This is a genomic window from Hyalangium versicolor (genome assembly GCF_020103695.1).
Taxonomy (GTDB): Bacteria; Myxococcota; Myxococcia; order Myxococcales; family Myxococcaceae; genus Hyalangium; species Hyalangium versicolor.
On sequence record NZ_JAHXBF010000047.1, the window covers coordinates 1 to 57,671 of the forward strand.

Sequence of the window (57,671 nt, forward strand, 5' to 3'; positions counted from 1 at the left end):
CTGTAAGTCCGCTCTCAAGCGCTTGGTACTTCGCCGCGATGACTTCCTCCAGGTCCATGCCTACATTGATGGGCACGATCTCGGGCACCCGCAAACTGAAACTTTATTCCTGCGCGGCCCCCAAGGGTCCTCCTCTCGTCATTGCAGCCTTCAACACGCGTGAGGAGGCTGACGCCTGGATGAGGGACCATCCAGACCCGCCGCATCATGCCAACATCTTGATTTCAGGCGAGTACTTCCTCACGGCGTACGCTGCGGACGCCAATCACCGCGCCCTGCTCCACGACCCCGTTCTCGAGTTCTATCTGCGCGACATGATTCACGAAGGGCTCCCCGCCCCAGTGGCCGTTTTCAATACCCTGGAGGAAGCAAATACCTGGCTCAAGAGTCAGCCCGAGCCTCCGCGCCAAGTCTTCATCATGATCGCAGGCGAGTATTACCTCGCAGTGTATCACTACAAGATAAAACTCCGTGCACTCTATCCTATCTCCAAGGCCGCGAAGTCGGTTCAGAGAGACAAGGCAGCGGACTGACTGCACATGACAAGGCGAGTGGCGGCGGCTTCGGTTCCCGCCGCCTCCATCCCGAGAAGTCCAGCACCCCTACTGAGGCTTCTTCTGACGACGAGGCCGAAGCGAATCGGTCCCACCTCCTGAGACAACCTTCGGACCGCTACCGACGAATGCCGCCAGGTGCTCGCCGGTCAGCGTCGACCTCGCCGCTACCAGGTCGGCCGGAGTCCCTTCGAACACGATCCGCCCACCGTCGTGGCCCGCCCCCGGACCCAGATCGATGATCCAGTCGGCGTGCGCCATCACCACTTGATGGTGCTCAATCACGATGACCGACTTGCCGGAGTCGACCAGCCGGTCCAGCAGCACGAGCAGTTGCTCGAGGTCGGCCAGATGCAGTCCGGTGGTCGGCTCGTCGAGCACGTAGACGCCGCCTTCGGTCCCCATGTGCGTCGCGAGCTTGAGCCGCTGCCGCTCGCCACCCGACAGCGTGGTGAGCGGTTGGCCGAGCCGCAGGTAGCCAAGCCCTACGTCGGCCATGCGCTGCAGGATCGCGTGCGCGGCCGGCGTATGCGCCTCGCCGGTGCTGAAGAAGCCGACCGCGTCTGCGACCGACAGGTCGAGCACCTCGGCGATGTTGCGCCCGCCGAGCCGGTACTTCAGCACCGACGCCTGGAACCGCCGACCCTCGCACTCTTCGCAGATCGTGGTGACACCGGCCATCATCCCCAGGTCGGTGTAGATCACCCCGGCGCCGTTGCAGTTCGGACAGGCACCCTCGGAGTTGGCGCTGAACAGGGCGGGCTTCACGCCGTTGGCCTTCGCGAACGCCTTGCGGATCGGCTCCAGCAGGTCGGTGTACGTGGCCGGGTTGCTCCGCCGCGAGCCTCGGATCGGGGTCTGGTCGACCGACACCACCCCGTCCCGGCTACACACCGAGCCGTGGATCAGTGAACTCTTGCCCGACCCCGCCACGCCAGTCACCACCACCAGTACGCCAAGCGGGATGTTGACGTTGACGTCCTTCAGGTTGTGGGTGCGGGCCCCGCGCACCTCCATCACACCCGACGGCTTCCGCACCGACGGCTTCAGGGCGGCTCGATCGTTCAGGTGACGCCCGGTCAGTGTGCCGCTGGCCCGCAGCTCCTCAAGGGTGCCCTGGAAGACCACCTCGCCTCCAGCGGTGCCGGCACCGGGGCCCAGGTCGACGACATGGTCGGCGATTGCGATCACCTCCGGCTTGTGCTCGACCACCAGAACCGTGTTGCCCTTGTCGCGCAGCCGCAGCAGCAGGTCGTTCATCCGCTGGATGTCGTGCGGGTGCAGCCCGACCGTCGGCTCGTCGAACACGTAGGTCACGTCGGTGAGCGACGACCCGAGGTGCCGGATCATCTTGGTGCGCTGTGCCTCGCCGCCCGACAGCGTCCCCGACGACCGGTCGAGACTGAGATAGCCCAGCCCGATCTCCACGAACGAGTCGAGCGTCTGCCGCAGCGTCGCCAGCAGCGGTGCGACGGACGGCTCGTCCAGACCACGCACCCACTCGGCCAGGTCGTTGATCTGCATCGCACAGGCCTCGGCGATGTTGATCCCCTTGATCTTGGAGGAGCGGGCGGCCTCGTTGAGCCGGGTGCCGCCGCAATCAGGACAGGCGGTGAACGTCACCGCCCGCTCCACGAACGCACGGATGTGCGGCTGCATGGCTTCGACGTCCTTGGACAGGAACGACTTCTGGAGCTTGGGGACCAGGCCCTCGTAGGTCATGTTGATCTTGTCGATCTTGACCTTGGTGGGCTCCCGGTAGAGGAAGTCGTGGCGCTCCTGCTTGGTGTAGCGCCGGATCGGCTTGTCCGGGTCGAGGAAGCCCGAGGCCGTGAAGATGCGCACCTGCCAGCCGTCAGCGTTGTAGCCCGGGATTGTGAGCGCGCCCTCGGCGAGCGACTTCGAGTCATCGAACAACTGGGACAGATCGATATCGGTCACCGATCCCATGCCCTCGCACCGCGGGCACATACCGCCAGCGACCGTGTACACCTTCTTCTCGGTCTTCCCGTCGCCCTTCTCGACCGAGATTTGCCCGACCCCGCGGACCGACGGGACGTTGAAGGAGAAGGCGTTGGAAGAGCCAATGTTGGGCTTGCCCAGGCGGCTGAAAACCACCCGCAGCAGCGCATTCGCGTCGGTGGCGGTGCCCACCGTCGAGCGGGAGTTGGCGCCCATCCGCTCCTGATCAACGATGATCGCGGTCGTTAGCCCTTCCAGCACGTCGACCTCGGGCCGGGCCAGCGTCGGCATGAATCCCTGCACGAACGTGCTGTAGGTCTCGTTGATCAGCCGCTGCGACTCCGCCGCGATGGTGCCGAACACGAGCGACGACTTGCCCGATCCCGAGACGCCGGTGAACACAGTCAGCCGCCGCTTGGGGAGCTCGACGCTCACGTCCTTCAAGTTGTTCTCTCGGGCTCCCTGGACGCGGATCACGTCGTGGCTGTCCGCGCGAGGCTGGCTGGAAGAGGGCTTTTTCTCACTCATGGTGTAGGGAACCCCGATATCAGACCTGCTCAGGGACGGAATACCTCAGGACTTCGCTTTCTTCGACGGTTTCGAAGATTTTGAAGCTTTCGACTTGCCAGCACTGTTGAGGGCAACCGCCTGGCGGATGAGCGCCTTGAAGGCGGACGCATCAACCTCTTCTCCCTCGTGGATGTCGATCGCGCGGCGTGCGTTTCCGTCGAGGCTCGAGTTGAAGAGACGGGCCGGATCCTTCAGCGACGCGCCCTTGATGAAGGTCAACTTCACGGCCTTCTTGTAGGTTTCGCCAGTGCAGATGATGCCGCCGTGGGACCAGACCGGAGTGCCCATCCACTTCAACTCCTCGACGACGTCCGGATCTGCGTCCTTGATGAGCTTGCGCATTCTGCTGAGGGTTTCCGCGCGCCAGCCACCGAGTTCGGCGATTTGTTTCGAGATTTGCTCAGATGCCGACTGGCCTTGGCTCGCGTCAGACTTTTTCATGTTCTCACCTCAGACATTCCAACCGGCGTGACCTGCGAACGGCGCCAGAAGAAGTACGAAAGCCCCCAGAGCACACCAGTGGCCCCCGCCCAGCCCCACGCCTCCGGGCCATCTCCCACCGCGAGATGGGCGATGACCGCGGAGACAAGGTCGATGGCGAAGCCGGCGTAGGCCCACTCCTTGAGCCGAGCCGGCACCGGCGCCAGCAACAGCGCCACGCCGAGGAGCTTGGCCCATGAGAGCTGCACCCGGAAGTAGTCGGGGAAGCCGAGGTGGGCGAACGCCTCCCCCACTTGCGGCAGGCGCAGTTGCGCGTACGCGGTGAAGCCCATCTGCAAGCAGAAGAGCGCGGTGACAATCCAGAAGCCGACGACGATTCCTTTGGAGCGGGGCATGATCAGGTCCGTGGGCGAGAGGCCCAGTTGGGGAGCTCAACACCGAACTGCTTCGCGTACTCGGCGTTCAGCCGCTGCCAGCCATCGAACTGCATGGCCTCGGGGCCGACGATGCGTCCAATGGGCTGACCGGCGAGCATCCGGTCCATCACATCGAAGCAGATGTGCCACCCAGCGGCGCCCATCGAGATGAAATGACGGTCGATGTTGTGCCAGAGCGTGAGCCGGGTGCCACCGCCTGCCGTCGGCTCGAGTTCCCAGCGGAGATCCTGTGCCCCCCAACTGTATTCGAGCAGCTTGGGCTCATCGGCCCGCTTCACCTGGGTCTCGGAGACGAGCGGCTTCGGCGCCCCCACGGTCGAGAGCTTCGCGGTGCCAACGGCCCCCAGGCTCCGGTCCGAATCGAACGGAGCCCATGCGCGGAGATGCTCGGGTTCCGTGATGGCCTTCCAAACCTTGGTAGGAGGGTGGGAGAGATCGCGAACGAGAACGAGCGTCCACTTCTCGCCATCCTTTTGGACCTTGGCGCCCGAAGCGGCACCCGGCGTGTATTGCTCACGACTGCTCATGTTTTTTCTTTCCTTTCACAGGGGGCACCTGGTCCACCTGGTCCATCTTGTCCAGGTGTTGCTCCAGGGCATCGACGTGCATTGACCAGAAACGCCGGAAGGGAGCGAGCCATGCGTCGAGTTCCATGAGGGGCTCCGGTCTCAATCGATAGAGGCGCCGCTGCGCTTCGATTCGTGATTCCACGAACCCCGCATCTCGCAGCACTCGCAGGTGCTTGGAGACGGACGGCTGCGACAGTTGAAGCTCGCGCTCGATCTCGCCAACCGAGAGCTCCGACGCGAGCAGCAGGCTCAAGATGGCCCGTCTATTGGGCTCCGCGATGATGTCGAACGATGATTCCACGATGGGTATATAGCCACGCGTTCATATACCCGTCAAGGCATATTCGCGCCCCAGAGCAACAACGCCTTGCCTGGACCGCAGCCCTTCACTCGAGGGCCCGAGCGGTCCGCAGGGAAAAAGGGGCTGGCATGAGGCTTCCGGCTCATGCCAGCCAGTGCGCGCGCGGGAACTCAGCGCGCCGGCAGGATGCCTTCCATCACACGAGGCCCGGCACGCTCTTCCACCTGGTCGGACTGCCACTCCGCCCACTGCGTCATGGCGATGGAGAGCTGCAGCGAGAAGTCCGTGGACACCCACTGCGTCGCGCCGTTGGGGTACTGCGGCTGCGGAATGCCCGTGCCCGAGATGGAGGTGCTGCACGCCAGGTCCGCGAAGAACGTGGCATCCAGGTTCGGATCGGCGAGCGTCGCCGGGGGGCTGCCGCACTGGCCCACGGCCGTCTTGGAGGGCACGATGATGAAGGGAGGCGTCTTGCGGTTCTTGTCCGGCACGGCTCCCGTCATGTGGCAGGACAGGCAGGAGCTGACAGTGCTGTCAGCGGGGCCATCGAGCCGGCCGTTGCAGCCCAGGTGGCCGCCGTCCGTGGTCGCGTTCCAGCGGTCGGCCACTTCCCACTCGACGACCTCCAGCTTGAAGCCATTCTTCCGGGGATCCGCCGGGTAGGCGTTGGCGAGCTGCCCCTTCGGCGGCGCGTCATTGCCCCACATGAGCCCCAGGGTGGACAGACGGCTCCAGGGGTTCTTCTCCGAGGCCTTCACCTGCCCATCCGCGACGAAGGTGCCGTATGCCCAGCCCGAGGGAGAGCGGCTGTCGCGCACGGCGATGTCGAATTGCATCAGCGTCACCTCGCCCAAGGAGCGCGGGCACTGCTCGCTGATCTGCTGGAACGAGCACGCCGACTGCCCCGTCGAGGGGGTGCACTGACAGAACTTCGGGTCGCTGATGTTGGCCTTCCACTTCGGCATGTTGGACAGGATGGGGATGTCCTTCTCCGTCGCCGTGGTGAAGAGCAGCTTGCCAATCACCGCCCCATCCGGGAACGCCACGTTGCTCGTGGGGAACGCGGCGCTGCCGTCCGGCTTCCACACCTGCCCCAGCGTGTAGGCGGCGCGAGGGTTGTAGAACCCCACCGCCCAGACGGTGCTCGCCAACTGGCTGCCGCTCTTCATCGTGAAGGTGACGGGCGCCTCGCGCGTGAGCCCGTGGATGAACTCGCGCCCGCTGAAGGGCTCATAGGTCTGGAAGGGCATGTGGACCCAGCGGCGCACCGGGTTGTTGCACAGCGTCCAGTCCTTCCCGATGTCTCCTCCCGTGGCGCCCTGATCGACGTTGCCCTCCTGGATGTAGCGCATGACGGCCCAGGAATACTCATAGGCCTGCTTGCGCATCTCCTCTTGGCTCAGCCCGGCCTTGAAGGGGTCGAACGCCTTCCACGGAGAGGCATCCTCGGGCGGCAGCGCGGTGGGGTACTGCTGGCTCAGCCGGAAGATGGGCCCCTTCCAGTCCGAGGGCGCCTGGTTGGAGATCTGCTGCCCCAACCACATGCCCGTGCTCGTGAACTTCGGATCCTGCCAGTAGCTGGGAAAGGGCCCCGCGCACGTCCCCGCTTCGCCCTGGGTGTTTCCCCCCTGGCCACCGCCCAGCGTCGCGCAGGCCCACAACGTGCCCGATGCCACGACAGCCCCCAGGCCCAGCATCCACTTCGTCTTCGACATGTCTCTTCTCCCCTCTCTCTCTTCCGGCGGCTACTTCTTCACGAGCAGGTTCTGCATCATCCCCACGTCCTCGTGCGGGATGATGTGGCAGTGGAAGACGTCCTTCCCGGTCCACTCCTTGAACTTGATGCGGACGACGACCTCCGTGTTGTGGGGAACCCAGACGGTGTCCTGGATCGTCCCTGGCTCCACCGGCTGGCCGCCAATGGAGATCACCTCGAAGGAGTTGGTGTGCAGGTGGAAGGGGTGGCCCTCTCCGGAGCCGCCGGTGTGGTGGCCGTTGTCGTGGATGGTCCACTCCTCCACCGTGCCGAGCTTCACCTCCACGGGCGTGGCCGCCTCGTCGTACAGGGCCCCGTTGATCATGAAGTCCAGCCCCACCAGCGGGTTCATCTGGGGCGGGTACATCACCGCCGTAGGTGCGCAGCCGCACGTTGTAGCCCGCGAGCGTGAGGTTGGCGAACTGACTACTCGGGCCGACCGCTGCGGGTGACGGGAACCCGGTCCAACTGGTAGTCGTTCGCGTACGAGCCCTGCAGCAGGTTCGTCTTCATCGTGTAGAAGTTCTGCAGGCTGATGGCGACCTGGAATGAGAAGTCGGTGGAGTAGACGCGCGGATCCATGGAGGTGGCGGCCGGCACGTTCTGGAACCACTTCATCCATTCCTTCGAACCTCCGTCCTTGGGAGGATTGGGGCCGCCGGCCGGCACCGCGTTCGGCGGGACCAGCGCCGTCACCGCGGGGTACTGCGCGGCGATGTGGCAGCCCAGGCACGAAGTGGTGTTCAGGTCCGCGGGACCGTTGAGCCGCCCGTTCCACCCCAGGTGCTGAGGCGGCAACTGCGCGGAGGCGAAGATGACGCCCTGCTTCAGGTCCGGGTTGATCTTCGTCTCGGTGGGAGGGAACGGAGTGGTGGCGTTCGTCGTGTTCTCGGGATCATTGCCCCACATGATTCCCACCGGGACGAGGTTGAGGAACTTGTTGGGGTTGTTCACCTGGCCGTTGTACGCGAACGTCCCGAACACCCAGCCCGTGCCGTCCTTGCCCTCGGCGCGCACGTCTCTCACGGCGATGTCCATCTGCAGCAGGTTCACCTTGCCCACCACGCGCTTGTTGGAGGTGGAGAAGTTCTCGGTGATGTACGCCGTCCACTGCAGGGGGTTCTCGAGGAAGGGAATCTTGTCGGTGCCCTGGGGCGCGTCGGTGAACAGGAGCTTGGCGAAGACGGTACCCGGCGGGAACCCGCCGCCATAGCGCGCATCCGTCGCCTTGGGATCCGGATTCATGGGGTCCTTCCACATCCGCCCCAGCGTGTACCCGGCCATGTCGTTGACCAGGGTGATGGCGTAGACGGAATAGCTCCCGTCCTTGCCCTTCTGGCCCGGCGCGAGCTGCAACGGGCTGAGCCCTGCCTCCTTGATGAGGCCGTGGAAGCCCTCGGTGCCGCCGTTGGGAGGATAGGCGTCCGGCCCCGTCGCCGACGGGTGGAGCCAGGGGATGTGGTACCAGCCGCGCTTGCTGTTCTTGAAGGGATCCCAGTCCGGCAGGTTGCCATCGAAGGCGTAGTCCCGCACGGCCAGCAGGTACTCCAGCGGCTTCTTCCGGAAGTCGATCTTCTGGACGAACTCCGGCAACTGCCTCGGCTTGGCGGTGGGGAAATCCGTCTTCAGGCGGAAGAGCGGCTGGTCCGAGTACTTCTTCAGGTACTCATCGACCGGGACCATGTAGCCGAAGTCCGGGAAGGGACTCTGCTGGAGCTTGTAGCCCTCCGGCTTGCGCAGCAGTGCCGCTGCGGCGGCTGGATCCTTGGCCACGGCCGCAGGTGCGGGCGCCGTGGTCTGGGCATAGGCCCCGCTGGAAACCGCGGACAGCGCCACCGTGGCGCCCAGAAGGACGGACTTCGGGAAGCCGCGCCGGCCAGGCCGGGCGGTGAGGGTTCTCGAGTTCATGTCATGTCTCCTGACGAATAGCGGGGACTGCGTTACGCCTTGAGAGCGCTCGGGGGCACCTTGAGATCGCTCGCGGTCACCTTGAGATCGCTGGTGCTCACCTCGCAGGCCCTGCGCACCTCCTGCACGGTGGCCGGAGCGTCGAAGCGGAACAGGCCACTGAGCTTGCGCTCCAGTCGCGAGGCACGAATGGCCGCCTTCACCGCCAGGAACACGCTGGTGGCCAGCACCAGCGGCGGCTCACCGATCTCCTTCGAGGAGAAGATGCCCTCGGTGGGGCTCTCCGGCACATCCTTCGCCAGGCTGCGCGGGAACAGGGTGACGTTGAGTTCCAGCGGAATGCTGGTGATGGCCGGTGGCTTGTAGCGCCAGGTGTTCAGCGAGTTGAGACGGCCGGCTTCCTCACCCTCAGGCTCGAACTCCAGCTTCTCCGACAGCACGTAGCCGATGCCCTGGACGAAGGCGCCTTCCACCTGGCCCACGTCGATGGCCGGGTTGAGGCTCCAGCCCATGTCGTAGGTGATGTCCGAGCTCAGGACCTTCACCTCGCCCGTCAGGATGTCCACCTCCACCACCGAGCACGCCGCCGAGTAGGTGAAGCCGGTGAACGAGTCATACGCACCGGGCGCGCCCTTCGGACTCGCAGAGTAGCCTGGGATCTCCGGCTGCAGTTCGAGCGGCTTGTAGGTGAGTGCCGGCATCGGCGTCTCGCCACCAGGAATGGGCGCGGTGAAGGTGGCCATCAGGCCCACGCGGTACTGGTAGGCCAGGGCCACCAGGTTCTGCCAGATGAGCTTCGGCGGCGCGGTGGGCGAGAGCTTCACCTCCGTGTTCCATCCCGCCTGGCCGTAGTTCCAGAAGTCGATGCCCTGGCCGTGGCACCAGTCGTTGCCCTTCTCCTTCAGCATCTCGTAGCCGAAGTCCCTCAGACGCGAGCTGAGGTCCTGGCAGGTGCGCTTGACCGCCTCTGCGTTGTAGGACGTTCCGGTCGACGCGCCCGTGCCAGTGGGGTTGGGATTGATGGCTGTCCTGGCAGCCTCGACCTGGATCTTGTCCATGGGCACGTTCAGCACATAGGAGGCAACCTGCCGGACCTGCGTCGTCAGGCCCTGCCCCATCTCCACGCCGCCCTGGTGGATGATGACGGTGCCGTCGCTGTGGTACACCGAGACGAGCGCGGCGGCCTGCTCCAGCATCGCCACGTTGTAGCCCGAGCCGTACTTCACCGGCATCATCGCCAGCCCGCGCTTGCGCCACCGGTTGGTCGCGTTGAACTGATCCACCTCCTGCCGCTTCGTCTCGTAGTCGCACTGCTTCTTCAGGAACGCCCACACTTCCCGCATGTAGCAGTACGTCAGCGGCTGTCCGAACGGCGTCACATCTCCCCGCTCGTACAGGTTCTTCTCCCTCACGTCCTCAGCCAGCATCCCGATGGAGAACGCCGCGTCATCCACCGCGTTCTCCAGCATCAGCTTGCCCTGAATGTCTCCGAAGGCTCGGAACGCCGTGCTGGGCGCCGTGTTCGTCCGGCACACGTCGATCTGGCTCTCGAAGTTGGCGATCAGGTACGCGTTGTCCGAGCGCGTCTGGATGCAGTTGGAGACGACGAACGAGCAGTCGTAGAACGCTCCACCATCTCCCCACATCTTGTTGAGCAACCCGCGGATCAGACCCCTGTCCCGAGGGTCCGCCTCTCCTCGATCGATGGCGATCTGGTACTGGCTGAAGTAGGCGTGGCGCTTGCCGATCATCGCCGTGTCCTGCTCGCGCGAGAGCACCAGGCGCACCGGACGCTTGGTGGCATGCGCGGCGACGGCCGCCGCCCCTGCCACGAAGCGGGCCTGCTCCGTCTTGCCTCCGAAGCCGCCGCCCACCGGAGGCACCTGCACTTCGATGCTGTTGTACTGCACGCCCAGCGCCATGGCGGTGGTCTGGTGCATGGACGCGGGGCTCTGCGAGGAGGGCCGAACGAGCATCCGGTGGTTGTCCAGGGGCTCGGCGATGGCCGCCTGCGGCTCCATGTAGAAGTGCACCTGTCCACCGCACGTCTGCGTGCTCTCCACCACCTGGCACCGGATCCCGTCCAGCGTCGCCTCTCGGTTCACGATCGTCCGGTCCACCCGCTGCTCGGGGCTGTCCTTCGGAGTGACCCAATCGAACCGGCTCCCGTTTCGCGTCACCTTCCAGATGTGCGAAATGAACGAGGCCTGGGTGGGGTAGTCCGGGTAGACGCTGCCCAGGCGGATGGCATCGTCCAGGGTCAAGACGGGCTCCGCCCACCATGCTTGGGTTTTCTTCGACAGAATGCTCTTCTGCGGCTTGACCGGAGCGTAGGCGATGCACCGATCGGTGACGTACTGAGCGATCCGCTCGGCCTCCTGCTCCGTCCCCGCCAGCACCAGCGCGATCGACTGGCCCACGTAGTTGACCTCGCCGTCCGCGAAGAGCGGCTGGTCAGAACCCATGCCCTGAAGGTTGATTCCGCCGTCCTTGAAGACCTCGGAGGTGATGAGATCGACGAAGCCCCCGTAGCGGCTCGACAGGTGCTCGCGCAGATCGCTCACCTCCACGGCCTTGTCATCTCCTGGGATGATGAACTGGAAGGTCGCCAATGAGCGCCGGCTCTGGACGAACGAGGCATTGACCGTCTGCGATGAGACCGGCAACTCGTGGGTGTAGTGCAGCTGCCCCGAGGCCTGCTGCATCGCAGTGTCTTTGATGTAGGGCAGCGCAACGGGCGCCTTGTAGGCTTGGGGTGTGAAGGCCTGCGTGCCGTCGCTGACGCCCCAGTTGCCCCAGGTGATCTCTCCAGCCGACTGGAGCTTCGGCGGCACCTCTCCGCCACGCTCCATCAGCGCGTTCACCACTGCCTTGTAGAAGAACGCCGTGGCCAACTGCGCCCGGTACTCGTCCGTGAAGCCCTCTGTCGGCAGCCCCTGCATCCTCTTGGACCAGCGCGCCAGCTCCAACCCCACCTCCCCCACCAGGCTCCGAGCCAGCGCCGGCACCGCAGCCAGACTCAGCGGCTTGCCCTTCAGCGCCTGCTCCGTCTTCCTCGCCCTCCACGGGTAGGGCGCGATTCCTCCGAACACCAGTACTGCCTCTTCCACCTCCAGCGCCTTCGTCAGCTGCAGGCGGCTCGTCCCATTGAGGATGCTGTGCGCGTTCACGTCTCGCAGCGCCACCTTCTGCGCAAGCACCACCTCGTTCTTCTTCCCGTATGGCACCACGTAGTTCAGCAGCACGATGCTCTTGGCCAGCTTCGGCTCGGACACCACCCGCTCCACCAGCTCCTGCGCCGTGTTCCTCCTCGGACGCGCCCCCTCCCCCTCCCGCGTGTCCACGTACTCTATCTGCGCGTCGATCGCCGCCAGCACCGTGAACACATCCGACGGGAACGGCTCCCCCGTCCCCTCCGCGATGTGATGGAGCACCAGCATCGTGTTGCCACCCAGCGTCGCCGCGTTGCGCACCAGCCGCCCCGCTGTCCTTCGCGCCATGAAGCGCGTCGCACCCAGACGCGTCGTCTCCGGGTACTCCGTCTCCGCGTTCCGCCGCTCCTTCGCCTCTCCCACCGACAGCATCGTGCTCTCCAGCACCCGGATGAACTCGCTGTAGTTCATCCCCGCCCCCACCCTCAGCCCTTCCCCCGTCTGCTTCGGTCCCGCGTTCAGCTCCGGGATGAAGCGGATGTCCAGGTACAGCTCCGTCTCCAGGTACTCCTCTTTGTAGATCCCGTACGCAGTATTCGAGTGCACCAACCGCACCCTCTTGCCCGCGTTCTCCCTCATCAACTGCGCAAGCTCTCCCAGGCTCCCCGGCGTGAGCCACACACGCCCGTCCTCCTCCGACGACACGCCTCGGGCTGGCGCCTGCGCCTCGGCCGGAAACGGAATCACCACGTTCGAAGCTGGCAACTGCGAGGCCGCGTAGTCATCCGGCAGGCACTTCATCCGGTTGGCCTCGTCCTCCGCGCTCCAGTCCGACGCGAACGTCTTCATCCCCGTCAAAATCGACCGATACCCCGTGCATCGGCACAGGTTCCCGTCGAATATCTCCTCGATCTCCTTCTTCGTCGCATCCGGGTTGTTCACGATGAACTCTGACATGTTCATCACGAATCCCACCGTGCAGTACCCGCACTGCGTCCCGTTGTTCATCGCAAGCCGGTGCGCTACCGGGTTCATTCCCTCGTGCGAGAACTCCGTCGGGTGATCCGGCACATCACCCCTCAGCTTCGCGCTCAGCGCCTTCGTCCGAGACTTCGCGTTGACGCTCTTGATCACCGCGAGACGTTTGCGGTTGGCCGCCTCCTGGGCCTCGACCAGCACCGGAGGAGTCGGGACACTCTTCATCTCCGGCAGCGCGCCTCCCCGGGAGTAATTGGCGGAGTGCGACAGGTGCGCGGGGTTGAGGCGCCGGGCAGCGCCGGTGCCCTCCACCGTCGTCACCACCAGCCCCTCCAGCGCAAGCACAGGCCTCAGACACGAGTTGATCGCTCGATGCTCCGCTTTCCTCTTCTTCTCGTTCCAGCTCGACAGGATGACGGTACATCCACCGCACCCGCCCTGACCGCAGGGCTTCTTCGGGCCCGCAAGCGCCACTTCGGGCGACCTCAGGTAATCGACCAGAAGCAGGTCCGGAGATGGATCGTCCACCGTGACGCGTCTGCCGTTGAGGAAGAACGACACTTGCCTGGCCATGGAGTCCCCCGTCGTGGAAGTCGGCTCAGGCTAGTGCCCTCTTTCCAACAGGGCAATCAGTCTCTCGGGTTCGTGCGGAAAGAATGGCCTTGCAGCGTGCGGACGCGCCAAAGTGGCCGCGCATCCACTCGCCAGGGGTCCTCTCATGCACCGCATCATGCCGGGTCTGGTTCTGTTCAGCATGCTGTCCGCCTGCGTCCGTACGACGCCCGCACCTTCTGAGCCCTCGCAGCCGCAAAGCGGCGCCTCGTCGGTCCGCGCAGCGCCCTCCCTGGTCGCCCGGGAGTTCAACCTGCGACCTGTCGAATCCGGGATCACGCCTGACGCGAAGAACGCCTCGGGCAACCCCAACGGAGGTCCCGGCACGGCAGCCACCTTCGGGCTCTACATCCTGGCGCTCTCCTGGGAGGCCAACTTCTGCTGCAGCCACCCGGACAAGCAGGAGTGCCAGGGTTTGGATGGTAGCTTCGGCGCCACCCATCTGACGATCCACGGCCTCTGGCCGAGCTACACGGATGAGCAAGCCAGTCAGGCGGGTGCCGGCTGGCCCCAGTACTGCGCGCCCTACGGCTCCTGCAACTCGAAGAACCCCGCCCCCGGATGCGATCCGGATCCCTCCACCATTCCGGCGGACATGCAGACCTATGGCCCCGGCTACGTGTCCGACAACGACTTCCTGGCGGACCACGAGTGGCCCAAGCACGGCAGCTGCACGGGCCTGGACTCCGGCACCTACTTCTCGTCGGCCATCGCCTCGCTGAAGAGCCTGCCGGGAGACCAGGGAACCCCGGCACTGCTGGCGAAGAGCGTGGGCGGCACGGTGGCCGCCACGGATCTGCAGGCGGCCTTCGGCTCCCCCGAGTCCGTCATGCTCAGCTGCGACTCGAGCTGCAACCTCTCGCAGGTGAGCATCTGCCTGGCGAATATGGGCTCGCCGCCGTTCGTGACCCGGACTGCCTGCCCGAAGATCACGACGACCTCCTCGTACGACAATGGCTGTTTCGTCAACGGTTGCCAGAACGTGACGATTCAGCCCGCGGGACAGTGCTCCTCTTCGGGAGGCTCGGGCTCGAGCAGCGGTGGCGGACAGTGCAGCAATCCGGGCCAGGGCCCCGCTTGTAGCGATGACTCGGCCTGTACCGCTCAGGGCTACCTGCGCTGCGCGAAGTCCGGCTGCTGCACCACCGTTCCGCGCTAACAGCACCTCGCCGAAGCAAGGGTTGAGAGCTCACGCCTCTCAACCCAGCGTGAGCTCACGCGCCGAAGATGTTCGAGAAGAACTGCTCGGCCGCGGACTTCTCGGGCTGCACCACGCCGGCGGGCGAGGCCACACCCGACGCCGTGGCGAGGTTGGCGCGCAGGCCCGAGGCCACACCGGGCGTCACGTGCTGGCGCAGATCGATCGCGGCATCGGTCTTGATGTGCGTGCCCACGCCCAGGGCGGCGGTGACGTCCGCCGAGTGCCGGAGGAAGCCGTTCTCCATGCCGATCTTCGCGCTGGCCTGGGCCGCCACTCCCGCCACGGCACCCGCGGTCACGGAGCCATGCAGCCGCCCCAGGTGCCCGCCCAGCGTGGCATACGCTCCCGCCGTAGCGCCGGCTCCTGCCTGGGCCGACAGCAGCGCCGTGGCCGTCTTCGGATCCAGTGCAGCAGTGGCCTCGGCATAGGCGCCGAGCGAAGCCTTTCCCTGGCCCTTGAGGTAGGCCCCGAAGTGCGGGTTGAAGTCATGGCTGGCGCTGGCGGTGACACCCACGCCCGTCTCCGCCTTGCTCGTGAGCGCGAGCGGATACGCCTGATTCTTCATCCCGGTCGAGACACCGGCCTGTGCGTTGGCCTTGAAGGAGTTGGCCTCGGCGGTGCACTGGGCGCTGGAGACGCCCAGCGGCCCCGAATGAGCCCCCTGCCACGCGTAGGAAGCGTGCGGTCCGCTGAGCTCGGCCTGAGCCGCATGGTGGAACACGCCTCCGCCGTTGTGGTGCGTGGTGGAGGCCTGCGCCGAGCCCACGTTGCTCTGCACCGTGCCGCCGAAGGCATCCTTCTGGAAGGGAGAGCCCGGCTTGTTGAGGAGCACGTTCTGCGTGGCATTCGGGGGAGCCGCGATCTTGTTATCGCCGGCTGTCGGCGTGCCGATCATGAGGTTGCCGGCCTGGCCCGTGTTCTTCAGAGAGGGGACGTAGGCGGGACCAACCCCCAGGGGCACGCCCGGGTGCTTGATGGGAGCGCCCTGCGCGACCGACGCGGAGGGCTTGGAAGCCAGGGGCGACGTCACCGAGGGCGGCATCGTGGAGGCCCGCGCGGGAGGCCGGGGACGGGACGGCGTGTCCAGGGGCAGCGTCGAGGAGCGGTGCAGCCGGTTGGCGCCGAACGATGTTTTCATGCCCCTTCCTTGTGCACCGGCTGTGCCACGCCCATGACACAGCCGGTGAACTGGAGGCCTGCCGAATTACAAAGGGTTACAGGTAAGCAGAGAGGCACGCGAGATGACAGTGCTCACCGCCTGATGACATCTGTCACCACGCAAGATCCGCTTTCGAGGCGTGAAGAGCCCGCAACAATCACCAAGTCCGTCCAGCCCTGGAGGTCGAGTTCCGCTTCCGCCGCGCGGCCTGAACACTACGAAGGGGCAGAACTCATTCGAACAGTTGCTGCCGCCATTCCAGACATCCGAGAACCTGATGTGGACATCGTGGTCATTTTCTGGCCAATCTGCTCTGGCCCCTCACACCCACGACATTTCACGAGAGCCCAAGAAGGGACGCCATGTCACGCCCTGAGTTCAGGTCGCACACCCTGGTCCTGCTGTTACTCTCCTCCGCTCTGATCCATCCCTTGATCGGTTGCTCGGATGACCCGAACAACCCGACTCCGGATGCTTCGACTCCAGATGCATCCACTCCGGATGCGTCGGCTCCGGATGCTTCGACTCCGGATGCTTCGACTCCGGATGCTTCGACTCCGGATGCTTCGACCCCAGATGCATCCACTCCCGACGGCTCGACCCCGGATGCCTCGACCCCGGACGGATCGACCCCAGACACCGTGCACGGCCTCAAGGGCGAGTACTTCCGGGCGTCGGCACCGAACGCTCATGACTTCGCGCAACTCGGCGCGATCACGCTGGACCCGAACATCGACCTGCCCGGTCTGGCGGCCACGTTCGAGTCGCTGACCGGCCGCAGCGAGCACACCACGGCCCGTTGGACCGGCCGCATCACCGCGCCCGCGACTGGCGACTACACGTTCTATGCGATCGGCGACAACGGCTTCCGGGTGTTCATCGACGGCACAGCCGTGATCGACCACTGGGTGGGCGACTGGGATATCGAGCAGACCAGCCAGACGGTCCACCTCGTCGCGGGCGAGGCACACGACTTCCGGCTGGAGCTGTTCCAGGACGTCGGCGGCGCGAACATGTTCCTGCGGTGGTCGAGCGCCACGATCAGCAAGCAGATCGTCCCGACCACGGCGTTCACCCCACCGGTCGGATTCCAGATCTACCCGGTCGACCTCACTGTCGGCGCGGACGGCCGCCAGCTCACGTTCGACTTCACCAAGCCAGTCACCGCGCTTGGCGACCTCGTGCCGCACCTGGGCGTGGAGGCTGACACCGTGCCCATGCCACTGGGCTCGGCCGCTGTCTCCGCCAACAACTCCGCTCGCGTGGTGGTCACCCTCTCCGAGCCGATCCAGCGCGGACAGCGCGTCCGCGTCTCCTACGACGGTAACGGGGGTCTGGCGGTGAATGGTGAGTTGGTGCCGCAGCTCATCCGCTTCGCCAACAACCAGTCGACCCACCGGCTGCGCACCGAGTGGGGCGACGAACTCGACCCGAACAATCCGCTGCCCGAGTACCCGCGTCCACAGTTGGTCCGCGAGAAGTGGCTCAACCTCAATGGCCCTTGGGAGTTCGCCGGCGCGACCCAGGATCAGCAACCTGCGTTCGGCCAGGCGCTGCCGGAACACATCATCGTGCCGTTCCCTGTGGAGTCCCAGCTCTCCGGGCTGGAGCGCCACGAGGACCACATGTTCTACCGCAGGCTCTTCACCGTGCCCGCGGACTGGCAGATTGGCGCCGGGCACCGGCTGCGGCTGAACTTCGGCGCGGTGGACTATCGCGCGCGGGTGTGGGTCAACGGCCAGCAGGTGGCCGATCACACCGGCGGCTACACCGCGTTCACCGCTGACATCACCAGTGCCCTGAACGGCACTGGCCCGCAGGAGCTCATCGTCGCGGTCACCGACACCACCGGTTCCAACCAGCCGATCGGCAAGCAGTCGCGGAATCCGGGCGGCATCGTCTACACGCAGACCTCGGGCATCTGGCAGACCGTGTGGCTGGAGCCGGTGTCCGATGTGGCGATCGACTCCCTGAAGACCACGCCGAACCTCCAGACGGGCACGCTCTCCATCCGCGTCAACTCCACGTCGGCGTCGGCCAGTGCCAGCGTCACCGCCGTGGCCCATGACGTCAACGGGAACGTGGTCGGCACCATCACCGGTGCGGCCAACACCGCGCTCGAGCTGCCCGTGCAGCAGCCGCACCTGTGGACCCCCGACGACCCGTACCTCTACGATCTCGACGTCACGCTCACCGACGGGCCGAGCACCGACACCGTGGACAGCTACTTCGGCATGCGCTCGGTGGCGATCATGGACGTCGGCGGCTTCCCGAAGCTGGCGCTCAACGGCAAGGCGATCTTCTCCCTCGCCATGCTGGACCAGGGCTTCTGGCCAGACGGGCTCTACACCGCACCCAGCGACGAGGCCCTGCGCTGGGATCTGCAGGTGCAGAAGGACCTCGGGTTCAACGCGGTCCGCAAGCACATCAAGGTGGAACCGGCGCGCTGGTACTACCACGCGGATCAGATCGGCCTGATGGTGTGGCAGGACTTCGTCTCCGGGAGCTTCCCGACCCAGCAGGGACAGACGACGTTCGTCACCGAGGGCAAGCTCATGATGGAGCAGTTGCACAACTCGCCGGCCATCGTGGGCTGGATCATCTTCAATGAGGGCTGGGGCGAGTGGAACCGGGATGCGACCGGCCAGCTCGCCGTCGAGGTCAAGGCCGCCGATCCCTCGCGAGTGATCAACGCCCACAGCGGCGTGAACTGCTGCGACTCCAAGGGCGACTCCGGCAAGGGAGACATCATCGACCACCATGACTACGGCAACAACAGCCCTCCCTTCCCAGACGCCACGCGCGCGGCGATGGACGGCGAGCATGGCGGGTTCACCCTGCGCTCCCCAGGCCACCTGTGGCCGGGCGCGCCGACGGTCATCTACAGCGGCGTGGCGGACAAGGATGCGCTGACCACGAAGTACGTCGAGAACACGCAGACGTTCTATCTGGCCGCCGCCGGGGCGGAGATGTCCGGCTCGGTCTACACCCAGGTCACCGACGTGGAGAACGAACTCAACGGCTTCTACACGTACGACCGGCGGGTGCTGAAGGTGAACCTCGCTCCGGTGCGCGAGATCAACCTGAGAGTGATTGCCGCGGGCGCCGCGGCGGGCGAGGACGCGACGTTCCCCGGCAACGGGACCTGGCCTCTGGACGAGGGCAGCGGCACGGTGAGCCACGACACCCAGGGCAGCAGCGACGTGACGCTGCACGGGAACGCCAGTTGGGTGACGGGGATCCGCGGGAAGGCGCTGCACTTCGATGGAGACGGCGACTTCGCCGAGACCACCAGCCCGGTGATGGATACCCGTGGCAACTACTCGATCTCGGCGTGGGTGACGCTCGACAAGCTGCCGGGTAACTACGCCACAGCCGTGAGCCAGGACGGCCGCCGCACGGAGAACCCGTTCTATCTGCAGTACGGGCATGGCACGTTCGCGTTCAGCGTGCCCGGCGGGAAGCGCGCCACATACACCGTGACACCGCAGATCGGCCGCTGGTACCACCTCGTCGGCGTCCGGAACGGTGGCGAGCTGCGGCTGTACCTCGACGGCGTCCGGGTGGCGACCCTGCAGGCCAACCCGACGGACGTGAGCACCGGGCCCCTGGCCATCGGGCGCGCGAAGTACGCCGGCAGCAATACCGACTACTGGGCTGGCTCGGTCGACGAGGTGCAGGCCTTCAGCCGCGCACTCGACGACAGCGAAGTGAGTACCCTGTACAACTCAGTGCCTCACTGAGGCCCCGCCGGGCGGCAGGTGCATGTCCCTGCCGCCTGGCCGGCGCCCTACTCCCAAGCGCGACTTCAGCGGCGTGCGGCGGTTCGCTTGCGCGCAGGAGCTGGAGCCGCCTTCTTGGCCTTGGCGGGAGCGGCTCGCTTGCGCGCAGGAGCCGGAGCCGCCTTCTTGGCCTTGGCGGGAGCTGCCTTCTCCTTCTTGGGCGGGGGCAGCTCCTTCTCGATCCACGCGTCGAAGGCGGTCGTCCCGAAGAAGTGCCCCTCGACGAGGTGATCGAGATACTTCGCGTCCGTCACCTCGACCAGGAGATCGAAGCGATGCATGCGCTTCCAAGCTCCCTCGAGAAAAGCACCGGAGCCCTTCTTCTCGAGGGGGGAGAGCTCCCGGCGGGCCTTCCAGAGCAACCCATCCTTGACGTTGTTGTATCGCTTGAGGAGCCGCGAACGCGACACGAACCGCGGCGTGTTCTCGGCGTGCCACGCCTCCTCGTAGCCAAGGCCCGGCAGATCGTCATCAAGGGAGAAGGGAGCATCGTCAACCTTCTTCGCCAATGCGAGGCGCTTCTTCGCCAACTCTCGCGGCAACCCTTTCGCCCAGTAGGGAGCGTCGCCGACGCGCCCCTTCGCATCGACAAGCAACATCAATGCAAAAGAGCGGCTCCAGGCATGGTCCTTCATTCCGCCGGCAAAGCCTGTCAGGCAATGCAGCGTGACGGACCGGTTCTTGATCTTCCCTACCTTGACATAGAAGGTATCTGTCGACACACGATGCTCCAGCAGAGGACCGCCCATCCTAGCCCGGCGTGCTGAAGCATCGTGCTCCTTTTTGGGGCGGGCCCCTGCTCACCGGCCCCCGATGTAATCTCCCTTGCCCAGCTCCACGCCGTTGTGCCGCAGGATGGCGTAGGCCGTGGTGATGTGGAAATAGAAGTTGGGGAGCGCGAAGGAGAGCAGATAGTTCTGGCCCTGGAGCTTGAGCTCACCCGACCGCATGCTGAGGGTGATGGCACGATCCTCGGAGCCATCAACCTGCGCCGCCGTCACGCTCTGCAGGAAGGAGACGGTCTTCGCGATGCGCTCCTTCAATTCCGGGAACGTGCTCTCGGTGTCAGCGAACTTGGGCGCCTCAATCCCCGCCAGGCGCGCCGTACAGCCCTTCGCATGATCGGTCGTGGTCTGAATTTGGAAGGAGAGGGGAAGCATGTCAGGTGCCAGCCGGTCCCGGATCAGGACCGTTGGATCAATCTTCTTCGCCTCGGCGTACGCCGCGGCCTTGTCGAGAATCGCGGAGAGATTGCCCAGCATGCGGATGAAAACAGGGACGGAGGCCTGGTACATCGACAGGGACATGGTGCTTGCTCCAATGGGGGTGGGGTACAGGTCCGGCGCGCCATCATCTAGCGAGAACCGGAATGCGCGGCCATCCAAACTCACGGGCCCTCCGCGGGCAGGGTACGGGGCCCGGCTTCGTTGACAGCCCGTGGGCGCTCTGGCCTGCTGACTGCATGGAACTCAGACCCATGGTTGGACGACTGCTCTCACACGTCGACCACTGGCCGGGCTGGAGCCGCATCACACCGCCGCTCGCTCGCGTCCCCTCCCCCGAAGAGCTGCGGGGCTTCGCCGCAGCGCAGCATCTGGCCGTCCGCTGCGCCCAGGAGACCGAGAAGCAGCTGCGCACCGGCATCACCGAGCGCGAGTTGGCGGCCTGGATGCGCAAGTGGCTCGCGTCTCAGGGCGTCGAGCACTACTTCCATCGCCCCTTCGTCTGGTTCGGCCCGCGCACGCAATTCCGGCACTTCACGTCGCGGCTCGACCTCCGGGCCACGTCGCAGACCCTGGCCGAGAACGACGTCTACATCTTCGACTTCGCGCCCGTCCTGAACGGCTATGCCTGCGACTTCAGCTACGCGGGCCAATGGGGCACCGTCCCCGGCTACGCGAGTGCCCGCTCGGTCCTGGATCGCCTCTACCGCGACATCCCCCAGTGGGTGTCATCCCTGGGATACCGCGCGGACCGCCTCTGGCAACGCGTGCACGAGGAGCTCTCGGCCCATTCCCTCTCGGGCGTCCACGAGACCTCGGCCTACTCGTTCCTCGGCCACCGGGTGCACCACGTCGCCTCGAGCCCCCTGGCGCGAGCCCTTGCCCGGCGTGGGGCCCAGACGCTCCTCGAGTTCGTGGCCCGCGGCGCCTCCGGCCAGACCCTGAGCCGCCATCACGAGGGCAACATGACCGGCCTGTGGGCCATCGAGCCGCACCTGGGCTTCGACGGCCATGCCATCAAGTTCGAGGAACTCCTCCTCGTCACTCCCACGGGCGCCACCTGGCTCCGCGACGCAGCGGCCTGAAGTCCGCGGGAGTGTATCCTCCTCCGCACGATGACGCAGCCGCTCCCCCCAGCGGGCCAGCCCCCGGACACACGATGGCCCCTGGCCGTGACAACCTCTGATCGCTACGCGCCGGAACTCGCTCAGCGCGCCCGGCAGGCCGCGGCGGAGGTGGGGGTGCCCTATGTGGAGCGCACCCACAAGCAGTCGCTCGCGTCCATGCTGGCGGACTTCGCCCACGCGTTCATCGTGATGGAGGCCGGCGCCGTCTCACTGGTGGATGATCAGGAATCGCTGCGTTTCTCTCCGGGCCTGGCGCACCTGCGGGTCAAGCAGCTGGATGCCGGGGTGCATGAGGACATGCTCCTGCGCATCAGCGGGCTGAGCGAGGGGGAACGCGTCCTGGACTGCACGTTGGGCCTGGGCGCCGATGCGCAGGTGGCGGCACGCCTGGTCGGCCCTTCGGGGGCGCTCACCGGCCTGGAGAAGAGCCCTGCGCTCTACCTGCTCGCCCGATACGGGCTGGAGACACTGCCGCGCCATCCCCTCGCATGCCCCATCCACGTGGTGTACGCCGACGCGAGCGAGTACCTGCGCACGCTTCCCAACGGGGCCTTCGACGTGGTGCTCTTCGACCCGATGTTCGGGCGACCTCGCAAGTCGTCCGCAGCCTTCCAGGCGCTGCGTCGCCACGCGGACTACGCCCCGCTGACACAAGAGATGGTCGCGGAGGCCCAACGTGTGGCACGCAGGGCCGTGGTGATCAAGGGCTCGCGCTACTCCAACGACATCAAGAAGTTGGGCCTCCGGACTGAACCCGCCCGCCCGAATGCCACCGTGCTGTGGGCGAGGCTGCCGGGACTTGCCGTCGCTCTCCCCCCTCTCACCGAGGGCGGCGAGGCGCCGACGTGAGTCCACCTCGAGTCTCAGTCATTCACGGGGAGTGAGGCCCACGGGAGGCGTCTCGCGATCTGTCATGGGACCAGGATAGCGTAGCCACATGGCGAGTTCTCACACCGTCTCCCAGGGCGAATGCATGCGGACGATCGCCCGGCGCCATGGCTTTTCGGACGCCATGGCGATCTGGAATCACCCCAACAACGAGGGGCTCCGCAACCGCCGCAAGAGCCCGCACGTCCTCGCGCCGGGGGACGTCGTCTACATTCCGGACGCCAAGAAGAAGGTCGTCGAGTGCGCGACCGGCAAGTCCCACAAGTTCCGGGTCCGGCTGGCCAAGCGCGATGTGCACGTCGTCTTCGTGGACGCAGATGGCCAGCCGCTCGCGAACTCGCCCTATGTGCTGCGCGTGGGCAACATCGAGCGCAAGGGGCAAACCGGTGCGGACGGTGCCATCCACGAGAAAGGTTTCCACCCCCGCGAGGAACGGGCAGAGCTGGAACTGACGGAGTTGGGGATCACCCGCACGCTGCTGATCGGGCACCTGAATCCACACCACGAGGAGTCCGGATGGCGCCAGCGGCTGGCGAACCTGGGCTATGAGGCCAACGAGAGCGGGCTCGCGGACTTCGCGCGCGATCATGACTTCCCCGAAGACACAGAGGCAGAGGCGCTCCGCAACGCGCTGCACGAGCACAGCCACTCGCCCTCCCCGCGATAGCTTTCGAGAGAGGAACGGAGATGCCTAGCTGCGAGGTCCTCGTCAACACCGAGGGCAGCACCCCCGGGCCACTTGCGTCGGCGTGGGTCTACATCCAAGAAGGCGGCACGACCACCACCTACCGCACGGCGCCGAATGGCCGGCTGCGCAAGATGGCTCCCGGAGGCTCGGCAGCCGATGGGACGCGCCCCTGGAAGTTCGACACCAAGGCGGTGATCGACGTCCCCAAGACGGTGCGCATCTACACCAGCCGGGGGGCTCGCCCCATCCCCCAGAGCATTCTGGACAACACCATCTTCAACAACGCCCAGGCGTATGTGGAGCGCACCATCGCCCTGCCTCCGAGCACGGCTCCGGTCGCCATCGCTTCGACGGATCAGACGGTGGTGGCCATCAGCGTGGCCGAGGTCGCGGTGCCACCGGTCTCCGTGGCGTTGACGCTGCCCCGGGAGCTGTCGCTCTGTCCGGTCCTCTGGGACCACACACCCGAGGACGCCACCGACGACAACAAGGACTACCTGCGAGCCGGCATCACCCAGGGGGCCACCACGCCCGCGGAAGATGCCGTGCCCGCGGCGCCTCCGGGGGCTGTCGTTGTCCACGAGCGCGGGGTGCGCATCCAGGGGACGGTGGGCAACAACGCCCAACACACTCGCATTCGCATGGTCGGTCCGGCGGGGACGGTACTGGGCCTGAGGACCTCGGCCACGGGCAGCCGCGTCGAGGAGCTCGTCGTGGCGACGACGGGGGCTGGCAGCGAACGCTCCTTTGAGGCCGACGTCTGGATCGATGATCCCACCCAGTCCTTCGGACTCGTCCACGTGGTGGTCGACTCGAGCGATACCGCCGACTCGAGGCACTGGCTTGACTCGTTCACGGTGTTCCTGGTCGGGCTGCAGCTCGCCCTGGTGGATGACGCGACGAACAACCTCAACGGCTCCTCGGCAGGGCAGATCTCCAACCAGGCCCAGGAGAAGATCGTCCTCGACTTCAAGAAGTCGCCGGTGCGCGACGTCGCTTCGAGCAACCTCTTCCTGCATGCCTATAAGGTGAGGAATCAGGCCTCGAAGGCGATCAGCAACAAGACGAAGAACGTCGAGGCGGTCAAGACAGCCTTCTCCCGCCTGAAGACACCTCGGGACAATGCCGCCACGGCGCTGGCGACCGCGGTGGCGCAGACCTCGGCGGCGCAGGCCAAGGCGAAGCTCACGGTGGCCAAGACCAAGCTGACAGCCCTCAAGACCGCCGTGACCAATGCGGGGCTGACCGCCAAGATCACCGAGGCGCTCACGAACACTCCGGAGCGCGAAGTCACGGCGGATCCGGCCTTCAACGTCGCCATGCAGGAGCTGGCCACTGCCTTCACCGCGATCAATACCCAGCTCTCACCTGCATGTACGGAAGCGGTGACGGCGCTGACGACGGCGTTGACGACAGCAGAACAGAAAATCGACGAGGCCCTGACCCAGGTCAACACCGAGCTCTCCGCGACGGCGCTCCCGGCGGCCAAGGCCGCGGCGAATGCGGCGCGAATGGCCGCCACGAACACGGCCACCGCGCAGTTCCAGGCCTTCGAGACGTCGCGAGCGGCGGGCCTGACGGCAGCGACCGCGGCGGGCAACCTCATGACGCCCACGACAGCGCCCACCAAGGTCGCCCTGCAACACGCCGACACGCGCAAAGAGGGGTTGCTCGACGAGGCAAAGCAAAAAGCCAACGCCGAGCTCACCAAGGAGCGGCGGGCGCGGCGCATGATCCGCTATGTGATTCGCGGAGACCAGAAGCGCAAGTTCAATGGGACCGGTCCCGAAGTGCCTCATCCGCAGATGCCGATGTTCATGGCGGAGCTGCATGTCTTTGGCGTGCAGAAAGCACCCATCGAGGAGTTGCTTCAGCGCCGGAAGAGGAGCGTTCCCGCGGTCTCGGGCCTGACGCAGTCCCTGCGCATGGAGATCGACTGGAGGTTCCGTCTCAAGTGGAAGGGCCCCGATGTCGATCCTCCGGTCTCCCCTCCCGACACGTTCCACGACGCGAACGCTGGGGGGTACTCGCTCAATCAGGAGTTCCGAGGTGTCTGGACGTCCACCAAGCTGCAAGCGGTCGCTCAGGGAGTGACGCTCACCATCGGCGATGACGACACGCTCACCCTCGAGAGCGACGCGGTGAAGGACGCCTTCACCCCGGTGCCTGTGAAGCTGCCGTTCCCAGTGGCGACGAGGCGAACGCCGATCGTGGCCATCGCCAACCGCCAGCGTGCCTGGGGGCGAGCCCAGGGCGCCAAGAATGCGGCGGCCATGGTGGTGGAGTGGCAAGTGCCGGTGGTCGATTCCACGAGCCGCGAGATCCTGCGCGGAGGGGACGGGTTTCTCACGGTGGCAGCTCTCTCGATCGATGGGCAGCGCGTCGCTCGGGGCACCTCCGCCACCGTGGCCAGCGCGCAGTCGGATCTGCAGCTCGTGCCCTTCCGGGTATCGGGAGACAACGCCCCGGCCAACGCCATCAACGCGAACGATCCCATGGGCCAGATGATCGAGACCGTGGTGGGAGAGACCTACGAGAAGCTTGCCGCGACTCATGTGGCGCGGAACATCGATGTCTCGGGCTGGAAGCTGGCCTATCGCCGCACCGTCGCGCACGAATCACGGGCCCGGCAGTTCAACGGCAGCACCTGGGCGGACTTCCGCCATTGGGAAGGGAACATGGTGTGGTCGTACGGCCAGGAGAGGGGCATGCCCCTGCACGGCCATCCCCATGGCTACACGATGGCGCAGTGCGATCCGCATCCGAGCGACGACGCGATGTGGAGCTACATCGACGCCATCCGCGCGGGGATCAAGGTCATGTTCGACAAGGCGCTCGTCGCCAAGTCGGACCTGGAGAAGAAAGCCAACCAGGCCAACGCGGCCTATCAGGCCAAGGTGGCCGCCGGCACCGTCACGCCCCAGGATCAAGATCCGGCGGCGAGCCTGGATCTCACGATTGCCAAGCACCGCGAGGCCCTGCTGCGGGCCGCGGTGAAGCGCTACAACGGTGGAACGGAGTTCGTCTGGGGCCACCCGCACGGGTACGTGGCGCCAGCGCCTCCGGCCACCCCTGCCCCCATGAGCTGGGTGATCAGCCCTTCCACGAAGAACGACTACCCGAACATGGCCCTGGGGACGAACGTCAACTACAGCCAGACCGAGCCGATCGAGTTCACTCAATTCGTCCTTCCAGCCACGCCCTGAGCTTCAGCGCGGCTTTTGAGCCGCACGGGCGGAAGCCTCCTCGGAGGCGGAGGCAAGCCTCACCCGCTGACCGTCGAGGGCCAGCGCCAGGTGTGCATCCTGGGCCCTGGGGTCATCCGCATCGGCCCCATGGTGGAACTCGGCCGTTACCTCCAGCAGCAGCACGGTGAGCTTCCGGTTCTTGGAGGTCCACCACGCCTGCTGGAAGCTCACGCCATTGCCGCCAAACGGCCAGTACCGGGAGTTCAGCACGCAGAAGCCCTTGGGCGCCGGAGCCAGGAACGCCACCACGGCGTCATTGCCCGTGAGTCCCACAGCTTCGACTTCCTTGCCCCCCACGGTGAGCAGCTTGCGAAAGGCCACCTGGCCCCGGCTGTCCTTGTCCCAAAATGAGTAGAGCTGGGAGGCCGCGTCACTCGGAATCCACTGGCCGGGTGAAAGGCTCGAATCCTCGCCCAGGGGATCTGATTCGAGCGAGCCCATCGGCTTGTTGCCGGTCTTGGGACAAGTGGGAGTGCCCTGTGCGGCGGCGGGAGTGCCCTTGGGAACGGGCCTTGGACTGAACTGGCCTGCAGCGTCGAGGAGCAACGGCTCGCCCGCCCCCAACAGTGCCAAGGTGCCGGGTTGCGGATCAAACGCCAGGCCCGTGCTGTTCGCCTCGAACGCCTTCCAGACGTGTTGGCCGTGGGTGCCCAGCACCAGCGCACGAACATTGGGGTGCTCCTCACCGGAGCGAGGGTTGGAGGCTTCGATGAGGAACATGCCGCACTGGCTGTCCTTGGAGCGCCACATGGAGACGAGCACGAGCCGGCCGAAGTGCTCGGAGGGGGAAGAAATCCAGGTGTTGAGTACACAGAAGCCTTCCTGGACCCGCTTCAGGAGCACCACGGCCACTCGCGCGCCAGGGTCTTCGGACTCGATGAAGCCTCGGATCTCCAAGGCCTCCTTCGCCACGGTGAGCTGGTCCTTGAAGGCGGGATGAAACGTGGAGAGCGGATTCTCCGGCTGGCCCACCGTATCGAAGGCATCCGAGGCCACCCAGGCACCGGGCTTGAGTGCCGCAGGCACCTCCGAGAGGGGGGCCTCGGTCGTCTGAGGACAGGTGGGAGTTGCCAGGGCGGCGAGCGGAGCCAGAAGCCCCAAGGCGAGTACGAGGCGGGCGAGAAACGGCTTCATGGGGTATCGGCTCATGCTCCTGCCCGATGACTGGGCGGGGGCTCTTGGACTGCGGCGAACCCGCGCATTCTGGAGGGCAGGCGAGGCGGATGCAACGCAGGCGCTCACCATCGCCGCCGTTCCCCAGAGGACGCGCTCAGGACCCGTTCTTGAGCAGGAACAGCGCCCAGCCAGTATCGATAAATCGCGTCGACTCCTCGGGCGTTCCCTCGAGGTAGCGCAAGCGATTCACACGCAGCTCATCCAGGGGCCCACCGGCATTTCGGGCGTCCTCCCGGGCCAGCAATACCCAGGCAATGTCCGTCAAGCTGACCGTTCGCTCCTTGAAGCCCCCCTTCCCGCCGTCAATCCGAATGCCCCCCTTGGGAGCTCTCCCCACGACGCGGCACCCCTTTCCATCGCGCTCAAGGAACGTGCCGGAAGGGTGATCACCCAGAAACCGGTCAACCCAGGCTTCTGCCCGGGCCTCAGCCTCAGCGGACAAACTTTTGGAACTGGATCGTCCATGGCCCAGCTCACGCCAGGTCGCGTGGTCCACTGGCTCCGGAAGAAGCCAGCAGGTCTCGTCCTCACTCCAGCGCGCCACACCCCAATAGCGCCACGCCCGCTGCGGCTCATGGCTCGTGAGCACGAAGGCGGTCTCGGCCGGACGCCGGTCCCCGATGATGTATCCGATCCGGTCCGGTGCCAGGAGGGGCCCTTTGCTCGAAGGGCAGAGGAACAGGAGTCCGCCGTGCCGCCCTGTCGTCGGCACGCCGTGGACACCGAAAGCTTCCATCATCGCCTCGGGTGCCAGTTGTGCTCCACGCGTGGGCCCGATGCGCTCCGGCGGAATGATCTCGACGAGGAGCGCAACAGGGATGGCTGGCCACCGGATGAAGGCGCCCCCCCTGCGTATCAGCCACTCATCCTTGTTGCGAACAGCCAGCGCGTAATCCTCATCGGAGCTGAGCCGTTTGACGAGCCCCACGTCGCCTTGTACGGGCTCCACATCTCCCTCCGCCATGCGGCGCAGGACAAGCCAGTCCCCCTCTCGCAGGGGCTGCCTGGCCTTTTCGAGTTCCCAGGGTGCACGCATGGCCAACAGCCGCTCTCCCTGCTCCTCGAGAGGCAAACGGATCCACTCAGCTCCAGGAGCGTCCTCGAGCGGGTTTGCGCCAGCCGCGGCCTCAGCGGCCACTCGCAAAGAGGGAAAAGCCACCACTGCCTTCAAGCGCGACTGGGGCGATCCTTCCTGCGGGATGGGCGCCACTTTCCATCCACCTGCTTCCGAGGTGAAGCGAACACGGAACGCCGTTCCCGGATGGCCGGCGCGCGGCCCGAACCAGCGCCGCAGAAGCCCGGGAAGCCGATTGCTGTCCGTGCCCACCGGTTTCGCGACGTTGCAGTACTCCTTCATCATCCGGAACTGCCACATCCCTCCATCGGGAACCTGGACGGTCAGTTCACCGAAGGGCAACCCTGGCATCGCTGTGCGGGAGGGAAGCTTGAGGATGGGATCGTGTTGGTTCCAGGTGACCTTGACCTCGAACGCCGTGCCCGTGGGAAGCAGGGACGGAGGGACAGCGGAGGGCGGAACGGACCGATGCGCTTCCTCGAGTGCACTGCAGAACTTCGACGCGTTGGGATACCTCTTCCCATGGGCCCGGGAGACAGCGCGTTGGATGACCTTCCGCACCTCCGGATTACAGGGCAACCGGCTGATGAGCTTCTTCTTCTCGGTGTCCTGAATCACATCGAGGGAGAATTCCCGCCCGTACAACCCGAAGAGGACTGTCATCCCCAAGCCATACACGTCCGCTCGGGCCCCCGCGTCCTGCGGACGATCCATGAGTTCGGGGGCAGCATAGAGAAAGGTCCCCAGCGCTCCCGTCTTTGTTCCCCCCGTCGTGTCGAGCCCTCCCACGAGATCGAAATCCGTGAGGCGAGGGGTTCCTTTCTCGTCCAGCAGGATGTTCGCGGGCTTGATGTCTCTGTGAACAAAGTTCCTCTTGTGAGCCAGAGCCAAGGCATCCCCAACCTGGAGCACGAGTGGAATGACAGCCTCGCTCGGGAACTTTCCACTCAGCACGGCCGCTCGGAAATCTCCCCCCGAGATGAACTCCATGACGAAGTAGTAGAAGCCGCCATCCTGGCCTTGGGGTTCGAGCACCTTCACGATGGCCGGGTGCGCGAGCTCCGACATGACACGAGCCCCGCGGAAGAACCGCTCCCGCCGCATTGGATCGCGAGACAGATCCGAGTGAAGCACTTTGATGGCGACGGGCTGGTCCATCAGCTCGTCGTGCGCCTCCCAGACGGTGGCAAACCCTCCCCGGCCCACCCGGCGAAGCAACAGGTACCGCCCATCTCCCAGGGAGTCACCCTCTCTCAGCTGGCCGCCCTCTCGCAGTTGCCGGCGAAGCCCGAGGATTTCCTGATCGAGGGCGGTCGTGTCCGCGCCGACGGCCTGGAGCCGGACCTTGCGCTGACGGGCCTCGGCGATCTGCTCACTGAGCTTCCGGCTGGCTTCATCCGCGTACTCCGGAAGAGCGTTCCGGCGCACGCCCCTGGGCTCGACAGGCCTGGTCCTCAGCAGCGCCAGAGCAAACGCCGCAGCCGTGTGGCAGGCATACTGAGTCCAGGCAGGATCCCGTTTGAGCCCGACCAGATCACTGATCCCCCGGATGGAGAGCGTGGGCACTGACCGCCCATAGGTAGCCCGATAGGCCCCCGCCGATTCCATTTCGACGGCGAGGATCTGGCGAGCCATCTTCATCCACACCTTCAGGATCTCCATGTCCTTGATGAGGCGATCGCTCGAGGCGATGGCGCCGACGGTCACCAACGGCTCCGCCCGTCCTGCATGGCGACTGAGAGATTGGCGGACCTTGCCTCGCCATTCTTCATCCCCATAGAGCCAGTCGCCGGACTGCAGCGACTCCAGGGTGAGAACGGCAGGCCGTGGGGCCTCGATCGACTCCGCTGTCCCCCAATTGCCGAGTTCCGCCCTCTGCGCTGGGAAATTGGCAACCACCACGGCTGCTGCCTTGGCGACAGGGCCCCCGGCCAAGGCAAATTTCGACTCCCTGTCGTGGAGGACAGCCTCGACGTTGAAGTCATGGATCCAGGTCGAGACAACCACGTCTCCGAGGCCGAACTCGTCAGAAGGCACGCCTCCCGCGATGCCGACCACAAGCAGCCACTGGGGATTCAAGTCCTCCAGGAGATCATGCGCCGCGGATTGAGCCTCGCCGTTTCCCTGTTCGATGCAGCGCAAGACGGCGACGAGATAGGAGGCGCCCCCGGTAAGCTCGACCCGCCGGAGATTGTACTGGCGCTGGCCACTGACACGCCCTGCCTCTGGAAAGCGCTGGAGTACCGCCTCGAATTCATCCTCACGGATCGTGATGATGCCGAAGTCGACCTTCCCTTTGACCTCCGTCAGATGCACCGCCATCTCCCACTCGGTTCGTGGACAGTAGCATATGCTCGGTGTCGGGCTCCGGATGCGTCTCGCGATGTTGAATGGGGTTTACGGCGAGTCCATGCCGTACCGCGACCCGCCCACCGCCGCTCCCGCCCGCTGGGCGCTGCGCCACAACGAGGGAGTTGGGCCTACCGGAAGCTCCCGCATTATTTTTTGCGCATCATTTTCCGCTGCGGTGACTCCCTCCCCTACGACCTGGACATCCGGAAGCCCGGACGTCCGAGAGGAGAGTCATGCACAACGTCCGCTGTACCTGTCTGGCCTTGACGCTGGCCAGCCTGCTCTATTCCTGCGCGCCGATGACGGAGGAGCCAGAGTCCATCTCGCTCGCCCATCAGTCCCAGGCTGCCTCCTCCGCGACAGGCTCCATGGCTGTCGCCCGCGCCTTGCCGCTGCTCACGCGCCTGACGGATGGCCGCGTGCTCGCCATCGGAGGGTTCTCCTCCGTGGCAGGAATCCTCTCCTCGTGCGAGCTGTACGATCCCACCATGGGGACCTGGGCGCCCACCGGGGCGATGAGCGTTCCCCGGGAGTACCACTCGGCGCACCTGCTGGCGGATGGCCGCGTCCTCGCCGTGGGTGGCTACACCTTCACCACGAAGCACGCCTCCGCCGAGATCTACGATCCCGCCACCGGCACTTGGACTGCTACCGGGAGCATGGAGCAGCCTCGCTACAAGCAGGTGGGTGTGACGCTCACGGATGGGCGCGTGCTGGTCGCCTCGGGCTTCAACGTGGACCCCAACGCCGATCTGCTCACCGCCGAGGTCTTCGATCCCGCCACTGGCACCTGGAGTGCGACCGGTCCCCTGCTGGCGAAGGTGAAGCGGTTGGTGCGGCTCCCGGACGGCCGGGTGCTGGGACTCGCGCCGGGAGTGAACTCGCAGATCTACTCCCCGGCGACCAACACTTGGACGGCCGCTGATCCGATGCCCTCGGGCCAGGGGGCGCAGTTCGCCCTGGCGCTCGCCGATGGCCGGGTGCTCGTCGCGGGTGGAGAGAACCAGGCGCTGCGCAATGCGTCGCTCTACTCGCCCTCCACCGGACTGTGGACGACCACCGGCAGCATGCTGAAGGGGCGTTACGAGCCAGGCGCCATCCTGCTCGGGGACGGCACGGTGCTCATGGCGGGAGGCAGCGATGGGTCCAACATCCTCAGCTCGGTGGAGCGCTACTCGCCGGACACCGGCACCTGGAGCGCCGAGTCCGCGCTGATCGAGACGCGCACCAGCCCCGGAGTGGCGCTGCTGTCAGGGCAGGAGGTCCTCGTGGTGGGTGGGCGGAACACCGCCTCTGGCAGCTGGGCCCAGTTGGCCACCAGCGAGCGCTACGCGGTGTCCGCCTGCATGCCCAAGACCTGCCAGGATCTGGGGGCGGCGTGCGGCACCCTCTCGGATGGCTGCGGCATGGCACTCGACTGTGGCACCTGCGGCACCGGGCTCTCGTGCTCCACCGCGCACCAGTGCTTGGACGTGACGGAGCCCACGGCGGCCATCCTCTCGCCGCAGACGGGCACCATCGTCGGCGCCACGGTGACCGTGCGCTATGGCGGCTGGGATGCGGTGGGCGTGCAGAAGGTGGAACTGTACCGGGACGGCACGCTCGTGGGCTCGGGAACGGGACCAGGCCCTCACACATACTCGTGGAACGCCCAGAACACGGGAGAGCTCCCCCTGACGCGGACGCTGCAGGCGAAGGCCTACGACACCGCGGGTAACGTCGGCACCAGCAGTCCGGTGACCGTCACCAGCATCGGTTCCTTCGCCAGGTATGACTCGGGCCTCAAGGTGCCCCGCTGCCCGGTGACGGCGGACTGCAACTCCGCCTCCCTCTTGAACGGGCGCGCCAACCTGGGCCCTGAGACGAACCAGCCCAACACCCTGGGCGGAACGTGCGCGGACGGCACGTCCGGCACCTACCACGTGCAGGAGTCCCTGGATTCGCTGCGCGTGTACACGCTGGACGGCACGGCGTTCGCGCCCGGAAAGACGGTGCGCATCGAGGCCACCGTGTTCGCCACGGCATCCATCGGACGGCTCGAGTTGTTCTCGGCAGTTGATGCCACCGCGCCCGCCTGGACGTGGATCACCACGCTCACCACCTCGGGTAGCTCCGGCACGCGCGTGCTCACCACCGACTTCACCCTGCCGAGCGGCGGGCTGCAGGCGATCCGCGGCCGGTTCTACCCCAGCAGCTTCGACAGCACGCCCCTGGCGTGTGCCACGAGCTTCTATGTCGACCACGACGATCTGGTGTTCGGCGTGCAGGAGGGACCCGATGTCACCGCCCCCACCACCACCATCACCAGCCCAGCGGAGGGGGCCACGCTGACGTCGTCCGTGACGGTGAGCGCCTCGGCCTCGGATGCGATCGGGGTGACGCGCGTGGAGTTCTACCTGGACGGCTCCACGTTGTTGGGGACGGACTCGGTACCGCCTTTCGCGGTGACGTGGAACGCGAAGACCGCCGCGGAGGGGAGCCACACGCTCACCAGCCGGGCCTATGACGCGGCGGGCAACGTGAGCACCTCCGCTCCCGTGTCCGTCAACGTGGTCCGCGATGTCACGGCTCCTGTCGTGACGTTCGACGCTCCCTCCAACGGGGCGACCCTCTCCGGGACGACGACGCTTCAGGTCACCGCGAGCGACAACTTCGGTGTCACCCAGGTGGACTTCTACGCGGGCTCCAAGTGGTTGGGGAACACGTACATGCCGCCCTACAGCCTCTTCTGGAGCACCGGCGGCGAGGCCAACGGGGCATACGTGCTCACGGCCACCGCTCGCGACGCTGCGGGCAACACGAGCAGCGCCACCATCAATGTCATCGTCTCCAATGACACGACGGCCCCCACGGTGGCCCTCACCACTCCGACAGCAGGAGCAACGATCTCCGGGACGGTGACGCTCCAAGCCTCCGCAAGCGATAACGTGGCGGTGAGCCGCGTGGACTTCTACGACGGCACGCGGCTGATCGCCTCGAAGACGACCGCGCCCTACGCGCTGGCGTGGAATACGACGAGCGTGGCCGACGGGCTCCACAGCCTGACGGCCAAGGCCTATGACGCCGCGGGCAATGCCGCCACGAGCAGCGCCGTGACCGTGACGGTGCGCAACGTCGTGGTGGGTTCCACGGCCATCTACGACAGCGCGTATCGGACGCCGCGCTGCGCGTCACTGGGGTCTTCGTGTGATTCGGGCACACTGCTGAACGGGCGCGCCGGCCTGGGGCCCGAGTCCAACGCGCCCAACACGCTGGGGAGTTCGTGCGCGGACGGGTATGGCGGCACCTACCACGTCGACGAGTCCCTGGATCGGCTGCGCATCTCGACGCTCGACGGAACGAGCCTCGCGCCCGGGAAGACGGTGCGCATCGAAGCCACCGTGTATGCGTGGAGCGGGTTCTCGGACATGTTGGACCTCTACTACGCCGCGAACGCCAACAGCCCGTCGTGGACATTCATTGGCACGCTGACAGCGCCCGCCGGTGGAGTGCAGGTGCTGTCCACCACGTACACGCTGCCCGTGGGTAGCATCCAGGCCATCCGCGGCAACTTCCGTTACAGTGGCAGCGCGTCGCCGTGCTCCACCGGCGGCTTCGACGACCGCGACGACCTCGTGTTCGCCACGCAGTAGCGCCGTGTTCGGGTGCCCGGACCCAATGACCGGGTTGGGGCGAGCCCGCGGTGACCTCCCGCGCGGCCGCCTCGACCCCTGTCGAGTCAGAAATGCTCGCGGGCTTGAGCGAGAGTGTATTCCTTATAGGTGTGGACTACTGGCCCCGTCTTCTCGACCAGCCAGGCGGGTGCGCCCTGGGGCAGGTAGAACTCCTCCTGGAAGGGGGAGAGGCCCAAGTGGAGCAGGTACTCCTTGAGCATGTCGAAGGTGAAACGGTCCCTGATGCGGCGAACCTGATACCGCTCCAGGTTCTCGAAGGGAAAGGGCTCGCCGGATTGGCCGAAGACCCAGCGGCCACCATCGTTCATGGCATAAAGGGTGCGGAGATAGTTGAGCCAGTCCGTCTGCCTCGAGCCGTACACCTACAGCGCGACGATTCCGTATCGACCCTTATCCTTGCGAAGAGTGTGAGGCGCTACGCCCACGCGCATGCCTCGGCACCCCAGCGTCCGGGCCATGTACAACATGACGCTGACTGCATCGGTCCCCCGATACCCATTATCGAAGTACGCCGTCCAGGTGCTGCGTGTGGGAATGAAGAGGTACCGCCGCTTCTCCCCACCCGTCAGGGGTAGCAGGGTGGAGAGAACCTGTTCCAGGGAGCCCATCACCGGGCGGGTGTTCACGGTGACGCCATCTGCTGCCACCAACCCTCCCTGCCATGACGCGAAGGCACGGGCAGCGCGCTCCGTATCCATCTCCAGGAAGCCCATGTCCGAAGTAACAGGCGCCCAGCGGTCCTCCAGAAGCAGTCCCTTCATGGTCTCGGTCATCTGGTGAGCCTCACCCACCAGCGGACAATCAGGAGGATGATCTCCGCGTTCGGATCGTTGGAGGTGATACGCGACTGGTGAGCGGCGACCTTTATAGTCGAACTGCAGATCCGGCCGGTTGACTCCAACGCGCTGGCTGTTGTCCAGCTTGAGCTGTTGCTGGTTCACCCGGATGTTCGTGGCACCTATGCCCTGCAGATATTGGATGTCCGCCTGGAGCTGCGCATTCTGGGTGGAACTGGGACTGATAGGCCGCTGCAGCGGCTTGACACCAGGAACTGCTGGCCTGGCTGCGACATCCTGAGGTAGGCACAGGCCAGCAGCTACCGGTGGCGTCGGGTTGTGGCCACCGAGCGCCTGGACCAGGCCCGGCGATGGCGCGGGCGAGCTCGGCGCCGCAGCGGGCGCTGCTGGAACAGGGACGGGCTCTGGGGCAGATGTTGCTGGCTGCCGCGTCGAGATGGAGGCGTTCAGCGGCGCCGCGCTCGTAAGTTCCAGGTCAACCTGGGACTCGGGGACGAGCACCGGCAGCGCTACCCCCTCGCAGTAGAGAAGGTAGCCTCCGGTGGTAATACCGAAGCCCACGGCCGTCACTCGCAGGTCGACGAAATCCCGATGGGCTCGAGGGTCAGCCAGTGGCTGAGAGGCCCGAGGCAACTGGACGCCGCGTTGGCGCAGTTGCTCTGCCTACAGGGAAGAGGGCACCTCGAAGTCGACATCGACAGGACCGCCCTGCTGATGCCACTCGCGCTTCGTGCGGCTCGGCTCGGCTTCGGCTCGCGCGGCAGCTCCCAGGAAGAGCGCGAGCAGAAGGGCCAATCTGGCGGGCACGATCAAAGGTGGGTGACCTCCTGGATTTGCACCCTACCATCGCCAGCACCCGCGCAGCGCGGCCCGAGCCGAGCGGTCACGGAGAGTCGCGCCCGCCGATCGCCGGGAAGCGTTCATACGCCCGTTTGAGCGCGTCCAGGTGGGCGGGGTTGTCGAGATCGAGCGGCGCATCGGTGAGCTGCACGACCCACCCCCCCGATACCGTGCGCCGCGCTCGCGTGAGCAGTTCGGCGTCGCGAGCAGGATCCGGGAACCCGATGGCTCGTGCAGAAGCAGCCGACCAATAGTTCAGCCAGCCGAGGTAATGCGGAATCTCAGGCACGGGGATGTCCCATGAGAGTTTGAGAGAGGGTAACCCTTTGGGCGGAATATGAGGCTCATCCCCTGGGTGGCGAAACTGCTGCGCCACTATCTCGGCCACACTATCTGCCAGCACGCGCCCCCAGATCGCGCGAGCGCCCTCCGCTACGGCTTCTAGCGCATCCGCTGCCGCCGCAATGCTCGTTTCATCCTGTGGCAGCCTCGCATGGACTTCAAAGTGTGGCGTCATGTCTACGGCAAGACCTCTCGCGTTCTCCCACCCGGTAAGCGTCACGAGGCGGTTCTCGTCGTCATTGCAGAGGAAGGGTAACCCGTTGTCGGTCCTGTCTGCCGCGACCCACTCGTCGCGGTGAGGCAATGGAATGAGGTCGTCTTTTTCAGAAGTCGTCCACGCCAGCCGCAAGCCGGGAACCGCGCGCTCCATTCCATGGACGATGGCAAGAGTGCGCCCATCGCCGCCCACAAGGGCAGGCGCGTAGACGGTAAGGCGCAAGGATTTTTGCGTGGCTGCCATCTTAGCACCAATTCATGACGACAACTTTTAGGTTGGGGTCTAGTTTGAGCAATACGGCTTTGTGAGCAGGGCTTCGCACGCCAACGATAAAGTTATATCCACACTCTTTAGCAAGCCTGTCCTCGCGTTGCAGTTCCGGTAACTTCACTTTAGCAAGAAAATCCTGGGACCGAGGCGAGTGTATATCGAAATTATCCGTCTTGATGTCCCATAGAGTCCGCGTAACAAGCACCAGCGCATCGAATTGCTTGCCATTAACGAGCACATCCCAGCCGGGGAAGCTGTTCTGCGGAATGAGGTCGGCGCAGTCGTCGTGCGGGGCATTGCCGCCCGCGTGCGGAACCGGAACGGGCCTGCATTCCGGGCGCTCGGTGGGATCGGATGGTATGGGCGGGAGCACATCCGGCCCCAAGCCCTTCGGCTTTGGCTCTTTCTGCGCCACGGGTTCCTTCGCGGGCCGTGTCTGAGTCTTGGGCTTCGCGCGCTCGCGGGATGCGTTCCGCTGATAAGCATCAATCCCCTCTTGGATGGCGACTGCGACCACCACCGCGCCAACAACAATCACTGCACCGACGACGATCTCGGGCGCGGCGAAGATACAGAGGGCGACGACTGCGGGAGCCGTTGCATCCGCTTGGGCGACGGCGCATTTCTTTGTCACATCCCGGAACCTCATCCTGTCGCGATCTAGAGCGTAAAAGCATCTCTCCGCCAGGATAGGCCATTCGTTGGAGGCTTCGCGCACGACACACTGCCCATCATCCGTCCAGGGGTACAGCGCCGCACGCTGAAGATTGGCGAGTCTCGGGCTCGGATCCTCGATCTCGCCCGGGGTCGGCTCCATCGTGGCGCAGGCCGAGAGTAGGAGTAAGAGCAGGGGGGCGATGCACGTTCGGTGAGGCATGGCCACGTTCTTTCAATCACGCGCGGGAATTGACACCTGGGGTTGAGTCTCAACCATAGAGGACTCGCGGTGAAGGCCCTTGGAGCCCCGTTGCGCTGCTAGCGATACACCTTTCCGCCCCAGATGAACGCGCCCCCGACGAGCGGCACGCTGTAGGCCGCGACGTGCCCGGTGGGCAGCAGATACGCGACGAGCAGCGCGTTTTCCCAATCCCCCGAGTGCCCCTTCATCCAGTCGGGATCCAGCGTGCGGCCCGTTCAGATCCTCGACGATCACCTGCTACCGTTCTTCGGAGACATGGCGCTCGAAAGCATCGGCCCCGCTGAGATCGAAGACTTCAAGGCGGCGATGCGTAAGAAGCGGTCGGCGGCTCGCGCCCGGAAAGAAGCCCCTACACCGGCAGCCCTTCGGAAGCGCGTCGACGTCCTGCCGAAGCCCCTGAGCCTCAAGACGATCAACAACGTGCTGTCGGCTTTGAGCAAGCTGCTGAACCTCGCTGAAGAGCAGAAGGTCATCCAGCAGGCCCCGCGCGTGAAGCTCATTCAGGAACTCATGGGGCACGCGACGATCGAGATGACCGAGCGCTACGCCCACCTGCGCCCCGACACCCGGCGAGAGGCGGTCGGTGTTCTCGACCTGCCTCTTGCGCCGGCACGCAACACTGACGCAACACGGATGGAAGGAGCTGCTAACCACCCGTGATCACGCCGTAAAAATGTGGAGGCGGCGGGAATCGAACCCGCCGCCTCCAGCGCGGGTCTGCTGTAGCTTGCTCTCATAGGCCCCGATCCCACAAGCAGGCAGGGGCTCCACGGGGGCCCGTGGGAGGCGGACGGTAGCGTGTGCCCTTCTGAGCATTTCCGTGGATCGCATCGCCTGGCTCTACACGCTTCTCAACCCCATCGGGCGGCTCGCCGCCGTGCGAGCGGGGCTCCAGCGGCTCCTGCAGAAAGGGGACGCAGAGAGCATCAAGGAGGCGTGCGATTTTGCGCAAGAGTTCATCTTGCAGCTCGAAAATACAATCGTCGAAGGGGGGTTCTTGCAGGAGACCTACCGCTTTGACTCCACCCTCGTCGAGACCATGCCCGCCTTCACGCCGGAGGAGGAGAGTCTCGGCCGGAGCGGTGACTTCGCGGACGCCTGAGCACCGGGGCCCACCGTCGGGAGGCGGCCCCAGGGGCTCGGGCGTGGTTCATGGCACCTGGATGAAGGGACCGCGCCGGAAGATCTCCCGCACGCGCGCGCGTTGCTCCGCTCCCTCGGCTCCGTCGCCGATGAAGACGATGCGGATGGCCTCGACCTTCTTGTCAAGGCCGTACGACACGAAGCAGCGGTAGCCGCCATCACCGAAACCTGCGCTGGAGACAACGCCGAAGGGGATCGTCTGAGCGTCGACGTGTTTCACGTACAGCCCCATGACGAACTTCTCGTACCAGCTCTCGCCAGGCTCGGCGGACTTCTCCTGCGGCTGCGGTGTGACCAGGCCATCATCCCTGTATCGACCGTCATCAAAGACGCCCGCCGTGCCAGAGTCGACGCTCACCTTCAGGCCGGAGTCAGTCCAAAGGATCCGCTCCGGCTTCACCGAGTCGTGCAGGACCATGAGCTCCGCCACCCGGACCCCAAGCTCCTTCTCGTAAGACCGCCGGATCGCAGCCCGCCACTTACCGCTCTTCGCGGCGAAGACCTTCACCCCGAAGTCGGACGACTTCTCGTAGCCGGGGTCACTGACCCGGGCCTGACCTGAGGGCAGCTCGAACTCGCCGACCGGTGCCCAGCCGGCCTTGGGCTGCGAGAGCGCGGGAGCACCGAGGAGGCAAAGCGCCAGACACAAGAAGCGGGACATGGTGCTGCTTTAAATCCAGGGCGGGTTGTTGTCGATCAAGATGCGCGCATGCGGCGCACCACGTCTACTCCCGACTGAGTCCGAAGTACGCGCGGGCGGAGCCCTCCAGCCAGGACGTGTCACGCGGCCACGGGTGAGGCGTGGCCGTCGGCCTGTTCCGTCCGTAGGGGCCAGCGAGTGGCACTTCCAACTGAGTTGGAAGTGGAGAGTGGGCACCAGTCCGGGCTGCAACGTCCGCGAACGCGGACGCGTGCTGCCTCACGCGGGGGAACTCACTCTCGTCGATTCAAGGGTTTGCCGAGACACGTGCGCACGACGTCCCTGGCTGCACCTCCGTATGCTTCCGGAATCTCGACTCTTTTTTCGCGCAGTCTCCCAACGCGGACGAATCGTCCGCGCGCGCGGACTCGCTTGGGAGGCCCGTTCGCGCAAGTGCCTGACTTCGCGAGGTCCGGGCGGTTGGCGCGCGACGTGCTCTGGGGTCACTCAGCCGCAACGTCAAGCGGCCGGGACGCATGGAGCGTTCCACAGGGGGAAGTACCTCATGTTCGGTCTGTCGAAGTTCAAGGATGTCCGCCGAGCGGTGGTGGCCAACTCGGCCATCGCCCAGGCCATCCCGCAGGGCACCACGCTGGAGCAGCTGGGCAACGAGCTGCTCGAGCTGACGCGCCAGGAGGGCAGCACCCATCACCGCATGGGAGTCATCTACAACTACATCGTGGACAAGCGGCTGCCGCAGCAGGCCGGGTACAAGGACGCCAGGGAGTACTTCAGCAAGAAGCTGGCGGACCTGTCCCAGTCGGCCCTGAGCATGTACGGGGCGATGGCGCGCGTGTTCAGCGAGCCGGTGGCGCGGCGCTTCGGAGTGACGTGCCTGAACCTGCTGCTGGTCTACAAGGAGGCGGCGGATCTGGAGCTCAACCCCGAGGAGCCGGGCCCCACGCCCATCGAGGTGCCGGATGAGCAGGGGCAGGTGACCACTCTGTCGTTCGGTGCGTGCACTGTGGAGCAGATGCGCCGAGCCATCCAGCGCAAGCGCAAGCCGTCCTCGAGCAAGCCGTTGCCGCCGGAGGCGCTGGTGCTGGGCGAGCAGTACAGCGAGGCGGTGGCACTGCGCTTCCCGAAGGGCAAGGGGGCCGTGGTGAAGGTGACGGTGCGCAACCAGAAGGGCCAGGCGGTGGTGGACTTCAAGGGGATTCCCTTGGAGCAGGTGAGCCAGCTGGCCGAGGCGCTCACGGGCGAGCTGCCCGCGGTGAGCGCGCTGCCGAAGCCGCCGGTGACGGTCGAGTAATTGTCACCGCCTCGTCGAGCTTCATGCCACCATCCTACCCGGGAGCGTCGTCCGCTATCCGCGACGCTTCTTCACGTTCCTGTCACGAGGCGCTGCGCCCACCGCTGGCATGGCTTCTGCCATGAAGGTACAATTGGCCCCTGTCGTTCTATCCAGACATGGACGAGGAACGTGGGTATGGGCACAGCCAAGAGTGACAAGAACTTTGAGGAGCTCCCCATCGCCAAGGGGGTTGGCCCGTACAACGTGAATCAGTTCCGAATCCAATTCAGGCTGCCAACCCCCATTGTCTTCAAGGGGAGCCGTCGCGAAGAGGCGATCAAGATGGTTGCCAGCGACTTTCTTTCCCTCTTCCCGTTCTACTTCAACGGGACCCATGCGGTCATGAAGGAGAACGTGGCGAGCGTTGACTGGGGGGACAAGACCTTCTTGACGCAGAAGACCTTGCGCTTCGTGCTTGATGCGAAGGTCAAGGGTTTCAATGCCCCTGATGCCCATAGCGATTGGGTCTATCTCGTGTGGAAGAACCTGGACAAGTCTGGGTTCAAGGGGTTCGCGGCGCAGACGCTTCGTCGCAAATTCGCTGAGACCCCCGACTACTTCATGCCGCGGATAGGTAGGGCGGTCAATGTTCTCCATGTCCTGGCGGGTCGGCGGTCATGGATCGTCAGTTGGGCCAATGCATACAAGGGCGCCAAAGCGGGCCAGCCCGCACAGTCCAATCAGCGGGCGACTTCGGATGGAACGATATGCGTTCTCGAGACCGCAGCGGTCGAGCGTGATTCGAGCATGGCGGTTTCGCCGATGGAGTGGTTGCTCGATGCGCGCGATGCCCTGGTCACCATCTGGTGCACCCAGCTCTACAACTACGTCCTCTCTAAGAACCATTGGATCAGCGATTTCTCGCCGACAGTCTTCCAGACAGATGACGGAGACAAACTCTGGGTGAAGGATTCGAAGTCACCTTGTTATTACAGGATGAAGTCCTTCACGAAAGAAGAGGAACTCAGGAAGCATGGTTGGGTGAAGAATCTGCTCGAGATGCATCCGGCACTGGCTGACCAGCTTTCCAGCCCTCAGCTGAAGACTGGATGAAAAGAACCTCCGCCGGGAGCGCCGCGGCGTCCTATGCTGTCAGCCTCTGGTGGGGGGACCGACGCATGACGACTCGGCTTTTCTGGATCATCATCCTGGCCGCCGCTACCAGTGCGTGCCTGGGCTACCGCGCGCCGCCTCGCTTCGTGCGCCTGCCTCCCGACGACCGGCCCAGAGCCCGGCCCAGGCTGCGAGGGTGGAGTGGACGAAGGAGCGCACGCCGCGATTGGATTGTGCGGGGCTGCTGCGCCGGACGTTCGCTCTGGATGTCTTCGCCAGCTCTGGGTGTGGAGGCCGCAGGAGGGTGCTGGCATAGCTGACGGCGCCCAGTGGGGTGCGCGCCATTGTGGAGCACCTGGCATTGGCCTCGCGGCCTGCTCGGTTGAGCTCAGCGCAGGGGCCCCCCAGAGCGAGGGGTGTTGAGCCCCAAGCACCCACAGTGACCTGGAAGCCCACCCGCCCCTCAGACAGGGCCCCCATTCCGCCTAGAGTCAGCGCGAGAGCGGCGAGCCAGGACCTCGTCTCCCCAGTGGCCCCAGCGTCACAGGCCAGGCCTGAAGCTCCATCCCGTCAGGCATTTGGGCGGGTGTTGGGTCAGTCGCCGCTGGGCTTCCAGAGCCCGAGGCGTGCCAGGAACATTCGGACCGACATCCCTTTGGGGCCATGGGGGACCCGCACGCCGACAGGCGAGAACAGCTCGTCCGTGCCGCGCAAGACTCGGATCTCGGAGCCCCCCCCTCCCCAGCAGGTGACCCGGTCGTCCTCGATGTCGAGCGACGGCGGATCGTCGCCGGTCAACTCGATGAGGAGCTCCTCGCCCATGGCCAGCGTGAACTCCGTCCCCCACGGCTCGACACAGAGCGTCCGTGCGCGGTCGCCACTGCGTATCACCATGCGATGGACAGGTCTCATGATTCCCTGAGCATAGCCCAGGCTCAGCGACAGCGAAGGTGGTGAGCCCGGAGAACTCGTGCTGGGGCGCAAACTCGTTGTCCACGGTGATGCCCGGGTAGCGCAGCGTGTCGTAGACCACCGAGTCCTTGATCACGTTGTCGTGGCCGCCGTAGACCGCGAAGCCGGCTGCCCGCCAGATCAGACCTAAGACAGTGGAGGCGGCGGCAATCGAAGCCGCCGCTTCCTCGAAGGCGTTGACGAGCTTCTGAATGGCCCTACCCTGCTCCTGGCTGGCGAAGCGCTTCTCCTTGAGCTCGGCGTCGATGCGCTTCAACTCTTCGTCGCGACCCTCGTTGGTTCGGCGCACCGCAGCTTTCACGGCCTTCACGTCCATCGACATCTTCCGCAGTTCGCCGAGAACGAACTTCTCTGCCGCTGGAGCAGGCACGTCGCGGGCCTTGCACGCCTCCCCAACGCTGCGGCTCTTCCGGTTGCACTTGTAATAGAAGTAGGTGACACCGGTACCGTTGACGCTGGCGTGCGTCATCATCGAGCCGCAGCTGCCGCACCGAATCAGACCTGGAGGCCAGCTTCAGCCATGTAGCAGCCTGATTACGGGCCTTTAGGCGGGATGGCGGACAGGCGGCGTGCTAACTTCCAAGAGGGAGGGGTGGAGCCTGCTTCAAGGGACTTCGGCGGGACTCGGTGACGAGTTGCGGGTGTGGTGATCTTCGAACGCGGGACTCCAAGGAGCAAGCATGGCCGGAAGCGCAGTCCCAGAAGGCAAGGTGGCTGAACCCGCAGGCCGCGAGAAGATCTCACAGGTCTTTCAGTTTCTGCGTGCGCTGAACGAGCATCGCAACCCGGCGACCCGGGCAATCAAGGACCAGCTGTGGTCCCTTCGGCTTCGCTCCGTTCCCGCTCACCCATCTGTCTCGGTCGCCACACTCGTCCAGCCGCAGGGTGACGAGGATGAGGCGAGCGACGTCATCTTGCGGGTGGCTCGGCCCGCGCCCACTCCTGCCCCAGCGCCGCCAGCCGCGATTCGAGATTGGCTCCAATCTTCGTGGACCGACGCGCAGAAACCGCTCGAGTACCGACAGTCTCGCAACGAGACCACGCCCGACGGCAGGGGCGTCGTCGTCAGCTTCGAAGCTGACCCCAAGCGAGTGCGCGCCCGCGAAGACTGGAGCAAGATCCATGAGGCGTGGGCGAAGAACGAACTCCCAGTACTCAGGGCGGCGAAGTTGTTCGAGCAGCTGTACGAGCTGCACGGCCGAATCGAGCGCGAGGCTGAACGCGTCGAGCTGGTTCTCGGCGACGGACTGCTGAGCTGGCAGCACGAGGATGGCAGCATCTTCCACCCGGTCTTGCTCCAGCGAGTTCAGCTGCAGTTCGACCCCTCGATTCCACAGTTCACGGTCACTGACACCGGAAGCGTCCCCGACCTCTACACAGCGCTGCTGCGCGGCATCGGCGACATTGACGGAAAGGTGCTCGCCCGCTGTCGTGCCGAGTTGAGTGAAGGCGGCTTCCTTCCTCTCGGAGGCGACGACACCAACGGGTTCCTGCGTCGCCTGGGAAACGTCCTTTCTGCCTCGACTGCGTTTACGCGCGAAGAGCCGCCGGCACCCAGCGCGGACCCGCCACAGATCGGGCGCGACCCCATTCTCTTCCTGCGCACGCGGAACCTTGGTTTCGCCAACGCGCTCGAGGGCATCCTCGCGGACATTCCCGGGCGCGTAGAGCTACCGATCTCGCTTCTCCGCATCGTGGGAACCGATGTGGCGCCCCCGGCGAAAGAGGGCGTAGAGGCTCCTGCCGAACTCTGGTCAGAGCCCGAGGGCGTGCTGCTGAGCAAGCCGGCAAACCCCGAACAGATTCAGATCGCGCAGCGCCTCGACCGCTATGGTTGCGTGCTCGTTCAAGGACCTCCTGGCACGGGGAAGACTCACACCATCGCGAACCTCATCGGCCACCTGCTTGCGCAGGGGAAGAGTGTCCTCGTCACCAGCCAGACGACAAAGGCACTCAAGGTCTTGCGCGACCAGGTCGTACCTGCGCTGCGGCCCCTCTGCGTCAGCGTGCTCGAGAACGACCTCGAGAGCCGGAGTCAGCTTGAAGGGGCGGTAACCGCCATCGCTGGTCGCTTGTCCTCGAGCAACGCCGAGCGACTCGACCAGGAGGCGGCTGCGCTGCAGAAGCGACGTCAGGTCCTCCTACAGGAGCTTCACTGCACGCGAACATCACTGCTCGCGGCGCAGTCTGATGAGTATCGAGACATTGTCTGCGCCGGGAAGAGCTGGGCGCCGTCAGACGCCGCCAGACGAGTCGCTGCGGAGCGTGAGCAACATTCGTGGGTGCCGAGTCCAGTCACCCTTGGAACTCCCTGCCCACTGACCCAAGGGGAGGCCATCGACCTTTACGCGTCAAATGCGGTTGTGACCGCAGACCAGGAGGTGGAACTGGCCTGCCCCCTCCCGGCTCCCGACGAGATCATTTCGCCACAGGACGAGGAAGAGAGCCTTGCGCGGCACCGGTCGCTGTCGGGTCCGGATGCTGCACATCGTGCGGACCTGTGGATGAACTCTGCTGCGGACGGCGACGAAGCAGGGTTGCTGTCGCTGGCCGACAGGTGCGCGAAGGCAGTGGAGGTTCTCGATTCCGCCTCGAAGTGGAAGCTCGAAATCGTAGGCGCAGGGACAACGGGTCCCCATGAGGTGGCGACGTGGCAGGCCCTGCTCAAGATGGTGGCGACAGTCCGCCAGCACGCCGGTGCTACCCGTGAGCTGCTGCTCAGGCACGGCCCAGAGGTCCAGGTCGAAGGTGATTCGGTCGAGTTACTCCGCGTGGCGGGGGAGGTTCGCGCCCACCTCGAAAACGGGGGCTCCCTCGGCACCTTCGCGCTCCTCACGAGAGGCTCCTGGAAGAAGCTCCTGAAGGGCAGCCGTGTTGTTTCTGGTGAGCCGCGCACCGCGGAGCACCTTTCGGCGATTGAGGCGCACCTCCAGCTTGCCGTGCTCCGCGTGGAACTCCGTGGGCGCTGGGACCGGCAGGTAGCGGTCCACGGCGCGCCCCCGTCAGCTGAGCTCGGCGCAGTTCCGGAAGACGGCTGCGCCCAGTTCTCAGCCGAGATCTCGCGGTGCCTCACGTGGGCGCAAGACGTGTGGGCGCCACTTCAACAGGAACTCGAACGCCACGGTCTTCGTTGGCAAGCGCTCCTCGATGAACAGCCCCCGAATCTGGCGCCACACGGCGCACTGCTGCGTCTGCGTGGAGCAGTCGCTGGCCCACTCGTCACGGTACTGAGCGCACGAGCCCGGGCGCTCGCGAAGAGGAAGGTCGAAGCGCATCTGTCCGCCGCGGTTCGAAGGCTGGACAAGTGGGGTGGGGCAAGTGCTCAGTCGCCGACCGTGCGAGAGCTTGTTCGCGCCCTTCGCGGCGCTGATGCTCAAGCGTATTCGGGTGCATTTGCCCGCCTCGTAGACCTGCTCGGTCGGAGGACGGTCCTCGAGCGAAGGCGAAGCCTGCTCGCCAAGGTTGAGCCCGTCGCCAAGGCATGGGCGACGAGCGTCAGGGATCGCCGCGGCGTGCATGCCGGTAATGTTCCACCGGGAGCCGTAGATTCTGCGTGGGTGTGGCGACAGCTCCACGACGAGCTTGAACGTCGTGGTCGGATGGACCTTTCCGCCCTCCAGCTGTCAATCGAGGCCAAGTCAGAGGAGGTTCGGCGAACGACCGCGGACCTGATTGAGCGCCGAGCCTGGGCCGGTCAGGTGCGCCGCACGGCATTGCCCCAGCGACAAGCGCTCGAGGGGTGGCTTCAGACCATTCGCAAGATCGGCAAGGGCACGGGCAAGAGGGCGCCGCGTCTCCGTGCAGAGGCTGCTCGCAAGATGAGCGAGTGCAAAGATGCCGTGCCGGTGTGGGTGATGCCCCTCGCGCAGGTCGTCGAGAATTTCGGTGCGACCACCCGCTTCGACTGTGTCATCGTCGATGAAGCGAGCCAGAGCGACGTGCTCTCGTTGACCGCGATGTACATGGCGAAGAATGTCGTGGTCGTCGGCGACCATGAGCAGGTCAGCCCGTCAGCGGTCGGGCAAAAGCTCGACATCGTGCAGCAACTCATCGACGAGCACCTTCAGGGAGTCCCCAACGCCATTCTCTATGATGGGCAAACCTCGGTGTACGACCTGGCGAAGTCGTCGTTCGGCGGAATGGTCTGCCTGACTGAACACTTCCGCTGCGTTCCCGAGATCATCGAGTTCAGCAATCAGCTTTCGTACGGCGGTCGAATCAAACCCCTGCGCGAGACCGGCAGCACGAACTTGAAGCCGGGGCTCTTGCTGCACCGAGTTGAGGGGCACGCCAACGACAAGGTGAACACAGCCGAGGCCCGAGCGCTTGCCACCCTGTTGGCAGCTGCCATCGAGCATCAGCAGTACGTCGGGAAGACCTTCGGCGTCATCTCCCTCGTTGGGGAGGAACAGGCGCTGGAAATCGAGCGGCTCCTGCGTGAGCACGTGCATCCCGCAGACTTCGAACGGCGGCGCATCCTCTGCGGCAATGCCGCGCAGTTCCAGGGAGATGAGCGCGACGTGATGTTTCTTTCCATGGTCGACAGCCCGCAAGGCGGGACGCTGGCGCTACGCGCCGACCAGAGATTCAAGCAGCGCTTCAACGTCGCCGTGAGCCGCGCAAAAGACCAGCTGTGGGTCGTTCATTCGCTCAACGCCGACACCGACCTCAAGCCAGAGGACCTTCGCCGACGCCTGATTGAGCACTGCAAGGAGCCCTTCGGAGTCGCCGGGGCCATTCGAAAGGCGGAACCCCACGTTGAGTCGCCGTTCGAGAAAGAAGTCCTCGAGCGGCTGGTTCGGGCCGGTTACCGCGTGACGCCGCAGTGGGAGGTTGGGCACTACCGAATTGACCTCGTTGTTGAGGGCGGCGGGCAGAAGCTCGCCGTGGAGTGTGACGGAGATCGCTATCACCCGCTGGAAAAGCTCCCCGAGGACATGGCTCGCCAGGCAATCCTCGAGCGCCTTGGATGGCGGTTTGCTCGCATCCGCGGCAGCGCATTCTTCCGCGACCCAGACGGTGCGATGGCGCCCGTGTTCGAGCGATTGAAGGAACTCCGCGTCGTGCCGGAGAGCGTGCCCGGCGGCCCCGTCTCTCACGAGACTTCGGCGCTCCAGGAAGACCTGGTTCGGCGAGCCGCAGAGATTGAGCGCAGCTGGCTCGAGGCAGGTGCGGCCGCATCTGCGAATAAGGATGATGAAGAGCCTCCACACTGCGGCGGGTTTGTCCCTGGACGTTCGGGCTGGGCTCGACCTCACGCTTCGGCTGCTGCGGCCGATGCGACACCGGCGCGAACCGCCCCTGCCACCGCAAGGCCACCCGTGCCCGTCCCCGAATCGTCGAAGTCGGTCAATACGCCTCTGGCGAACACACCGAGCGTGCCAGCCGTCGCGCTCGCGCCCGTGGCAGCACCGGCAGCAGTGCAACGCGCAGTCCCGATCGGAAGAACTAAAGTCGCCGCCCCCGCTCCGTCCGCCCGTACGCCAGCTCAGACTGCGGCCCCCCCTTCGACGTCCGCTGCCGTTCCTCGGCACCAGCTCACCATCGGGAAGTCGAAGGAGGTCGTCAGAAACGCGATTGTGAAGGTGCTCGATCCCGCTGCCCATTCCTGTGGCGCTTGCGGGAGCCGTCGAAGGGTCTGGATTGGAAAGGACGGGCCCTTCCTTCAGTGTGACAATAAGGAGTGCGCAAAGAAGGAGTTCGTGGCCGTTCCGCTCCTCACCTCTGCCCTCCGCGAGATCGGCGCGACCTGCGACTGCGGGGCGGCGCTGAAGATCACTCGGCTCGGAGATGCCACGTTCATTGGCTGCTCTGACTTCCCGAACCACCGGAGGAGCCTCGCGTGGAAAGACCTTTGAGCGGAGCCGAAGGGTCGTTCGTGCTCGGCCGGCGGGAGCATCGCCACCCACGCACAGGGTTAATGCCTTTGGACACACCGAACTGAACTCATGGCCGACCGCCTGCTTCCACCATCAACCATCCCAACATCGCTGTGGAACGCAGCCCGCGCTCTCTTGCGTCTTCCTGGCGCATTGTCGGCGACTTACGTGGCCGAGATTGAAGCGCGGCGTCTGCGCGAGAAAGCGCTGGAGTTTGAGCCCGATTCAGGGCCCGTGGGCGGGATATCCCTCGCAGATGGAGACGATCCGCGCAAAGCGCGGGCTTTCGATCGCGGCGAGCGAGATCGTTCGGGCCCCTACGACGCCTCGAGTCCTTGCCAGTTTGAGGCGTTACCTCGTTGGACGAGCCGCAGTCACGCGGATCGTTGACCCGCGTTTCCAGGAGATCAGTTCCAGCCCCGCCCTCTTCTTCAGAGGGAACGCGCTTGAGAGCGGCGGGTTGCTCTGCTTGGGAGCGGCGCCAATCGAACCCGCCGCTCGGAGCACCTCACGAGAGCGCTCCAATTCGGTCGAACTCGGTAGCGACGGTGCTGTGAATTCTCATCGCCCTACCAGGGGCGGTCGTGGCCTGGAAGGCCACGCTTCCATTCTTCCTGCGAGAACCACTGCGCGGCACCCAGCTCATCAGCACTCTCCAGCCACTCCGCGAGTGCCTCGGACACTGCGATGTTCCCCGAATGGTGGAGGAGCCACCGGCCTGGTGCGTCGCTCCATGGACAAGCCCTCACTTCGTGGAAGCTCTCCGCGGTCCACGCGAACGAAAAGGAAGCGTCGGTGGCGGTCCTCACGACGGAGGTAGTTCGATAGTGATGCGCCTGGCCCATCAGCCACAGACGGAAGCGTTCGAGCACCGTGGCTGGCTCCCAGGAACGGGCTTCGAGACTCTGTGCTTCGACGGAAACGTGATCCCGAAGGACCGGGTGGACACCAAGAGGGAGAGGAGCATCGCACTGGGCACCCTCTCCTGCCTCCGTCAATCGGCGCAGGATGACGGGATCGGTGCCCCGGTACCGAACGCATCCGAATTCCTGATGCCTGACCACCCTGAGCGCCCGTTCGAGTTCGACAGGGGTGGCGGGCTGTCGCTGGACATAGCAGTGAGCACCAGAACTGTCGCTCACGAAGACGAACGTGCCGGGTGCAAGATACGTAGGGACGCCACACGCGGTACAGCACTGGTCCACAACATAGAAGTCGCCAGCCACGTTCATGGGGTGGGGCTTGTTGTGTTCCGGCATGCGTTGTCCCTCGGAGGCGTGCGCGTTGAAGCGTTGTAACCCTCCAAGGATGTCGTCGCAAAGAAGCGTTGAGTAGACTGGCCGCCGCCAGGATCGTTTCCAAGTCGTGGCGAAACACTTCAGGGGGTCGAAGCACATGGCGACGAAGACTCAGGACCAGCAGCCGATCGACGCATATCTGGCGAGCGTGGAGAACCCGGTGGCGAGGAAGACGCTGGAGGCACTGCGCTTGCAACTGCGCAAGCTGCTTCCAAAGGCCACCGAGACGATCAGCTACCGGATGCCCGCCTTCAAGGTCGACGGGGACGTCGTGGCTGGCTTCGCGTTCTTCAAGAACCACTGTGGCTACTATCCCTTCAGCGGCAGTGTGGTGCCGGCACTGAAGCCTGAGCTGGAGGGGTACTCCACGTCGAAGAGCGGCGTCACCTTCCGGCCTGACCAGCCGCTGCCGGCGAAGCTCGTGAAGCGGCTGGTGCAAGCACGACTCGCGGAGATTGCCACAGGCCTCAAGAAGCCCACAGCCGCGAGGAAGAAAGCGCTCATCACCGAGCGCGTGACCGACAGCGCCGTGAAGGATGCCACCGGACGGGATTGGAAGGGATGGATGCGCACCCTGGATGCAGCGGGGGCGGCAGAGCTGAACCACAAGCAGCTCGTTGCTCTCGTGGCCCGGGAGGTCGAGTCGGGTTGGTGGCAGCAGTCGATCGCGGTGGCATATGAGCAGGCTCGCGGCAAGCGGGTGGTGGGCGAGACAGCCACGACGGGCTTCCAGGTCGGGGTGGTGCGCACGCTGGCTATGAGCGCTCCTGAGTTGTGGGATCTGCTCACGAAGCAGGCCGAGCGTTGGTTGGGACCGGGCGCGACGCTGAAGCCCGAGCCGGGGAAGGGCTACGAGGTTCCCAAGAGGCGCGGAGCCCCCGGCGTGCGCGGCGAGTTGCGGGTGGTGAAGCCGAGGCAGCGCCTGCGCATGACGTGGCAGCCAGACGGCTGGAAGAAGCCGGCCACGTTGCAGCTCACCCTGGTGCCCAAAACGAAAGGTGCCGCGCTCTCCGTGCACATGGAAAACCTGCCGGACGCGAAGACGCGGGAGGCCATGCGCGAACACTGGTCGAAGGTCCTTGCGAAGCTCCAAGCGTCACTCGCCTGAAAGAGCGCGCTCCAGTACCGCGCCGTCACGTCCGTCCACCGCCCTTCCCTGCTGGCCCAGGATCTCACCAGCCCGCTCTCGCCAGTTCACCAATGGCCCGGCAGGAATCTGTCCGCGTTGAAACCGAACTGGATGCGGCGGTCGCCTGTGTCCTCGCCATTGGCATTGACGTCGAGAATCCAGTCCGGCAGGCCGTTGGGCATGCGCCGGACGACGCCCAAGAGTCCACGGCCCTGGCTGCTCCAGTCGCCCACCACCGGCACATCCCCAGCCTTGCCGAAGGGCACGCCCGTCTCGCCGTCATAGCCATTGCCGTTGAGATCCAGAAACCACATCCCGTTGCGGAACACGCCCACGCGCGTCTGTCCGGTCCCCGTCCAGTCCCCCACCACGGGCACGTCGCCGCGCAGACCGAACTGAAGCTGTCGGTCGGCCCCGTCCCACCCGTTGCCGTTCATGTCCAGCAGCCAGTACATGAGACCGTCCGCCGCCACGCGCACCACGCCCACGCGCGTCTGCCCGCTGCCATCCCAGCTTCCTACCACGGGCGTGTCGTCCGCCTGGCCCAGCGAGATGAACCGGGCCGTGCCATTCCAGCCGTCGCCCTCCAGGTCCAACGCCCAGGTGCCGCCACGGAACACGCCCACGTGGGTGCGGCCCAGGCCCGTCCAATCTCCCACCACAGGCACGTCGCCGCTGAAACCGCCGAATTGGAGCTGCCGGTCCACGCCCGGCTCCCAACCGTCGTTATCCAGGTCCAGGAACCACATGCCATCCGAGGCCCGGTACAGGCCCGGCTTGTCCCGCCCTGTGCCCAGCCAGTCCCCCACCACGGGCACATCGCCGCCCACCGCCATGTCGAGCAGCACATCGCCGCCATCAAATCCGTTGCGGTTCTGGTCCAACGCCCAGGTCCGCCCCGGGCGGAAGATGCCGGCGCCCACTTCCACCAGAGGCTTGAGCCCCTGCAGGGCCCGCCGCAACGAGGCGCCCATGGCGGTAGGGGTCCCACTCCAGTCCGTAATGAGGTTGGGGAACGAGCACTCCTTGTTGGCCTCCACCCACCAGGCCCAGCCCACCCAGGACAGTCCTTTGTACCGGCTGTAGTGAATGAGCTGGTCCACGTAGTCCGTCTTGCAGTCGTACTGACCGAACTCGGTGATGACGACGGGATCGGTGGCCGCGAGGTTGCCGAAATGCTGATCCCACTGGCTTGGATCGCGGATGGGGGCCTGCTTGTACGGCATGGTGCCATAGGCCAGGTTGAAGGGGGCTCCGCCGCTGCCATCGTGGGCACGCAGCCGGAACTCGGTCGCGCGGCTCAAGTCGTAACCCCAGTGCAGACCGTTGACGACCACCACATTGCGCGCCCCTTGCTGGCGCACGGCGTTGTAGAGCGCCTGCATGCCCACCGAGATGTAGGTGCCCCGATTGTCCGGCCGTGTGGTGAGGCCACCGTCGCGCCAGATCGCCCAGGTGCTGTCCTGCGTGTTGTTCGGGTCCCAGGGGGTGGTGGGCTCATTGTAGAGCTGGAACAGGATGCGCCCTCCGTTGATGTCCGGGTAGCGCGTGGACTGATCACCGAAGCGCCGTGCCAGCTCCGCCCAGAATGTGGCGGCTTCCTGAGGAGGGAGTGGGTTGTAGCTCCAGTCATCCGTGTGCAGATCCAGCAGCACGTCCATGTTCCGCGCCTGGATCCACGCGATGACCCGGTGCACGTTCTCCAGATAGCGCTCCAGACCGCAGGAGGAGTCACTGGCGAAGCGCCAGTTGACGGAGAGACGGACGATGTTGGCGCCCCAGCTCCGGATGACGTCGAACTCCCCCGGCTGGATGCCCAAACCCGAGGCGCCAGGGTTGCCGTCGCCGTTACAGGACCACTCGAGCGACGGCCGCGCCACGCCACGAAACACCTGCACGGCACCATTTGCATCGACGATGCGGTTGCCCATCACGCGGAACGAGCCGCTCAACAGCGGCGACTCCACGCCCGTGGTGGCCACGACTCCTGGCTCGCGCATCTCCTCTGAACCGCAGCCCGCGATGACTCCCATCCACAGCAACAGCAAGCTACAAGCACCCCTGCGCTTCGATGAACCAACAGGAACTGGCATCCGTTCTCCCTCCAGAGCCGCGCATACGCAAACCGCGTTCCAACTGACGGAACTGGCTCTGGCGCGCAGGTTCTGAGTCGCGGAGGCAGACGGTTGACGTGTCGGCACCCACCTCGACGCGTCGACGGCCACCTCGACGTGTCGACGTCAGTGGAGCCCACTCACCCAGCGGAGAGTTGCGCGAACTGCTGCGCGACGACCTCCGTCATCGCGGCGTGGGCGCTCTTGCCCTGGTAGGTCACGCAGTACACCTGGTGGCAGATCGGAAGCACCACCCCGGTGCGCCGCGAGAGCTCGTGAGCACTGTGCGCGGTCTTGACCCCCTCGATCATCGGCTTCTTGATCGATCTCAGGATCTCCTCCAGGGAGCGGTTCTGGGCCAGCGCGAATCCCACCTGCCAGCTCCGGGACAGCTCACCGGTGCAGGTGAGCACCAGATCCCCCAGCCCCGAGAGTCCCACCAGCGTGCGTGGATCCGCTCCGTGGTGAACCGCCAGCCGGGTGATCTCCTCCAGCCCGGAGGTGATGATGATCGCCCGGGTGTTGAACCCGAACCCCAGCCCCTCGCACATCCCCACCGCGATGGCGATCACGTTCTTGAGCGCCCCCCCGATCTGTGCTCCGACGACATCCGTCGTGGTGTAGACACGAAGCGTCGGGGTGTGGAGCAGCCGCTGGCAGAAGCGGGCCACCTCCTCGTTCCGCGCGGCCAGGGTGACCGTCGTGGGCCGCTGCTGGGCCAGCTCCTGTGCGAAGGATGGGCCGGACATGAGCGCGATATAGGGGTGGAAGGACTCCGGGAGGCAGTCCTCCAGGAGCTGCGTCATCATGAAGAGGGTTCCATTCTCGAGCGCCTTGGAGACGGTGAGAATCGGAACCTTCTGAGGCAGGTGCGGTAGGGCTGCTCCCATCACCTCGCGGGTGACATGCGAGGGGACCGCGGAGACCACCAGCTCCGCCCCCGTGAGCGCTTCACTCAAGGAGAGCGTGGCCCGGATCCTCGGCGATAGCGGGATTCCCACCAGGTAGGCGCTGTTCTCATGCCGCTCATTGACGCTGGCGACCACCTGGCTGTTCCGCCCCCAGAGCCAGACCTGCTCGCAGTGCACGGCCAGCACATTGGCCAGCGCGGTACCAAAAGGGCCAGAGCCAAGGACACAGACACGCATAGACCTTCCCAAGGAAGCCGGCCCGCCCCGGGAGCGGAGGCGCAGCCGGCTTCCGATGCAGCGAGGGGCCGAGGTGGATTACCGGGGCTGGCTCTGCTTCTGCAGGAGGGAAGGCGCGAGCTGGGCGGCTTCCTCCACGGTCTTCACGAAGCGTGTCACATGTGCCCTGAGCCAGCGGCGCTGCTGAATGGGAGCGTTCCCCACGACAGCGATCACGGGGATTCCCGCCTCGGTGGCATAGACGATCTCCATCAGGGAGCCCACGTACTGCCAGTTGGGACGGGAGAGATCCACGACCAGAAGGCTCGACGCTTCGATGAACTTACGCTCGGCCTCGACAAGGTAGGCATTGAGCTTGTCCTCTGGCAGGTCAATCTCCCGGAGCGACTTCTCCAGGATCTCATACATCGAGAGCATGGTGGCCTGGGGACAATGCCGCGAGAGCATGGACCGCGCGGCCTGGATGCTCTCCTTCACCTCGGCCGGAGACAGATCCTCGATCGCATGCGCGTAATAGATCGCATGGGGGGTAAGCCCTGCATCGCGGAACATCCGGACGGTCTGGACCGAGTCCCCCTCCAGCGGGTGGTTCTGCCAGTTCCAGAACTCGCCTCGGCCGACCCGCTCCGCGATCACCTGGCGGACGAACTGCGAGGAGTAGGCCGGAGGCGTGAGGACGTAGTGCTTGCCGTCTGGATTGCGCGCATAGATGTAGTTGTCGGCTCCCGACTCGCGCACCTGCCGGAGGTCCTGCAGTGACTCGATGCGCTTGGCTTCACAGGAGAGCCGTGTCGCGAGTTCGGCGGCCAGGTCCATATCCACCGGGAGCAGATGCAGATGCAGGTGGTCGACACAGCAGGCCTTCAGGCCGCAGTCGAGGGTGGTGCCATGCTCGAAGACAATCCACCGGCTCGCGCCTGACTGGCTCTCCAGCTTTGAGAGCACCGACTCGAGTTCCTGCTGAACCTGGATCGCCTGCTTGGGGCCCAACGTGGCTACGGAGCTCCGATGCTTCTTGGATACGAGCATCACGTATCCCTCGACCATCGAGCCCAGCGCGGGGACGATGAAATGCTCCTCGGTGGAGTGGACGATGGTGTTGGCCGGATGCTTTTGGCCTGCCTCCGAGACCGCCCAACAGAGCCGACATCCATCGAACTGGCTTCGAATTTCGTTTCGGGAAACGTCGCTCAGAATTCCAAAGTCATTGCGACGGCCAGTAACTCCTGCCGAGGGATGGGACAAGCGATTCTCCTGTTTTGGGGATATCGCACGATATGCATGTTTTACATTTCTACGTCAAGAGTTTGTCACAAGGGCATGGCCGATTGGGTTTACGCGCCGCGCCAAAAGTAATAGCCAGTCATGGCCCAGGCTGTAGCGCCCACGAAGTAGCGGACCCGCTCCGGGTGGATCTTCTGCGCGAGGACAGCGCCCAGGTAGCTGCCGCTCGTCGTGCCCAGGGTCACCAGCAGCCCGTGTTCCCAGGCAATGGCATCCGCTCCCACGAAGATGGCCGTCACCAACCCATTGAGTAGCACTCCCAGTACGGACTTCATCGCATTCGCCTGGTGGATGTTCCTCATTCCCATCAAGGAGAAGATGGCCAGCATCAGGATGCCGAGCCCGGCCCCGAAGTACCCTCCGTAGATGGAGACCAGGAACTGCAACAAGAGGGACACCCAAGGCCGAAGCGGCGGGAGTTCGTCCTCCTTTCCCCCTCTCAGCCGAGCGATCACGGGCCCTCCGAAGTTGAAGAGCAGTGTGGCCACCAGGAGCATCGCGGGGACCATGGCGCCAAAGGTGGCGCGCGAGCTGTTGAGCAGCAGGACCGCGCCGAGCGCTCCGCCCAGCAGGCTGACGATCGCCAGGGGCACCACGCGCCTCCCCTGCCCCACCAGCTCACGCCGGTAGGCGAACGCACTCGCGACGTCTCCTGGCCAGAGCGCGACGGTACTCGTGGCGTTGGCCCGGATGGGGTCCACTCCGGTGAACATCAAGGCAGGGAAGATCAAGAACGTTCCCCCACCCGCAACCGCTTTCAAAGCCCCGGCCCCCACTGCCGCTACAAACAGAACGAAACCTTGAAAGGATGTCATCGCGTTTTTCTGTTTCTCTCAACGGGTGAGAACTCTTGCTCACTGTGCACGCAATATCATGGCCCACCTTGACACTTCTTGTTTAGTGGGCTTTACGGTTTTCGCCGGTCTAGATATCATTTCATCCAGCGATGTGCACGGACTGGCTCTACCCGGGGGAGTTCCTGTGAAACTGCCGATTTATATGGACAATCATGCTACCACTCCCATGGATCGTCGCGTGTTGGAAGCGATGATGCCATACCTGACCGACGAGTTCGGAAATGCCGCGTCGCGTAATCACGCATACGGCTGGAAGGCGGATGGCGCGGTGGAGAAGGCTCGTGCGCAGGTGGCGGAACTGATTGGAGCCTCGAAGAAGGAGCTCATCTTCACCTCCGGAGCCACCGAGTCCAACAATCTGGCAATCAAAGGGATTGTGGAACTCTACAAGGCCAAGGGAGACCACATCGTCACCCTCAAGACCGAGCACAAGGCCGTGCTCGACACATGTAAACGCCTGGAGCGCATTCGGGCGGAGTACATTGAAGAACTGAAGAGGCTCCGCATCTCGGAACTCAGCGGTGAGGATGTGACTCCGGAGAACTACTCCAGACTGGCCTCCCGATACGACCTGGCCGGTGA

The 57,671-nt window shown here is 65.3% G+C and carries 41 protein-coding genes and 3 pseudogenes (1 of these 44 running past the window's edge); 16 read left to right on the forward strand and 28 right to left on the reverse strand.

Translation table 11 applies throughout. The features are described from left to right. The coding region (locus tag KY501_RS49970) for a hypothetical protein (RefSeq protein WP_224372629.1) at positions 1 to 533 on the forward strand (533 nt) is incomplete at its 5' end. 69 nt (positions 534 to 602) lie between these two features. Here KY501_RS49970 and KY501_RS49975 read toward each other — a convergent pair. The 9 genes from KY501_RS49975 to KY501_RS50015 form a co-directional block, all read right to left on the reverse strand. After that, on the reverse strand, positions 603 to 3,044 hold the full coding sequence (locus KY501_RS49975; RefSeq protein ID WP_224372630.1) for an ATP-binding cassette domain-containing protein: 2,442 nt from the start codon (positions 3,042 to 3,044) through the stop codon (positions 603 to 605). A gap of 45 nt (positions 3,045 to 3,089) precedes the next feature. Next, positions 3,090 to 3,527: a DUF1801 domain-containing protein gene (locus tag KY501_RS49980; RefSeq protein WP_224372631.1), complete on the reverse strand. Its 438-nt coding sequence runs from the start codon at positions 3,525 to 3,527 to the stop codon at positions 3,090 to 3,092. Then, positions 3,524 to 3,922: a DoxX family protein gene (locus KY501_RS49985; protein ID WP_224372632.1), complete on the reverse strand. Its 399-nt coding sequence runs from the start codon at positions 3,920 to 3,922 to the stop codon at positions 3,524 to 3,526. The genes KY501_RS49980 and KY501_RS49985 overlap by 4 nt, the downstream gene beginning before the upstream one ends. A gap of 2 nt (positions 3,923 to 3,924) precedes the next feature. Beyond that, positions 3,925 to 4,491 (reverse strand): SRPBCC family protein, encoded by a 567-nt coding sequence (locus KY501_RS49990; protein WP_224372633.1) that lies wholly within the window; start codon positions 4,489 to 4,491, stop codon positions 3,925 to 3,927. Then, positions 4,478 to 4,834: an ArsR/SmtB family transcription factor gene (locus KY501_RS49995; protein WP_224372634.1), complete on the reverse strand. Its 357-nt coding sequence runs from the start codon at positions 4,832 to 4,834 to the stop codon at positions 4,478 to 4,480. The genes KY501_RS49990 and KY501_RS49995 overlap by 14 nt, the downstream gene beginning before the upstream one ends. Before the next feature lie 170 nt (positions 4,835 to 5,004). Next, positions 5,005 to 6,549: a hypothetical protein gene (locus tag KY501_RS50000; protein WP_224372635.1), complete on the reverse strand. Its 1,545-nt coding sequence runs from the start codon at positions 6,547 to 6,549 to the stop codon at positions 5,005 to 5,007. A 30-nt stretch (positions 6,550 to 6,579) separates the two neighbouring features. Continuing rightward, positions 6,580 to 6,957: a multicopper oxidase domain-containing protein gene (locus KY501_RS50005; RefSeq protein ID WP_224372636.1), complete on the reverse strand. Its 378-nt coding sequence runs from the start codon at positions 6,955 to 6,957 to the stop codon at positions 6,580 to 6,582. Positions 6,958 to 7,016: 59 nt separating this feature from the next. Beyond that, positions 7,017 to 8,498 carry a hypothetical protein gene (locus tag KY501_RS50010; RefSeq protein WP_224372637.1) on the reverse strand — a complete coding sequence of 494 codons (1,482 nt, stop codon included), beginning with the start codon at positions 8,496 to 8,498 and terminating at the stop codon, positions 7,017 to 7,019. A gap of 32 nt (positions 8,499 to 8,530) precedes the next feature. Continuing rightward, positions 8,531 to 13,201: a molybdopterin cofactor-binding domain-containing protein gene (locus tag KY501_RS50015; RefSeq protein WP_224372638.1), complete on the reverse strand. Its 4,671-nt coding sequence runs from the start codon at positions 13,199 to 13,201 to the stop codon at positions 8,531 to 8,533. Between the two features lie 145 nt (positions 13,202 to 13,346). Here KY501_RS50015 and KY501_RS50020 point away from each other — a divergent pair, with 145 nt between their 5' ends. After that, positions 13,347 to 14,399: a ribonuclease T2 family protein gene (locus tag KY501_RS50020; RefSeq protein WP_224372639.1), complete on the forward strand. Its 1,053-nt coding sequence runs from the start codon at positions 13,347 to 13,349 to the stop codon at positions 14,397 to 14,399. Between the two features lie 55 nt (positions 14,400 to 14,454). On the opposite strand, the gene KY501_RS50025 is transcribed toward KY501_RS50020, so the two are convergent. Then, positions 14,455 to 15,579, reverse strand: a complete 1,125-nt coding sequence (locus KY501_RS50025; protein WP_224372640.1) for a hypothetical protein — start codon at positions 15,577 to 15,579, stop codon at positions 14,455 to 14,457. 383 nt (positions 15,580 to 15,962) lie between these two features. Here KY501_RS50025 and KY501_RS50030 point away from each other — a divergent pair, with 383 nt between their 5' ends. Further along, the gene (locus KY501_RS50030) at positions 15,963 to 19,343 is read left to right on the forward strand and encodes a LamG-like jellyroll fold domain-containing protein (protein WP_224372641.1); all 3,381 of its coding nucleotides are present in this window, start codon (positions 15,963 to 15,965) and stop codon (positions 19,341 to 19,343) included. Positions 19,344 to 19,408: 65 nt separating this feature from the next. Here the strand turns inward: KY501_RS50030 and KY501_RS50035 are convergent, their stop codons facing one another. Further along, positions 19,409 to 20,104 (reverse strand): hypothetical protein, encoded by a 696-nt coding sequence (locus tag KY501_RS50035; protein WP_224372642.1) that lies wholly within the window; start codon positions 20,102 to 20,104, stop codon positions 19,409 to 19,411. Positions 20,105 to 20,182: 78 nt separating this feature from the next. Continuing rightward, a complete protein-coding gene (locus KY501_RS50040) occupies positions 20,183 to 20,689 on the reverse strand; it encodes a DUF1993 domain-containing protein (protein WP_224372643.1) in 507 nt (168 codons plus the stop codon). Positions 20,690 to 20,859: 170 nt separating this feature from the next. Between KY501_RS50040 and KY501_RS50045 the strand changes: the two genes are divergently transcribed. From KY501_RS50045 to KY501_RS50060, 4 genes are all read left to right on the forward strand, one after another. After that, on the forward strand, positions 20,860 to 21,690 hold the full coding sequence (locus KY501_RS50045; RefSeq protein WP_224372644.1) for a M24 family metallopeptidase: 831 nt from the start codon (positions 20,860 to 20,862) through the stop codon (positions 21,688 to 21,690). 87 nt (positions 21,691 to 21,777) lie between these two features. Further along, positions 21,778 to 22,581, forward strand: a complete 804-nt coding sequence (locus KY501_RS50050) for a class I SAM-dependent methyltransferase (RefSeq protein ID WP_224372645.1) — start codon at positions 21,778 to 21,780, stop codon at positions 22,579 to 22,581. Between the two features lie 88 nt (positions 22,582 to 22,669). Next, positions 22,670 to 23,287 (forward strand): LysM peptidoglycan-binding domain-containing protein, encoded by a 618-nt coding sequence (locus KY501_RS50055; protein ID WP_224372646.1) that lies wholly within the window; start codon positions 22,670 to 22,672, stop codon positions 23,285 to 23,287. A gap of 20 nt (positions 23,288 to 23,307) precedes the next feature. After that, the gene (locus tag KY501_RS50060; protein WP_224372647.1) at positions 23,308 to 26,514 is read left to right on the forward strand and encodes a hypothetical protein; all 3,207 of its coding nucleotides are present in this window, start codon (positions 23,308 to 23,310) and stop codon (positions 26,512 to 26,514) included. A gap of 3 nt (positions 26,515 to 26,517) precedes the next feature. Here KY501_RS50060 and KY501_RS50065 read toward each other — a convergent pair whose 3' ends face one another. Both KY501_RS50065 and KY501_RS50070 read right to left on the reverse strand, forming a co-directional pair. Beyond that, on the reverse strand, positions 26,518 to 27,690 hold the full coding sequence (locus KY501_RS50065) for a hypothetical protein (RefSeq protein ID WP_224372648.1): 1,173 nt from the start codon (positions 27,688 to 27,690) through the stop codon (positions 26,518 to 26,520). 136 nt (positions 27,691 to 27,826) lie between these two features. Further along, a complete protein-coding gene (locus KY501_RS50070) occupies positions 27,827 to 31,129 on the reverse strand; it encodes a protein kinase domain-containing protein (protein WP_224372649.1) in 3,303 nt (1,100 codons plus the stop codon). 263 nt (positions 31,130 to 31,392) lie between these two features. On the opposite strand from KY501_RS50070, the gene KY501_RS50075 reads away from it, so the two are divergent. Next, entirely contained in the window at positions 31,393 to 34,791 is a 3,399-nt protein-coding gene (locus tag KY501_RS50075) for an Ig-like domain-containing protein (RefSeq protein ID WP_224372650.1), read from the forward strand. Between the two features lie 86 nt (positions 34,792 to 34,877). Here KY501_RS50075 and KY501_RS50080 read toward each other — a convergent pair whose 3' ends face one another. The 7 genes and pseudogenes from KY501_RS50080 to KY501_RS53555 all read right to left on the reverse strand — a co-directional run bounded on the left by KY501_RS50080 (position 34,878) and on the right by KY501_RS53555 (position 38,406). Next, entirely contained in the window at positions 34,878 to 35,195 is a 318-nt protein-coding gene (locus KY501_RS50080) for a hypothetical protein (RefSeq protein WP_224372651.1), read from the reverse strand. Continuing rightward, positions 35,196 to 35,594, reverse strand: coding sequence for a hypothetical protein (locus KY501_RS50085; protein WP_224372652.1), 399 nt, complete (start codon positions 35,592 to 35,594; stop codon positions 35,196 to 35,198). It lies immediately after the preceding gene. A 456-nt stretch (positions 35,595 to 36,050) separates the two neighbouring features. Continuing rightward, positions 36,051 to 36,263: pseudogene (locus tag KY501_RS54650) on the reverse strand (hypothetical protein); the annotation flags it as partial. A gap of 30 nt (positions 36,264 to 36,293) precedes the next feature. After that, a complete protein-coding gene (locus KY501_RS50090; RefSeq protein ID WP_224372653.1) occupies positions 36,294 to 36,443 on the reverse strand; it encodes a hypothetical protein in 150 nt (49 codons plus the stop codon). A 70-nt stretch (positions 36,444 to 36,513) separates the two neighbouring features. After that, entirely contained in the window at positions 36,514 to 37,272 is a 759-nt protein-coding gene (locus KY501_RS50095) for a DUF5953 family protein (RefSeq protein ID WP_224372654.1), read from the reverse strand. A 1-nt stretch (position 37,273) separates the two neighbouring features. Then, complete coding sequence (locus tag KY501_RS50100; protein ID WP_224372655.1) at positions 37,274 to 38,176, reverse strand: DUF6310 domain-containing protein; 903 nt, start codon at positions 38,174 to 38,176, stop codon at positions 37,274 to 37,276. A gap of 98 nt (positions 38,177 to 38,274) precedes the next feature. Beyond that, positions 38,275 to 38,406: a hypothetical protein gene (locus KY501_RS53555; protein ID WP_255637502.1), complete on the reverse strand. Its 132-nt coding sequence runs from the start codon at positions 38,404 to 38,406 to the stop codon at positions 38,275 to 38,277. Between the two features lie 10 nt (positions 38,407 to 38,416). Between KY501_RS53555 and KY501_RS50105 the strand changes: the two are divergent. Together KY501_RS50105 and KY501_RS50110 are read left to right on the forward strand one after the other, a co-directional pair. After that, positions 38,417 to 38,728, forward strand: a pseudogene (locus tag KY501_RS50105) (tyrosine-type recombinase/integrase); the annotation flags it as partial. Between the two features lie 310 nt (positions 38,729 to 39,038). Further along, positions 39,039 to 39,320 (forward strand): hypothetical protein, encoded by a 282-nt coding sequence (locus tag KY501_RS50110; RefSeq protein WP_224372657.1) that lies wholly within the window; start codon positions 39,039 to 39,041, stop codon positions 39,318 to 39,320. Between the two features lie 48 nt (positions 39,321 to 39,368). Here the strand turns inward: KY501_RS50110 and KY501_RS50115 are convergent, their stop codons facing one another. Further along, positions 39,369 to 40,022, reverse strand: coding sequence for a hypothetical protein (locus KY501_RS50115; protein WP_224372658.1), 654 nt, complete (start codon positions 40,020 to 40,022; stop codon positions 39,369 to 39,371). Positions 40,023 to 40,566: 544 nt separating this feature from the next. Between KY501_RS50115 and KY501_RS50120 the strand changes: the two genes are divergently transcribed. Together KY501_RS50120 and KY501_RS50125 are read left to right on the forward strand one after the other, a co-directional pair. Then, a complete protein-coding gene (locus KY501_RS50120; protein ID WP_224372659.1) occupies positions 40,567 to 41,313 on the forward strand; it encodes a hypothetical protein in 747 nt (248 codons plus the stop codon). A gap of 177 nt (positions 41,314 to 41,490) precedes the next feature. Further along, complete coding sequence (locus KY501_RS50125; RefSeq protein WP_224372660.1) at positions 41,491 to 42,408, forward strand: hypothetical protein; 918 nt, start codon at positions 41,491 to 41,493, stop codon at positions 42,406 to 42,408. A gap of 594 nt (positions 42,409 to 43,002) precedes the next feature. Here KY501_RS50125 and KY501_RS50130 read toward each other — a convergent pair. Both KY501_RS50130 and KY501_RS54500 read right to left on the reverse strand, forming a co-directional pair. Beyond that, on the reverse strand, positions 43,003 to 43,320 hold the full coding sequence (locus KY501_RS50130) for a hypothetical protein (protein ID WP_224372661.1): 318 nt from the start codon (positions 43,318 to 43,320) through the stop codon (positions 43,003 to 43,005). A 91-nt stretch (positions 43,321 to 43,411) separates the two neighbouring features. Then, positions 43,412 to 43,879, reverse strand: a pseudogene (locus tag KY501_RS54500) (recombinase zinc ribbon domain-containing protein); the annotation flags it as partial. A gap of 181 nt (positions 43,880 to 44,060) precedes the next feature. On the opposite strand from KY501_RS54500, the gene KY501_RS50140 reads away from it, so the two are divergent. The 3 genes from KY501_RS50140 to KY501_RS50150 all read left to right on the forward strand — a co-directional run bounded on the left by KY501_RS50140 (position 44,061) and on the right by KY501_RS50150 (position 51,665). Further along, positions 44,061 to 49,238, forward strand: a complete 5,178-nt coding sequence (locus tag KY501_RS50140; protein ID WP_224372662.1) for a PDDEXK-like endonuclease domain-containing protein — start codon at positions 44,061 to 44,063, stop codon at positions 49,236 to 49,238. Positions 49,239 to 50,086: 848 nt separating this feature from the next. Then, the gene (locus KY501_RS50145; protein WP_224372663.1) at positions 50,087 to 50,557 is read left to right on the forward strand and encodes a hypothetical protein; all 471 of its coding nucleotides are present in this window, start codon (positions 50,087 to 50,089) and stop codon (positions 50,555 to 50,557) included. Positions 50,558 to 50,654: 97 nt separating this feature from the next. Beyond that, positions 50,655 to 51,665 (forward strand): SRPBCC domain-containing protein, encoded by a 1,011-nt coding sequence (locus KY501_RS50150; protein WP_224372664.1) that lies wholly within the window; start codon positions 50,655 to 50,657, stop codon positions 51,663 to 51,665. Positions 51,666 to 51,751: 86 nt separating this feature from the next. Here KY501_RS50150 and KY501_RS50155 read toward each other — a convergent pair whose 3' ends face one another. The 4 genes from KY501_RS50155 to KY501_RS50170 form a co-directional block, all read right to left on the reverse strand. Next, positions 51,752 to 53,779 (reverse strand): glycoside hydrolase family 5 protein, encoded by a 2,028-nt coding sequence (locus KY501_RS50155; RefSeq protein WP_224372665.1) that lies wholly within the window; start codon positions 53,777 to 53,779, stop codon positions 51,752 to 51,754. Between the two features lie 161 nt (positions 53,780 to 53,940). Beyond that, complete coding sequence (locus KY501_RS50160) at positions 53,941 to 54,948, reverse strand: NAD(P)H-dependent glycerol-3-phosphate dehydrogenase (protein ID WP_224372666.1); 1,008 nt, start codon at positions 54,946 to 54,948, stop codon at positions 53,941 to 53,943. Positions 54,949 to 55,026: 78 nt separating this feature from the next. Next, a complete protein-coding gene (locus tag KY501_RS50165; RefSeq protein WP_224372667.1) occupies positions 55,027 to 55,977 on the reverse strand; it encodes a hypothetical protein in 951 nt (316 codons plus the stop codon). A 305-nt stretch (positions 55,978 to 56,282) separates the two neighbouring features. After that, entirely contained in the window at positions 56,283 to 57,047 is a 765-nt protein-coding gene (locus KY501_RS50170; RefSeq protein ID WP_224372668.1) for a sulfite exporter TauE/SafE family protein, read from the reverse strand. A 166-nt stretch (positions 57,048 to 57,213) separates the two neighbouring features. Between KY501_RS50170 and KY501_RS50175 the strand changes: the two genes are divergently transcribed. Continuing rightward, positions 57,214 to 57,671, forward strand: partial view of an IscS subfamily cysteine desulfurase gene (locus KY501_RS50175; RefSeq protein ID WP_224372669.1) — the start only. 931 nt of this gene lie beyond the right edge of the window; 458 of the gene's 1,389 nt are visible here — the first part of the coding sequence; its start codon is at positions 57,214 to 57,216; its stop codon lies off the right edge, out of view.

Coding starts and splice junctions, on each gene's coding strand:
- KY501_RS50030 (WP_224372641.1), top strand. CDS start 15,963: ATGTCACGCCCTGAGTTCAGGTCGCACACCCTGGTCCTGCTGTTACTC.
- KY501_RS53555 (WP_255637502.1), bottom strand. CDS start 38,406: ATGAAGGGGCACTCGGGGGATTGGGAAAACGCGCTGCTCGTCGCGTAT.
- KY501_RS50155 (WP_224372665.1), bottom strand. CDS start 53,779: ATGCCAGTTCCTGTTGGTTCATCGAAGCGCAGGGGTGCTTGTAGCTTG.
- KY501_RS50160 (WP_224372666.1), bottom strand. CDS start 54,948: ATGCGTGTCTGTGTCCTTGGCTCTGGCCCTTTTGGTACCGCGCTGGCC.
- KY501_RS50115 (WP_224372658.1), bottom strand. CDS start 40,022: ATGTCCCGCTTCTTGTGTCTGGCGCTTTGCCTCCTCGGTGCTCCCGCG.
- KY501_RS50045 (WP_224372644.1), top strand. CDS start 20,860: ATGGTTGGACGACTGCTCTCACACGTCGACCACTGGCCGGGCTGGAGC.
- KY501_RS50170 (WP_224372668.1), bottom strand. CDS start 57,047: ATGACATCCTTTCAAGGTTTCGTTCTGTTTGTAGCGGCAGTGGGGGCC.
- KY501_RS50120 (WP_224372659.1), top strand. CDS start 40,567: ATGTTCGGTCTGTCGAAGTTCAAGGATGTCCGCCGAGCGGTGGTGGCC.
- KY501_RS49990 (WP_224372633.1), bottom strand. CDS start 4,491: ATGAGCAGTCGTGAGCAATACACGCCGGGTGCCGCTTCGGGCGCCAAG.
- KY501_RS50000 (WP_224372635.1), bottom strand. CDS start 6,549: ATGTCGAAGACGAAGTGGATGCTGGGCCTGGGGGCTGTCGTGGCATCG.
- KY501_RS50025 (WP_224372640.1), bottom strand. CDS start 15,579: ATGAAAACATCGTTCGGCGCCAACCGGCTGCACCGCTCCTCGACGCTG.
- KY501_RS49980 (WP_224372631.1), bottom strand. CDS start 3,527: ATGAAAAAGTCTGACGCGAGCCAAGGCCAGTCGGCATCTGAGCAAATC.
- KY501_RS50100 (WP_224372655.1), bottom strand. CDS start 38,176: ATGCCTCACCGAACGTGCATCGCCCCCCTGCTCTTACTCCTACTCTCG.
- KY501_RS50055 (WP_224372646.1), top strand. CDS start 22,670: ATGGCGAGTTCTCACACCGTCTCCCAGGGCGAATGCATGCGGACGATC.
- KY501_RS50075 (WP_224372650.1), top strand. CDS start 31,393: ATGCACAACGTCCGCTGTACCTGTCTGGCCTTGACGCTGGCCAGCCTG.
- KY501_RS50070 (WP_224372649.1), bottom strand. CDS start 31,129: ATGGCGGTGCATCTGACGGAGGTCAAAGGGAAGGTCGACTTCGGCATC.
- KY501_RS50005 (WP_224372636.1), bottom strand. CDS start 6,957: ATGTACCCGCCCCAGATGAACCCGCTGGTGGGGCTGGACTTCATGATC.
- KY501_RS50060 (WP_224372647.1), top strand. CDS start 23,308: ATGCCTAGCTGCGAGGTCCTCGTCAACACCGAGGGCAGCACCCCCGGG.
- KY501_RS50085 (WP_224372652.1), bottom strand. CDS start 35,594: ATGAAGGGACTGCTTCTGGAGGACCGCTGGGCGCCTGTTACTTCGGAC.
- KY501_RS50010 (WP_224372637.1), bottom strand. CDS start 8,498: ATGAACTCGAGAACCCTCACCGCCCGGCCTGGCCGGCGCGGCTTCCCG.
- KY501_RS50165 (WP_224372667.1), bottom strand. CDS start 55,977: ATGCTCGTATCCAAGAAGCATCGGAGCTCCGTAGCCACGTTGGGCCCC.
- KY501_RS50130 (WP_224372661.1), bottom strand. CDS start 43,320: ATGAGACCTGTCCATCGCATGGTGATACGCAGTGGCGACCGCGCACGG.
- KY501_RS50095 (WP_224372654.1), bottom strand. CDS start 37,272: ATGGCAGCCACGCAAAAATCCTTGCGCCTTACCGTCTACGCGCCTGCC.
- KY501_RS50140 (WP_224372662.1), top strand. CDS start 44,061: ATGGCCGGAAGCGCAGTCCCAGAAGGCAAGGTGGCTGAACCCGCAGGC.
- KY501_RS50150 (WP_224372664.1), top strand. CDS start 50,655: ATGGCGACGAAGACTCAGGACCAGCAGCCGATCGACGCATATCTGGCG.
- KY501_RS50065 (WP_224372648.1), bottom strand. CDS start 27,690: ATGAAGCCGTTTCTCGCCCGCCTCGTACTCGCCTTGGGGCTTCTGGCT.
- KY501_RS50040 (WP_224372643.1), bottom strand. CDS start 20,689: ATGTCCCTGTCGATGTACCAGGCCTCCGTCCCTGTTTTCATCCGCATG.
- KY501_RS50125 (WP_224372660.1), top strand. CDS start 41,491: ATGGGCACAGCCAAGAGTGACAAGAACTTTGAGGAGCTCCCCATCGCC.
- KY501_RS49975 (WP_224372630.1), bottom strand. CDS start 3,044: ATGAGTGAGAAAAAGCCCTCTTCCAGCCAGCCTCGCGCGGACAGCCAC.
- KY501_RS50015 (WP_224372638.1), bottom strand. CDS start 13,201: ATGGCCAGGCAAGTGTCGTTCTTCCTCAACGGCAGACGCGTCACGGTG.
- KY501_RS50020 (WP_224372639.1), top strand. CDS start 13,347: ATGCACCGCATCATGCCGGGTCTGGTTCTGTTCAGCATGCTGTCCGCC.
- KY501_RS49985 (WP_224372632.1), bottom strand. CDS start 3,922: ATGCCCCGCTCCAAAGGAATCGTCGTCGGCTTCTGGATTGTCACCGCG.